Origin of the sequence: Corynebacterium gerontici (genome assembly GCF_003813985.1) — a bacterium.
Lineage (GTDB): Bacteria > Actinomycetota > Actinomycetes > Mycobacteriales > Mycobacteriaceae > Corynebacterium > Corynebacterium gerontici.
In genome coordinates this window covers 1,954,957-2,010,792 of sequence record NZ_CP033897.1, presented here as the reverse complement: position 1 = coordinate 2,010,792, position 55,836 = coordinate 1,954,957, and the positions used below count along the sequence as shown (strand labels likewise).

Genomic DNA, 55,836 nt, shown 5'->3' with positions numbered 1-55,836 from the left:
TCCTGAATTGCGAACAGCAATTGAGCAGGTAGGGACTGAGGACGCACAGGAGCTGTTCCACATACTCGTGGATGGAAATCGACTCCGCGATATTGCAGATCTTCCTCTCGATCTGGCTGTCTGAACGCGAGCAAACCAGCAGGCGGAGTACAAGTGTGGTGAGTAGACACGAACCTCACCACACTGCGCAAACCCCGCCAGCCCCTTACCCCTTCGTGTTCTCCACGGTGTCGAGGATGAACTTGGCGGAGTGGTGGAGTTGCTCGAGTTCCCAGTCGTTGAGCTTTGGTTGGAGGCGCTTTTCCCATCCTTCGGGTCCGATGAAGGTGGGCAGGGAGAGTGAGACTTCGGGCAGGTCGTAGATGCCGTCGGTGATCAGTGTGCAGATAGGGTGCACGGAGCGTTCGCCAATGAGCAGGCACTTGGCCAGCGCGTTTGCGGAGCGTGCCACGCCTGCGTTGGTCCAGCCTTTGTTCAGCAGGACGTCGTAGGCGGTGCGGATCACGCGCTCTTGCATTTCGGGTGCGCTCGGTAGCGCACTGCCGCGCCATTGGCTGAGTTCTTCCCAGCCGAGGCCGAAGACGTTGACTTGGGAGAGCGCGGGTAGGGCGGTGGAGCCATGCTCGCCGATCATGTAGCCGGTGACGGATTTGGGGTCGATGCCGAGTTCCTGGCCGATGGCAAAGCGTAGGCGTGCGGAGTCGAGCATGGTGCCGGTGCCGAAGATTTTGTGGGTGGGGTAGTCGAATTCGGTGACGGCTACGTGTACCACGGCGTCGAGGGGGTTGGTGATGAAGATGATCACCGCGTCTTTGGTGTGTTGGACGATGTTGCTCATCACGTCACGCACCACCACGCCGCTCAGTCCCGCCAGCTCAGAGCGATCGGGCAGGCGCTCGGGGTCATTCGGGTCGGGCACAATCGAGGCGCCGGCGGCCACGATGATGATGTCCGCGTCCTTGCAATCGCTGTATTCACCTGCGTGGCAATACGTGTGCGTAGTGCCCATCACGCCGGTGGATTGCGCCTGGTCAAGCGCCTCACCGAGCGCGATTTTGGGCTCAATATCGATGGTGGCAATTTCTGAATAGAGCCCGGAATCCATGGCGTAGCTCAACACATAAGAACCAACATGGCCCAGGCCAACGACGACGAGTTTTGATTGCTGCATGCCTTTAACTTTAGGCACGTAGCTTAAGCTTTTCGACGCCCCCGCGGCCCCCTACCCCCACAACACCCGGGAGCCACGCATCCGCATGCTGGCGCCTGACGCTGCGCGCCACACTCGCGCCACCAGGTCGCGATCCTCTTCCACCACGAGGTTGCCCATGAGGCGTGCTGCAGCCGGCATGACGATTTTGCCCATGGGCTTGCGCAGCGCTAGCGGCCCGGTGAGTGGCAAGAACTGCGGATAGGTCAGCGCGCGTGCGAGGGTTCGTGCCAGCAAGAAGGCCTCGCCGTATTCGTGGCGCAGCATTTCTGGCCACAGCAGGGTGAAGTCCTTGCCTTCATCTAATGCCCCCACAGCCATCGCTGCGGTTTCTAGCCCATAGTCGATGCCTTCGCCGTTGAGCGGATTCACGCAGGCGGCAGCATCACCGATGAGCATCCAATTCGGTCCGGCTACACCGGAGACGGCGCCACCCATGGGCAACAACGCGGACGCAACCCCCTCAGGTTGCCCAAAGTGCCAGGCCTCGCGCTGCTGCTGGGCGTAGAGGTGGAGGAGTTTCTTGGTGTTTACTTTTGCGGGACGATTGTCGGTGGAAAGGGCACCGCAGCCAACATTGGCGCGTCCATCACCCAGTGGAAAAATCCAGCCGTAACCTGGCTGAATCGTGTTCTCGGCGTCGCGAAGCTCGAGGTGCGAGTGGATCCATGGTTCATCGCTGAATGGCGTTTCGCAATAGGAGCGCGCAGCGATGCCAAACACTTCGCCCTTGTGCCAGGTGCGGCCGAGCTGCTTGCCGAATGTTGAGCGCACGCCATCGGCGACGATCACGAATTTCGGAAGGACACGGGTGCCGTCGCTAAGCTCCACGCTACGGATCGCGCCATCGAGCTCAACCGCCCTCGCGCCCACGCCGCCAAGAAAGCGCGCACCGTCCATGCCGAGTGCGTGTTCAAGCAGCAAATTGTCCAGTTTTGTGCGGGGCATGGCTGAGCCCACGTTGCCGAAGGATGAGTCCGGCCACGGTGCCTCAACCGAACCGCCGAAGCCGTGGAGCTTGAGCCCGCGCGATTGATAATGGGAGGTGACGTCCACCCCGATTGCTTCAAGCTGGTGGATGGCTCGCGGGGTGAGTCCATCGCCGCAGGTCTTGTCGCGGGGGAAGGTGGCTTGATCCACCAGAAGCGCTTCCATACCAAGCTTGGCGGCGTGCCACGCCGCGGCGCTTCCTGCTGGGCCTGCGCCTACGATCAGCAGGTCTGGGGAGATCACCTTGTCATTCACAAGCAACATTGTGGCAGTTGTGGCGTGGCCTTTGCACCCCGGGGTGTGTGAGCGCGAGCATTTCGACTACGGTAAAGGGGTTAGTTGGAACATGCTTCGCGTGGCGCCACGCCAAGCCCTTAGGCGTGAGCGGCACTCAACCTCTAGTTAAGGCAGTGTGGAAATGAGCAACGGTGCCGACGGGTCGCAGCCCAAGGTGGCGGCAAACGTGGATCTTGGCGATGTTTCTTTGAACCAAGCCGTGGCCGATGGCATGCAACGCGTAGAGACGCTGCTCATGCAGGAGCTCTCTAAGGGCGAGGCCTTTGTTTCCGAGAAAGTTCTGCACCTGACCAAGGCCGGTGGCAAACGCTTCCGCCCCATGTTCGCGCTGCTTGCCTCCCAGTACGGCACCGAGCCGATGAATGAACGCGTGATCAAGGCTGCCGCCATTGTGGAGATGATCCACCTGGCCACCCTCTATCACGATGACGTGATGGATGAGGCCGATAAGCGCCGCGGTGTGCCGAGTGCAAACGCCCGCTGGGACAACTCGGTGGCGATTCTCGCCGGCGATATCCTGCTTGCGCACACCTCACGGATCATGAGCGAGTTGGGTGTGGAGACAGTCGCTCACTTTGCCGAAACCTTCGGGGATCTGGTTACCGGCCAGATGCGTGAAACCATTGGTGCAGGCGAAGGCGATGCGGTGGAGCACTACATGAACGTCATCCGCGAGAAAACTGGCGTGCTCATCGCCTCGGCCGGTTACCTTGGCGGAGTCCACTCGGGTGCCAAGCCGGAGTACATCGAGGCGCTGCAGGGTTATGGCAATGCAATCGGCATGGTGTTTCAAATTGTGGACGACTTCATCGACATCTTCTCCGACACCGCCCAGTCAGGCAAGACCCCCGGCACTGACCTACGCGAAGGTGTGTTCACCCTCCCCGTGCTCTACGCGCTGCAGGAGGACACCCCGGTGGGTGAGGAGCTACGCGGCATCCTGACCGGCCCCATCCACGACGATGCCACGGTGGAACACGTCCTCGCTCTGCTGGCACGGTCGCAGGGTCGGCAGAAGGCGCTTGACGACGTCACCGCGTACCTCAACGAGGCTGAGCGTCACCTCGAAGCGCTGCCAGAATGTGCAACCACGGATGCGCTGCGCAACCTCGCCCGCTTTACTGTGGCACGCGTTGGATAATGGCTGTTGTAGTGCGAATTTGCAATGATTCGGGATGTGCAGTGTAGAGTGTTCAACGCACGCCAGGTTGCCCGAGCGGCCAAAGGGAGCGGACTGTAAATCCGTCGGCATTGCCTACAGAAGTTCGAATCTTCTACCTGGCACAGCAATGTTAGGAGCCCGTCACGAAAGTGACGGGCTCCTTCGCGTATCCCAAAAAACCTTGACAATAGTGTGATCAAGCCTATAATGAGGTGACCTGCGACACATTGGAGGGATCATGGAGCGGAAAATTCTATTGGCTTCTGGATTGATGAGCGCAATACTTGCTGCGACTGGCGCCTCTTCCGCAACGGCGATTCAGCTGGCACCTCAGAAAATCTGTGCTTATGAAAATAATGGTCGTTGTACCGACTGGTATCCGAATGTCTATACATGTCACAACATTGCCAATAAGCCGGGAGTGACTGACTATCAGCTGCGTGCATGTTTTGCGTGGTCTGCGTATGGGAGTCGTGGTTAAAGTGTCGACATTTTGGATAATCGCCATTGTGGCCGTGCTCCTCATCGCTATTCCTGCCGGCATGATGCAGCGCAAGGTTGCTAAGCGCTCGGAGGAGCACGATCCGGAGGCACGTCAGGCGGCGCTGGACTTCCAGCGCGACATCGATCGTGGGCGCGCTGGCTTCTAGCGCGCGAGCGCCCTTCTAGGGCGTGTGCATTGGGGTCGATGGGGCATCGAAAAGCTTGGCTGTAGTGCAGATTTGTGTTCTTGAGAGGCTTCGGGTTAATCTTTATCAGGCTTCAACAGGAGCGGGTCGGGAAACCGGCACAATTCAATGAGGCTAGCGCCCCCTTAGCTCAGTCGGCAGAGCGTTTCCATGGTAAGGAAAAGGTCGACAGTTCGATTCTGTCAGGGGGCTCTGTTCTTTTATCTAGGGTAGCCTAGCTGGAAGATCGTGGCGGTGTAGCTCAGTGGTAGAGCAAGCGACTCATAATCGCTGTGTCGCGAGTTCAATTCTCGCCATCGCTACCAAAGGGGCGTGGCTCAATTGGTAGAGCATCGGTCTCCAAAACCGAAGGTTGCAGGTTCGAGTCCTGTCGCCCCTGCAAAACGCCGCTTCGGCGGTATCGCACCCGGTATGAACGCCGGGTGCTTTTCTTATTCGTGCTATAGTTTCCACTTTGGTAGCCATGCCACACCCCTGGCAGGCAATGATGAACCTTGAATCGAGAAAGAATTGGGGAGCGCAGTGAGCGAACAAGAACGGCAACCCGTCACGGCAGCCCGTCCTACCGGCAAGCGACAGCTCTCCGGCACCAGCACCGCAGAAGCCTCCCAGGCTGCCAAAAAGAAGGTAGCCAAGCGCGATGAGGAAACCTATGGCGGCAGCGCGGTGACCTTCTTGCCTGAAGTGGGCAAGGAGATGCGGAAGGTGATCTGGCCCACCGGAAAGCAAATGGTCAATTACACCGTGATCGTCTTCGCCTTCCTCATTCTCATGACTGCCCTGGTTGCTGGCGTGGACTTCCTTGCCGGCCTCGGAGTTGAAAAGATTCTGACCAAGTAGCTATACTGACCCAACAAAGCTGAAAACCCGCTTCACCAAAACACCAGGTGAGGCGGGTTGCTTCATTCCCCGCTTCAAGCGGTGCCGCTAGGCTTGGGAATGCTGCAGGCACGAGTAACAACACCAGGAGATGAACACACCATGAGCGAAGAGCAAAACGGCTCCTTTGCTGAGGCGTTCGGTGAAGCCGTCGAGGCGTCACTGAGTGCGGAGCAAGACAACCTCGAGCAGGACAACGACCAAGCTGGCGTAGAGGTTGAAGAACAGCCGGTGCAAGAGGCTGACTACGAAGCCGCGATTACCGACGCCGAGGAAGAAGACGCCGACGCCGATTACAAGGCGCGCCTTCGCAAGTTCACCCGCGAGCTGAAAAAGCAGCCCGGCAAGTGGTACATCATCCAGTGCTACTCGGGTTATGAAAACAAGGTGAAGACCAACCTTGACATGCGTGCCCAGACTCTCGAGGTTGAAGACTCCATCTTTGAAGTCGTAGTCCCCGTTGAGCAAGCGGTAGAAATCCGCGACGGCAAGCGCAAGATTGTCAAGCGCAAGCTGTTGCCCGGCTATGTGCTCGTGCGCATGGACATCAACGACCGTGCATGGTCCGTGGTGCGTGACACCCCCGGTGTGACCAGCTTCGTGGGCAATGAAGGCAACGCCACCCCAGTCAAGCACCGCGACGTCGCCAAATTCCTCATGCCGCAGGAATCCGCGCCCGGTACCGACAAAGCAGCTACCACCGAGGAAGGCGAGCAGGTTGTTGCTATGCCTACCGACGCCAAGAAGGCGCCAGTCCAGGTGGACTTCCAGGTTGGTGAGGCAGTCACGATCCTCACCGGCGCCCTGGCATCCGTGTCTGCCACCATCTCCGAGATCGACGCAGAAAACGGCAAACTCCAGGCGCTCGTCTCCATCTTCGGCCGTGAAACCCCAGTTGAGTTGGGCTTCGACCAGGTAGAGAAGATCACCTAGCCAAGCCAAGCATCCTCAACGCGGCAACCCCTACAGCTTTTTGGAGCGTGTGGGGGTTGCAGTGTATTCTGATTGATCGCGTGTGCACTTCGCATGCGCATCGTACATATACATATCCCCGGTGGCTGGTTGGATGAGCGTAAGCAGGATTGATTTGCGTTTCATGCCGCTGGCATCCGGACGTCGAAAAGCTTGAAAAGCGCTCGGCGTTAACACGGAAAGTTGGTAAAAGTCTCCATGGCTCCTAAGAAGAAGAAAAAGGTCACTGGCCTGATCAAGCTGCAGATCGAGGCAGGCGCAGCTAACCCGGCTCCCCCGGTCGGTCCTGCCCTTGGTGCTCACGGCGTGAACATCATGGAATTCTGTAAGGCTTACAACGCCGCAACTGAATCCCAGCGCGGCAACGTTGTGCCTGTGGAGATTACCGTCTACGAAGACCGCTCCTTCGACTTCAAGCTCAAGACCCCGCCTGCTGCCAAGCTGCTGCTCAAGGCCGCCGGCATCCAGAAGGGCTCCGGCGTGCCCCACACCCAGAAGGTGGGCACCGTCACCCTCGACCAGGTCAAGGAAATCGCCCAGACCAAGCTTGAGGATCTCAACGCATACGACGTTGATTCCGCGGCCAAGATCATCATGGGTACCGCACGTTCCATGGGCATCGAGGTCAAGGAGTAAGCAGCCCCGCGCTGCAGCCGCCTCCTGAATCCAGGAGGCATTCCAGGTGGAAGGGCCAGCTTCGGCCCGCACCACACAATCCACAAGAATCTAAAAGGATTTCAAAATGAGCAAGCGTTCAAAGGCTTACAAGGCCGCCGCAGAAAAGGTTGACAAGACTCGCCTCTACAGCCCCCTTTCGGCTGCTGAACTGGTGAAGGAAACCTCCTCCACCAAGACCGACGCCACCGTTGAGGTTGCAATGCGTCTCGGCGTTGATCCCCGCAAGGCTGACCAGCTCGTTCGCGGCACCGTGAACCTGCCTAACGGCACCGGTAAGACCGTGCGCGTTGCAGTGTTCGCCGAAGGCGAGAAGGCAACCCAGGCTAAGGAAGCTGGCGCAGACATCGTTGGCACCGCCGAGCTGATCGAGCAGATCACCGCTGGCACCATTGACTTCGACGTTGCCATCGCTACCCCCGACCAGATGGCCAAGGTTGGCCGTGTGGCTCGCGTGCTCGGCCCCCGTGGTCTGATGCCAAACCCCAAGACCGGTACCGTCACCCCCGACGTTGCAAAGGCAATCGCCGACGTCAAGGGCGGCAAGATCGCCTTCCGCGTTGACAAGGCAGCCAACCTGCACGCCATCATTGGCAAGGCTTCCTTCGACGCCAAGGCGCTTGCTGAGAACTACGGCGCACTGATCGACGAGATCCTGCGTATCAAGCCCGCCTCTTCCAAGGGTGTGTACCTGAAGAAGGTCACCATGACCTCCACCTTTGGTCCTGGCGTTCCGGTTGATCCGGCAGTTCAGAAGAACTACGCCGAGGCTTAATTCTCGCCTCACGCGACAAGGCTGAGAAGCTGCGTAGCAGGAGTAATATCATAATCCCCATGGCACGTGCGTTGCCATGGGGATGTTCTTTTTGCCCACTAACGAAAGTGTAGTTATGGATTTATCGGATCGGAGCTACCGCCGTCAGGCCCGCGCACTGGGGATTTTTGTCACGATCGGTGCGATCTTCGGGCTGATTCTTGGCGTGGTGGTGCTGCTGTTCAATCCGATGGATAATGAGGCGCTCGGGTTGGTCGGGGTGGTATTCTTCGGCCCCGTGATCATGTGGGGCGTACGTGGTTTCAAGCGCGCGAAGGCGCGTCGTGCCTACGCGAGGATCGATGCCGCGCAGTTTCCGGAGCTTCATGCTTTGGTGCAGAAATTCTCAGATCGAGCGGGCCTACGAGAGCTTCCTCCTGCGTACCTGGTCAGCGATGAGGCGATCAATCCCTGCGCCGCTGATATGGGGGCGCGCCCTTCTGCGCGCATTGGCAGTGATTTCTTTGCGGGTTGTCGCGAGAATGATGCTCCCGAGGCTTTGGAGTTTATGGTGGCGCACCAGATCGCGCACCTGAAAGCCGGACATGGCAGCCATTGGTGGTCCATGGTGGTGGCCTCGGTGCGCCTCATGCCGGTGCTCAACGCCGTGGTGGCGCGCTATATGGAATTTCACGCTGATCACCTTGCCGCGCAAATGGTCCCCGAGGGTGCAGCTAAGGCGATTGGGCTGTGCCAAGTGGGCAAAGATAATTTTCCATACCTCAACCAGCAGGTGCAGTTCAGCAGCGCGGGCAAAACACGAGGATTGTGGGGGACTTTGGCCAAGTGGAGTGGTCTTGATGTAAGTCCGTCTGAGCGCTACGCCAGGCTTGTCGACGCCAATCTCGTACCCCAACCGGAAGATTCAACGGCAACATCATTCGTTTCACCTCGCTGGAATAACGGGGAATAGGCTCCCCAAACGAGAGCGTTGCATTGAGGGTACGTGGAGGCGTCTCTCCTTCATCAAAATTCTTTTGAGGACCAAGCGCATGAACAACCTACTTTCTTCCGCCGCCGTAGGCATGATGTCTGTGAACAATCGCGTCACCATGGCGGCATTGACCAGAATGCGGGCCGGTGAAGATGGCGTGCCCACCCCGATGCACGCTGAGTATTACGCTCAACGCGCCAGCGCCGGTTTTGTGGTCACAGAAGGCACTTTCTTGAGTTTCCGCAGCCGCGGTTTCGCGGGCCAGGCGGGCATTGCCAATTCGGCGCAGCAACTCGGCTGGGCTGGGGTGGCAAAGGCGGTGCACGAGCGGGGCGGTGTTCTGGTTATGCAACTAATGCATGCAGGGCGTATGAGCCATCAAGACCTGACCCGTGGCCAGCAACCAGAGGCGCCGAGCGCCATCGCTGCAGGGGTGCAATTGCGCACCTCTGGAGGCAAGCTCGACGCTCCCGTCCCGCACGCGATGAATGCCGAGGACCTTGAGCGTGTGAAAGCTGAATTTGTTGCTGGTGCACGCCGGGCTATCGACGCGGGCCTTGATGCTGTTGAGATCCATGGAGCCAACGGCTATCTCTTGCATGAGTTCTTAAGCCCCGCGGCGAATCACCGCGAGGATGCCTACGGTGGCAGCCCGAGTGCGCGGGCACGATTTGTAGCAGAAGTTATCCGTGCCGTCGCTGAGGAAATCGGTGCACAGCGCACAGCGTTGCGCATCTCCCCCGAGCACAATATCCAGGGATGTTTGGAACTTGATCCAGAAGAAACTCGGGCAACCTATCGGGCGCTCCTTGAGCAGATCGCCGACCTCGATTTGGCGTACCTGTCCATCCTCCACGCGAATCCGGAAAGCCGCTTGGTGCAGGAGCTGCGCCACCTTTTCGGCGGTTTCACCGTTGTGAATACCGGTTTTGCTGAGGTCACGCAGCAGGCAGAAGCAGAGGCCATCCTCGAGCGCGGGCTTGGCGACGCCGTAGCGGTGGGCCGTTTGTTCATCGCCAATCCGGACCTTCCACGCCGCTGGGCAGAAGGTGCAGATTTGAACGAGCCGGATATGGCAACGTTCTATGTCGGTGGGGCTCGCGGTTATATCGATTATCCGAGCCTTGGATAGAGGCGGGGGAGCGTCGAAAAGCTTCCCCCGGACAGGGGGAATCTGAATCGTTTTAGTTGGTTTTCTGAATCGTTTCAGCGCCTGAGCTGCTCGTTTGTGGCTGGCTCGCGGGGTTATGGTCGTGGGCATGGCAAAAATCAATGTGGCAATTGCAGGCCTTGGAAATTGTGCAACGTCGCTGATCCAAGGCATCCATTACTACCGCGATGCGGACCCCTCCCAGGAAGTTCCTGGACTCATGCACGTCCAATTCGGCGATTATCACGTTGGTGATCTCAACGTGGTGGCAGCCTTCGATGTGGATGCAGACAAGGTGGGCAAGGACGTTTCCGAGGCGATTCAGAGCGGTCAGAACTGCACCATCAAGATCTGCGATGTTCCTGAGACGGGTGTGAAGGTCCAGCGTGGCCACACCCTGGATGGCTTGGGTCGTTACTATCAGCAAACCATCGAGGAATCCGATGCTGAGCCGGTCGATGTAGTGCAGGCTCTTAAGGATGCCGAGGTAGATGTGCTGGTGAGCTACCTGCCGGTGGGCTCCGAGGAAGCAGACAAGTTCTACGCCCAGTGCGCGATCGATGCTGGTTGCGCCTTTGTAAACGCCCTGCCGGTGTTTATCGCCTCTGATCCTGAGTGGGCTGAGAAGTTCCGTGCAGCCGGTGTGCCGATCGTCGGTGACGATATTAAAAGCCAGGTGGGTGCCACCATTAGCCACCGCGTCCTAGCCAAACTCTTTGAAGACCGTGGAGTGCGTTTAGAGCGAACCATGCAGCTCAACGTGGGTGGCAACATGGACTTCAAGAACATGCTGGAGCGCGAGCGCCTGGAATCCAAGAAGATTTCCAAGACGCAATCGGTAACCAGCAACGTTCACTCAGGGCCACTCGCGGGGAAGGTAGAAGACCGCAACGTACACATCGGCCCCTCCGACTATGTGGAGTGGTTGGATGATCGCAAGTGGGCCTATGTACGCCTGGAGGGCACGGCATTCGGTGACGTCCCGCTCAACTTGGAGTACAAGCTTGAGGTGTGGGACTCACCCAACTCCGCCGGTATCATCATCGACGCTATCCGCGCCGCGAAAATTGCCCTCGATCGCGGTATCGGTGGGCCGGTGGAATCCGCCTCCTCCTACCTGATGAAATCACCGCCCACCCAGCTTGATGACGACACCGCGCGCGCCCAGCTCGAAGCATTTATCGCGGGGGAGTAGGTGCCGCCGAACCAATTCGGCTTTTAAAGTGCCCCACAATTTGCTTCGCGTCCTGCGCATGTTGTAGTCTCGCAAGTCGAAGTTTGAAACGGACCGCTTGGTCCCCGCTCAAGTTTCACCGAAGACCGTCGGTTAGCCACTTATGGCTCGAAGGTATCCAAGCAATTGGATCAGCCTACGCAGGAGACACTGAAGCGTTTTACTCCTTCCAAGGAGAACTACGTGCCCTGTGCTCTTGCACGGGGTTTTTGTTTTGTCTCACATCGTGGGGCGGGATTGAAGCCCCGGCGGATCAGAACACGATTGATACGTACATGAGGAAGGAGGCGAAGTAATGGCAAACCCGAAGAACGAACAGTCCCTGGCTGAGCTGAAGAACCGCTTTGCTGAGGCAGACTCTGTTGTGCTGACCGAGTACCGCGGACTCTCCGTGGCTCAGACCACCGAACTGCGTCGTGCACTGGGTGCAGATGTCCAGTACTCCGTCGCCAAGAACACCCTGGTTAAGCTTGCTGCTAAGGAAGCTGGCATCGAGGGTCTTGATGATCTCCTCGTTGGCCCCACCGCCGTTGCCTTTGTTAAGGGCGAGGCCGTGGACGCTGCGAAGGCGATGAAGAAGTTCGCTTCTGAAAACAAGGCTTTTGTTGTCAAGGGTGGCTACATGGACGGCAATGCCCTGAGCGCTGCTCAGGTTGATGCCATCGCCGAGCTGGACAACCGCGAGACGACCCTCGCAAAGCTGGCTGGCGCCATGAAGGGCAACTTGGCAAAGGCTGCAGGCCTGTTCAACGCCCCCGCTTCTCAGGTTGCGCGCCTCGCAGTTGCGCTGCAGGAGAAGAAGGAAGCGTAATGCTTGCCCCCAAGCGGGCAATACACGTTTGAAACACAATACTTTGGATGCGAACCCGCGGGCGAGCATCCGCCTTAAGAAAGGAATACCACCATGGCTAAGCTCACCAAGGACGAGCTCATTGAAGCTTTCAAGGAGATGACCCTCATCGAGCTCTCCGAGTTCGTTAAGGAATTCGAAGAGGTCTTCGAAGTTACCGCTGCTGCTCCGGTTGCTGTTGCTGCCGCTGGCGCTGCAGGTGGCGACGCTCCTGCTGCTGAAGAGAAGGACGAGTTCGACGTCGTGCTCGAGGACGCTGGCGCTAAGAAGATCGGCGTGATCAAGGCTGTGCGCGAGATCGTTTCCGGCCTGGGCCTGAAGGAAGCTAAGGAGCTCGTTGAGTCCGCTCCTAAGGCTATCCTCGAGGGTGCTAACAAGGACGACGCTGAGGCTGCTAAGACCAAGCTCGAAGAGGCTGGCGCAAAGGTGTCCCTCAAGTAATATCCCCTGGATATTCGCACAACTCTCCCCCCGGCATACTGCTGCTAGGGGGAGTTTTTGCTTTTCTGCACCCGCGCTTTCACAATCAAGCGCATGACTCCCCAGCCCACGCTCCCGGCTATCCTCGCCGACGTCGATACCGGCATCGACGACATGCTCGCGCTCATCTACCTCGGCGCTCGTCATTGCGCTGGCGAGATCGTGCTCGCCGGTGTGAGCGTCAATGCGGGCAATACCACCGCCGTGATCGCCGCCAATAACACGCGCTTCGTGCTTGATCTGGTGGGGTGCCAGGACGTGCCGGTGGCGGTAGGCGCAACCGCACCACTGTCTGTGCCATTGACCATTACTCCGGAAACGCATGGGCCGGCGGGTCTCGGCTATATCTTCGCTCCGGGTAATGAGCAAGTGAAAAGCCTGCAGGTGCGCCCCGGTGTGGTGCCCGATGCTGCTGTGATGGAAAAGCTAGCGAAAGCGGGAGCTCTCGTTCAAGGAATCCGCTCGGACGCCCCTGCGTTGTGGGCGAACGTGCTGCGCGCGCATCCCGATTGCCGATTGCTCGTTAGCGGACCGGGCACGCTGCTTGCCCAGCACGCGCAAATTGCGAGGCGCTTCGCTCAGATCACGGTGATGGGCGGTGCGGTGGACTATCCGGGTAACACCACCCCGAACGCGGAGTGGAATTTTTGGTCTGATCCCGAAGGTGCCCAAACGCTATTGAGCTTCAAGCCCACGCTCCTGAGTTTGCAGATCAGCGAAGGAATCATCGTCACGCCTTCAGAACTAGCAACGTGGCAACTCCACGGCCCGCTGCACACCGTGGTCGGCGAGGCTCTGCGTTTCTACTTTGAATTTCACCAGGCGATGGGGGAGGGGTACGTGGCACAAGTTCACGACCTCGCGGCCGCCACGGTTGCTCTCGACGCAGTGCCCTATTCCACGCGCACGCGGTTGCTACGTATTGATCCGCAGGATCGTGGGGCGGTGTTGGCTGGCCAAGGAGAACCCGTAGACGTCATCACTAGGCTTGATGCCTCCGCGGTGTTCAAGGAATTTCGCAGGGCTTTGGCGCTGCTGGACAATCGCTGAACGCGATTGGCGGTGTTCGCGGGGGCGTCGAAAAGCTAATAATTGGCACATGGGCGCTCGTCGTGCTTGAATTTTCCGTATCGAGCTCGAGGTGACATAGAGCTGCCCAGGCGCCGCCGTGCGCGAAGAACCGCCGAACAAGGTTAAACATGTCACGAACACTCCCCACAGATCCCGCAAATCGCAGGAGTTACCTGCTCAGCACCCTCGCCCTCGGCATTATGGCGATCACTTGGCTTGCTTTAGTGCTGATGCACCCTGAGGACCAATGGGATTCCCTAGCGCAAGGTTCCGGTGCGCTGGTGGCATTGCTCGGCTTCGGGTTGGGGGCCGTGGTGGCGCTGTTCGCTGTGATTCCCGTGCTGCCGCCGCGCGCACTTTCGCTAATTCCCGTGGCGCTGGTGATCAATATTGTGCTCGGCCAAATCATCGGCACCATGCCGCTGCCCATCCCGCTCTACCTCGACTGCATTGGTACTGTCCTGGTGGCGGCGTTGTGCGGCCCGCGCGCGGGTATGGCCACTGGTGTGCTTTCGGCCCTGGTGTGGGGCGTCTTTAACCCCACCGTCATTCCCTTTGCCGCCGACTACGCTATGATCGGTTTCCTGGCTGGCCTTGCTCCTTGGACTACCCGCCGCTGGCTGGTGCCCGTGTGGGGAATCGTTGTTGGTGCGCTTTCCGCGCTCATGGCGGCGCCGATTGCCTCCTTCATCTTCGGCGGTACCGCGGGCACGGGTACGGGCCTTTTGGTGAGCTTCTACCGCAGCCTAGGGCTTTCGCCCATGTCGGCTGTGTATGCGCAGTCGCTGAGCTCTGATCCCATTGACAAGCTCATCGTCTTTAGCCTGGTCTTGCTGATCATCTCCGCCCTCCCCGAACGCACCCGCCGTGTGTTTGCGCCAACCGCATGACCTTGCACCCCTACACCCCGATCACCATGGCTCTATGTTTCATGGTGATCATCACTGTGTGCAATAGTGCAGTCCTTTCCGCCGCGGGGCTCGCCTTGGTGCTGCTTTTGGGCACAGCTTTTCGACGCCCCAACGTCCTCATCGCCACCGCCCTCATGGGCATTCCCGCAGTCATTTCCTTCAGTCTCATGTACGGGCTGTTTGGCCAATGGCAGTCAGCCGCCGAGCTGAGCATTCGCTTCGCTGCGATTCTGAGTGGCGGCCTGCTGTTCTTTAGCTTTGTGGACGCCGATGAGCTGTTGCGGGCGATGAGTTTGCGAGTGCCCGCACCGGTGGTATTTATTTTGGGCTCGATCACCAGGATGCGCCAGCTTGCGCAATTTCGCCTGCACACGATCAGGCAAATTCAGCAGTCGAGGGGCATGCGAGTTCGGCGCTTTTCCTGGAAGTATGTGCTCCTGCCATTGATCGTGGGCATGATTAGTGATGCCGCTGAGCGCAGCCGTCCGCTTCAGCGCACCGGTATCGCACGACCTGGGCCGCGCACCGTGTTGTACCCGGTGAATGATCCTTTCGCCGAGCGCGTATTGCGCTGGGTAATGGTGGCTGTGACCGTGGTGTTGAGTGTATGGGTGGTGTTGTGATGGAAACGCAGCGGAGTTTCATTTGGGGTGCCTCAGGCAGTGGTTTGAGCGAATATGCCTGGCAGATCAGCGAGGATACGCAGGTGGCGTGGGTAGGCAATGATGCCGCAGCGCACATCACTTTGTTGCGGGCCACGGTAGAAGAGGAATTGGCATTCGGCATGGAGCAGCGCGGGGTGCCGCGCGAGGTCATGTTGGCCCGTATCCGAGAGGCCGCGGCGCAGTGGGGCCTGGAGCCATTGTTGCGGCGCGATCCTGCCAGCCTCTCTACCGGGCAAACCAGGCGGGTGGCCATTGCCAGCGCTTTGCTGGCGCGACCTGAAGGTTTGGTGCTGGACTGTCCTTTGGACGGCTGCGATGCGCAAGCCGCCGATACGTTGATCCAGGTGATTGAGGGGTTCCCAGGTCAGGTGACGATCTGCGATCGGCGATGGAATGCCTTGGCACAATCCGGTGCCAACTATCGCTTCGCAAACGGGGCACTGGAGCGCGCCGAAGCTCCCCGTGCGCAGTTGCCGAAGGGTGCCTACAAGCCCCTCCTGACGGCGACGCACGGTGGCAGCAATGACGTGGTGCTTCAAGAGGCCTCGATTGAGCGAAAGGATCCACGCGGCCAACAGCGCTTCGGCATCGGACCGCTTACGCTGCGCTTTCCCGCAGGTAGAATCACGCATCTTCGCGGCGTCAACGGCTGTGGCAAAACCACGCTCATGCTGGCGATTGGAGGGTTGATTCCTTCACGTGGGCACATCAACGCCCCTGCTATCGGGTGGATGCCGACGGCGATGGACCAGTCATTTTCCCAACGCAGCGCGCTCTTGGAGGCAGCTTTGGGCAGCGATGAAGAGCACGCCCAGGAGGCGCTGGAGTGGTGTGGACTAGCGGAGCTTGCCCATAAGCATCCCCTGGACCTCAACAGCACCCAACGTCGACTACTCGCCTTCGCCTGCGCGATCGTGCGCGGCCCAGGCGCACTGCTGCTCGATGAGCCCACCATCGGCCTGGACACCGAAGGCATCGAACGCTTCGCCCGGCTGATCCGTGAATTTGTGCAAGGCAACTGGCATGCGCGACTCGCATCGCGTGGCTTATCAGCCTTGGAACAAGGTGCGCCGACGGTGATCTGGAGTTGCCATGAAGTGGATTTTGCCGGCATCTCGGATTTTGTGCTGGATCTCTAGCAAAATGGGTGTGCAAATTGCATTGGAAGGAGTTGCACATGTCTATTGCCTACCGAGTACAAAACCCGCTAAACAATGAAGTGGTGGAAACGTTTGAAAGCGCCGCGGATGATCAGATTCAAGAGATCGTCTCCAAGGCCACTGAGGCCTTCCAATCTTGGCGCAACACCAGCTTCGCTGAGCGCAAGAAAATCCTTTCCCGTGCCGCTGACCTGCTGCGCGAGCGCCGTGTGGAACTGGCAAAAATCTCCGCACAGGAGATGGGGAAAGCGATTCCGCAGGGTGTAAAAGAGGTGAAATTCTCTGCGAACATCATCCAGTTCTATGCTGACCACGCTGAAGAGCACAACGCGGATACCCCAATTCCGCACATTCAAGGTGGAACGGCAGTGATGCGTCGCCTGCCGCTTGGTCCGATCCTGGGCATCATGCCGTGGAACTATCCCTTCTACCAGGTGGCGCGATTTGCAGGGCCGAACCTCATGAACGGCAACACGGTGATTTTGAAGCACGCGGAAATCTGCCCCAAGTCTTCCGCGGCGATTGCTGACATTTTCGCTGAAGCCGGTTTGCCGGAGGGCTGCTTCAACAACGTGTATGCAACTCACGAGCAAATTTCTACGATCATTGAGGATCCCCGAGTACAGGGCGTGTCCCTGACCGGCTCCGAGCGCGCAGGTGCGGCCGTGGCAGCGCAGGCCGGCAAGGCGCTGAAGAAGTGTGTGCTCGAACTCGGCGGTACCGACGCCTAGGTCATTCTCGACACCGACGATGTGAAGAAGGCCGCTGCCAAGGCGTGGGAAAAGCGCATCGAAAATGTTGGCCAGACATGTACCTCTAACAAACGCATTATCGTGATGTCCGACATTTACGAGGAATTCGTTGAGGAAATGGTCCGCATCGCCGAGTCCTTCACCAAGGGCAACCCAATGGAGCCCGGTGAGAACGAGTACTATCCGATGTCCTCACGCCAGGCTGCCGAAAACCTCGACGAACAGGTCCAGCGTGCCGTCGCGGCAGGCGCCAACCTTCGAACCGGTGGTGAGCTGCACGAAAATGGTGCGTACTTCACCCCTGCGGTGCTCACCGATGTGCCCGTGGGTTCTGATTCCTACTACGAGGAGTTCTTCGGTCCCGTTGCGGAGATCTACAGCGTTGACTCCGAGCAGGAGGCCATCGAGCTGGCCAACAACTCCAACTATGGTCTGGGTGGCGCAGTGTTCTCCCAAGACGAGGAACGCGCTAAGAAGGTTGCCGAAAAGATTGACACCGGCATGATCCACGTGAATCTGGGCCAGGCATCCAGCCCCGCCCTTCCCTTTGGTGGCATCAAGAACTCAGGCTTTGGCCGAGAGCTGTCCACACTGGCCATGGATGAGTTTGTGAACAAGCAGACTTTCTACGTGAACGACTAGTCAACTTGAGGCGGGGCTTGGCCCCGAATGGAGGAAAGGTACCGACCAACTTGGGTTGGTGCCTTTTCGTGTGGGGCTGCAGTATTCATTGCATCGACAGCCGTCGAGGTTCAAAGCCGCTGGTCACCGGTGCCGTTCTTTGAAGGTGTTAAGCCGAGGCTAGTTTTTGGTTTACCAGGGCATTCAATGAAACACCTTCTTACTGAGCCCGGACTGCGAGCCGTCTATGAAGTGATGGTGACGTTCGGACATAGAATTTTTAAGAGTGGTTGCGCCTACTCAGTGGGGTAGGGATTGGTTCTCCGGCGGAGTCCAAATCTTCGAGGATCTCCACGACGAGATTTTGAAGGCCTCGCATCTCCCGAAGCGGATCACTGTCAATCCAAGATGTGGAAGGAAACCCCGCCACGGTGGCGACAAATTCTTGATCTTCGTCGGATCACGTTTTTGGTGGGTGTACTTGGTGGCATCCATGATCAGGCGTCCTGTTTCTTTGACTCGTTCAATTTGTCGATTGCCTTCAGCACTTGACGAACTTGATAGGGCTTCGCTTTTCCTTTGGCGTTTTGAATATTGACCTTCGGATCGACTGTCCATGGGTTTCATCGAGGCCCTGTGCATTTGCTCAACAATTGCTAGCACCTTTGAAGGCACATCCTGACGGTGTTATATGCGGTACCAACTGAGCAAGGTTTTTCGGTGCATTTCTTCAAAAAATCTTTGATGGCCAGGGAAGTTCCGCACCGATGGTTTTTCCGGAAAAGCCTTCTCCTTTAGCCACAGCTTTACGTGGGGGTCATCCGCTACCCACCCTGCAAATCCAACACCTCCGGTGCTTCGGGGCCTGGGCGAGTTGATCCTGAGCGGTGATGAGCTTGGAGTCCTTAACCTCGTAGGTGTTGGTGAGCAGTTCTTGCGTACTAGTAGCCTTCGGCCCCTTGCCACCTAGTAGAAAGCAGCCAGATTCCTGGCCGGCTCCCAGAGGCAAGGTCGGGATCGGGTCGTTGCGGGCCACAATTGGGTCAGTGGCGCGCTCGAAGCAGGAAGGACTGGCACGGAGAGAAGAAGCTTCATAGTGGGTACCGGTGGTCACTGCGCTGGTGAGGGTAGGCCTTCTTGCCGACGAATCCGCGCCCTGTACCGAGTTCGAGCGCGTCGTCGGCGAGAGCGCGACCATGCCACAAGTCAAGGTTTTTTCAAGTTGCGTGCATAGGTGCCGGGGTAATCGGCTTAGAGGGGAGGCGTGGGCGCAGAAAAGCAAAAGGAAGCGTGCTTTGACTCGCCGCTGCCTTACTTTCCTCGCCAAGTTCGAGGATCCAATCGTCTTCGGCGAACTCCATACCACGACCGAATCGGGGGCGCTTTGGCATGATGGTGGCATGAAGATCGCATGGCTTGGAACTGGACGTATGGGCACCGAGCTTGCCCTGCATTTGCTGAAAGATCATGAGGTGACGGTGTGGAATCGCACTGCTGCGAAGGCGCAAAAGCTTCTCGACGCCGGCGCGACCCCCGCCAACTCTCCCGCAGAGGCAGTAGGTGGTGCTGACCTGGTGGTGACCTGCCTTTTCGGCCCACCACAAATCAAAGAAGTTGTGCTCGATGCCAACCTGATCCCCGAGGGGGTGCCCTGGGCGGACGCCACCACCGTCTCTCCAGAAGACGCTGCACAGTTTGCCGAGGCCGTTCCCACCTACGTGGCAACTCCCGTGGTTGGCTCACTTGGTCCTGCTCGTGAGGGCAAGCTGGGCGTCTATGTTGGCGGGTCCGACGCCCAAGCTCGTGACCTGGTGGCCAAAGTTGTGGCTCCATGGGCTGCCGCTAATCCAGAGCGCCTCAAGGTGGTGGACTCCGCGGCCAAGGCTGCAACCGGCAAGTTATTGGCCAATCTTGCGTTGGCAGTGAGTGCCCAGGGCGTGCTTGAGGCTTTGCACTTGGCGGCTTCCAATGGTGTGGACACGCCCGAAGCATTGGAGATGCTCGACTCCACAGGCCTTGCCTTCCTGAAGAACATGAAGGCGCCCTTCGTCCTGGGGGAACGTGACACCGAGCCGGGTGACTTCAGTGTGAATGCCATTGCTAAAGACGTGGGACTGATGCTGCGCAGTGCACAGACGGTGCTCCCAGCAACCGCGGCGGCCCTGGAAAGCCTGGAAATGCAGCAGGATGAGGGGCGCGGTGAGCACGATTTTTCCGCCATCCTGGTAAATCGTAACCAGATTGATCAGGGCTGATAGTAGGATCGGTGCACATGCTGCCCAAGTCACGAATCACCTCAGCCTTAGCCATCGGCTTTGGTCTCTTCCTCGTAGTTGTCGGTCTGCTCGCGCCGGCGCTGCTAGATAAGGGCACGCAACTGCCGATGGGGTTTGAGCACACCACCTACACCTTGCGTGATGATCAAGCGCGCAGCCGCGTGATCGGGCGCGATAGGGAAGTGCAAGCGCCGGTGACTCGCCAGCTTCACTATGAGCTTTTCCCCGCAGCGGATGATGAGCACGCCACCGTGCAGGTGGGGCTCACTCAGATGCGTGAGAGTATGCAGGATGAGGTGGATCGACTCATCACCGCGAGCGTGTGGTCCACCACCATTGATCGCACCTCGGGTGAACTTTCTCAGCCTTTGACTGTGACGGATCAATTGGGCAATCCGCCGCGCGAGGTGCAGGCAGATGGCATCTGGTTGAAGTTCCCCGCTCACGCTGAGCAAACCACCTACTCAGTGTTGGATCCTGAACTGCGTGAAGCAGTGCCGGCCGAGTTCACCGAAAGTGAAGAGAAGGACGGCCACACGCTTAACCACTATGTGCAGACCATCGAGCCAAAGAACGTGGCGCTCAATTACGCCGCGGTGAAAAACACTGTGACGGTGCCGCGCGGTGAAAAGCAGGTGACCGCATACCTCTACCACTCCGGCAAGCGTGAATTCGTGGTGGATCAGCGAACTGGGCTGGTGGTCAATGTGATCGAGAACATTGATGACTATTACGCCCTGAATAATGGCGAGCGCGTAGCTGACGGGCTCGTATTCAATGGAGCACTGAGCGACGAAGATCAGGCAGCGCTTCTTGATGCCACCTCCGAGTTCCCCGACTGGCGCGTCCCGCGCATCATCTGCTGGGTGCTCGCAGCGATCGGTGGAGTCATCACCCTTGTTGGGATCTTCGGCGCATTCGGAACCGGAAACAACTCCGGCAAGTCTGATCAAGATGGCGATCCAGAGGTATTAGACTCCCCACCGACTGTCGTTGCACCGACTGTTGGCTCCCAGGCGGCCGATGCTCATCCCGTAGTAGTTCGCGATGAATCGGAGCCGACAACGGGACCCATCCAGGCGCCGAGTAACCGCTTCCAGGCGGTGCCTCCGGTGCAGATGCCCCGTAAGTTACCCTGGGAAAAAACTGAAGATCAGTAGTTGACGCCACGCATATGTCGGTATAGGCTGATTCGTTGCGCTGGAATCCGTATCGGATGACAACTGTGACCTTGATTGAGTTCTAAAAACTTAGCAACTTGACAAGGTCATTCCGTGCTATCTGTGTACGGCGATTCCTCAGCAGACCGAAATGCTCAATTACCAGCGGTTTTGGTGGTCAATATTGCGGGGCCATCATCCGCGTGAGGTGCTGGAAGGACCCATCTTGGCAGTCTCCCGCCAGACCAAGGCCGACATCCCTGGGGCTCCCGAACGTTATTCGTTCGCGAAAATTACCGAACCAATTGAAGTCCCAGGACTTCTTGATATTCAGCTCGATTCTTTTGCCTGGCTCATTGGCACGCCTGAGTGGCGCGCTAAGAAACAGGAAGAATTGGGCCCCGACGCCCGCGTAACCAGCGGGTTGGAGGACATCCTCGAGGAACTTTCCCCGATCCAGGATTACTCCGGCAACATGTCTCTGTCGCTCTCGGAGCCACGCTTCGAGGACATGAAGAACACCATCGACGAGGCTAAAGACAAAGACATCAACTACTCTGCGCCGCTGTATGTGACCGCAGAGTTCATCAACAATGACACCCAAGAGATCAAGTCTCAGACGGTGTTCATTGGCGATTTCCCGATGATGACCGACAAGGGCACCTTCATCGTCAACGGCACCGAGCGTGTCGTGGTGTCCCAGCTTGTTCGCTCGCCTGGCGTCTACTTCGACCAGACCATCGACAAGTCCACCGAGCGTCCCCTGCACTCCGTAAAGGTGATTCCTTCTCGTGGCGCATGGCTCGAATTTGACGTGGATAAGCGCGACACCGTCGGTGTCCGCATTGACCGCAAGCGCCGCCAGCCAGTCACCGTGCTGCTGAAGGCACTGGGTTGGACCACCGAACAGATCAAGGAACGCTTCGGCTTCTCCGAGATCATGATGTCCACCCTGGAAGCAGACAACGTCGCCAGCACCGACGAAGCTCTGCTCGAGATCTACCGCAAGCAGCGCCCGGGCGAGCAGCCTACGCGCGATCTGGCTCAGTCCTTGCTGGACAACTCCTTCTTCCGCGCAAAGCGCTACGACCTGGCAAAGGTTGGCCGCTACAAGGTCAATCGCAAGCTGGGCCTCGGCGGCGACAACGACGGTCTGATGACTCTGACCGAAGAAGATATCGCCACCACCATCGAGTACCTGGTGCGCCTGCACGCAGGTGAGACCAGCATGACCTCTCCTGAGGGCGTGGTCATCCCTGTTGAGACTGACGACATTGACCACTTTGGTAACCGCCGTCTGCGTACGGTGGGCGAGCTGATCCAGAACCAGGTTCGCGTTGGTCTTTCCCGCATGGAACGTGTTGTGCGCGAGCGCATGACCACCCAGGATGCAGAGTCGATCACGCCTACCTCGCTGATCAACGTGCGTCCTGTTTCGGCTGCCATTCGCGAGTTCTTCGGTACCTCGCAGCTTTCGCAGTTCATGGATCAGAACAACTCACTGTCTGGTCTTACCCACAAGCGTCGTCTCTCCGCGCTGGGCCCCGGCGGCCTTTCGCGTGAGCGCGCTGGCATTGAGGTGCGCGACGTGCACCCGTCTCACTACGGCCGTATGTGCCCGATTGAGACTCCCGAAGGCCCGAACATCGGTCTGATCGGCTCGCTGGCATCCTATGCCCGCGTGAATGCTTTCGGCTTCATCGAGACCCCGTACCGCAAGGTCGAAAACGGCATCGTCACCGACGAGGTGCATTACCTCACCGCTGATGAGGAAGACCGCTACGTGGTGGCTCAGGCCAACACTCCTTTTGACAAGGACGGCAAGATCCTCGAAGAACGCGTGACTGTGCGCGTGAAGAACGGCGACATCCAGGTTGTGTCCGGCGACGCCATCGACTATATGGACGTCTCCCCACGCCAGATGGTTTCCGTGGCTACTGCCATGATTCCCTTCCTGGAGCACGACGACGCTAACCGTGCCCTCATGGGCGCGAATATGCAGCGCCAGGCTGTGCCGCTGGTTCGCTCCGAGGCTCCGCTGGTTGGTACCGGCATGGAGCAGCGCGCCGCATATGATGCGGGCGACTTGCTGATCAGCAAGAAGGCCGGCGCGGTGGAAAATGTTTCCGCTGACTTCATTACCATCATGGACGATGAGGGCATCCGCGACACCTACCGCCTGCGCAAGTTCGAGCGCACCAACCAGGGCACCAGCTACAACCAGAAGCCTTTGGTGAGCATCGGTGACCGCGTTGAGGCTGGCCAGGTTATCGCTGACGGCCCCGGCACCCACAATGGTGAGATGGCCCTTGGCCGCAACCTCCTGGTTGCCTTCATGCCTTGGGAAGGCCACAACTACGAGGACGCCATCATCTTGAACCAGCGCCTGGTTGAAGAAGATGTGCTCACCTCGATCCACATTGAAGAGCACGAGATTGACGCCCGCGACACCAAGCTCGGTGCCGAGGAAATCACCCGTGAGTTGCCGAATGTTTCCGAGGACGTACTCAAGGACCTCGACGAGCGCGGCATCGTGCGCATCGGCGCCGACGTCCGCGACGGCGACATTCTGGTGGGTAAGGTCACCCCGAAGGGTGAAACCGAGCTGACCCCGGAAGAGCGCCTGTTGCGCGCCATCTTCGGTGAGAAGGCTCGCGAGGTTCGTGACACCTCCATGAAGGTGCCTCACGGCGAAACCGGCAAGGTCATCGGCGTGCGTCGCTTCTCCCGCGAGGACGACGACGATCTGGCTCCGGGCGTGAACGAGATGATTCGCGTGTACGTTGCCCAGAAGCGCAAGATCCAGGATGGCGATAAGCTCGCTGGCCGCCACGGCAACAAGGGCGTTGTGGGCAAGATCCTGCCTGCCGAGGACATGCCCTTCATGCCGGACGGCACCCCTGTGGACATCATCCTGAACACCCACGGTGTGCCGCGTCGTATGAACATCGGCCAGGTGCTCGAAGTGCACCTCGGTTGGTTGGCTGCAGCCGGTTGGGAAATCGACACCGATGACCCGGCCAACGCCGAGCTGATGAAGATGCTGCCCGAGGAGCTCTACAGCGTGCCTGCCGGTTCGCTGACCTCCACCCCAGTGTTCGACGGAGCTTCCAACGACGAACTCGCTGGTCTGCTCGCCAACTCTCGCCCCAACCGTGACGGCGACGTCATGGTGGACGCCGATGGTAAGGCTCAGCTTTTCGACGGCCGCTCCGGCGAGCCTTTCCCGTACCCGGTCTCCGTGGGCTACATGTACATTCTCAAGCTCCACCACCTGGTGGACGAGAAGATCCACGCCCGCTCCACTGGTCCTTACTCCATGATTACCCAGCAGCCGCTGGGCGGTAAGGCACAGTTCGGTGGCCAGCGCTTCGGCGAAATGGAGGTGTGGGCAATGCAAGCATACGGCGCTGCTTACACACTCCAGGAGCTGCTCACCATCAAGTCGGACGACGTTGTCGGTCGCGTGAAGGTATACGAGGCGATCGTTAAGGGCGAGAACATCCCGGATCCGGGCATCCCCGAATCCTTCAAGGTGTTGCTCAAGGAGCTGCAGTCGCTGTGTCTGAACGTGGAAGTGCTTTCCGCAGATGGCACCCCGATGGAACTGTCCGGTTCCGACGAGGATGACTACGACCAGGCTGGTGCCTCCCTTGGCATCAACCTCTCCCGCGACGAGCGTTCGGACGCCGACTCCGCATAACGCCAGGTCTGCAGGTTTGGCTTTCCGACGGCCACGTGGGACGTCGACAAGCACCTGCAGGCGGACATTCAAAGAAAGCAATAAGTTTTTAACGAGCCCCTATGAATTAGGGGGAAAGGGAGTTACGTGCTCGACGTCAACTTCTTCGACGAACTCCGCATCGGCCTGGCCACCGCCGACGACATCCGCCGTTGGTCCAAAGGTGAGGTTAAGAAGCCGGAGACCATCAACTACCGCACGCTCAAGCCTGAGAAGGACGGCTTGTTCTGTGAGCGCATCTTCGGTCCTACCCGCGACTGGGAATGTGCCTGTGGCAAGTACAAGCGTGTTCGCTACAAGGGCATCATCTGTGAACGCTGCGGCGTTGAGGTGACCAAGTCCAAGGTGCGCCGTGAGCGCATGGGCCACATTGAGCTCGCAGCTCCCGTGACCCACATTTGGTACTTCAAGGGTGTGCCCTCGCGCCTGGGCTACCTGCTTGACCTTGCTCCTAAGGATCTTGAGCGCATCATTTACTTCGCTGCGAACATCATCACCAGCGTTGATGAGGAAGCTCGCCACAACGACCTGTCCACCCTGGAAGCCGAGATGCTTCTGGAAAAGAAGGACGTTGAGGCCGACGCTGAATCCGACATCGCTGAGCGGGCCCAGAAGCTCGAGGAAGACCTCGCAGAGCTCGAAGCCGCAGGTGCCAAGGCTGACGCGCGCCGCAAGGTGCAAAACGCAGCCGAGAAGGAAATGCAGCACATCCGCGAGCGTGCCGAGCGCGAGATCGACCGCCTTGAGGAGATCTGGCAGACCTTCGTCAAGCTGGCTCCGAAGCAGATGATCATCGATGAGACCATCTACGAAGAGCTCATCGACCGCTACGAGGACTACTTCACCGGCGGTATGGGTGCCGAAGCCATCCAGACCCTGATCCGCAACTTCGACCTTGACGCCGAGGCCGAGGAACTGCGCGAGATCATCAACAACGGCAAAGGCCAGAAGAAGATGCGCGCCCTCAAGCGCCTCAAGGTTGTTGCAGCATTCCAGCGTTCGGGCAACGACCCGGCTGGCATGGTGCTCGACTGCATCCCGGTGATCCCGCCGGAGCTTCGCCCCATGGTGCAGCTCGACGGTGGTCGCTTCGCCACCTCGGACCTCAACGACCTCTACCGTCGTGTGATCAACCGCAACAACCGCCTCAAGCGCATGATCGATCTCGGCGCCCCCGAGATCATCGTGAACAACGAGAAGCGCATGCTGCAGGAATCCGTGGACGCGCTGTTCGACAACGGCCGTCGCGGACGCCCCGTGTCCGGCCCTGGCAACCGTCCGCTGAAATCCCTGAGTGACCTGCTCAAGGGCAAGGCTGGCCGTTTCCGTCAGAACCTGCTGGGTAAGCGCGTGGATTACTCCGGCCGTTCGGTGATTATCGTCGGCCCGCAGCTTAAGCTGCACGAGTGTGGTCTGCCCAAGCTCATGGCGTTGGAGCTGTTCAAGCCCTTCGTGATGAAGCGCCTGGTAGAAAACGACTTCGCCCAGAACATCCGCTCCGCGAAGCGCATGGTGGAACGCCAGCGCCCCGAGGTGTGGGACGTGTTGGAAGAGGCTATTGCTGAGCACCCCGTGATGCTCAACCGTGCGCCTACCCTGCACCGCCTGGGTATTCAGGCCTTCGAGCCGAAGCTCGTTGAGGGTAAAGCTATTCAGCTCCACCCCTTGGCATGTGAAGCGTTCAACGCCGACTTCGACGGTGACCAGATGGCTGTGCACCTGCCACTTTCGGCAGAAGCACAGGCTGAGGCGCGCGTGCTGATGCTTGCCTCCAACAACATCCTTTCGCCCGCATCCGGTAAGCCCTTGGCGATGCCGCGTCTGGACATGGTGACTGGTCTGTACTTCCTCACCATGGATAAGGGCGAGGACGAGCTCGGCGGCGAGGGCGCCTACAAGCCCGCCACCGACGATGCTCCGGCACAGGGTGTGTACTCCTCCTATGCGGAGGCCATCATGGCTCGTGACCGCGGTGTGCTTGGCCTGCAGGCCAAGATCAAGGTGCGCATTTCGCACCTGCGCCCGCCGGCAGACATTGAGGCTGAGCAGTTCCCCGATGGTTGGGAACAGGGACAGACTTGGTTGGCGGATACGACCTTGGGTCGAGTCATGTTCAACGAGTTGCTGCCGTGGAACTACCCATACCTCGAGGGCGTCATGGTCCGAAAGGGCGGCGGATCCGACAAGATCATGCTTGGCGACGTCATTAACGATCTCGCAGCCAAGTATCCCATGATCACCGTCGCGCAGACGATGGACAAGATGAAGGACGCCGGTTTCTACTGGGCGACCCGCTCCGGTGTCACCATCGCTATGTCCGACGTGCTCGTGCTCCCGAACAAGACCGAGATGCTCGAAAACTACGAGGCCGAGGCCCGCAAGATCGAGCGCAAGTACTGGGAACAGGGTGCACTCACCGAGCGCGAGCGTTATGACCGCCTGGTGGAACTGTGGAAGGACGCCACCGACGAAGTTGGTCAGGCCGTCGAGGATTTGTACCCCGACGACAACCCGATTCCGATGATCGTGAAGTCCGGTGCTGCCGGTAACATGCGTCAGATCTGGACCCTGGCCGGCATGAAGGGCATGGTTGTGAACTCCAAGGGTGACTACATCACCCGCCCGATCAAGACCTCCTTCCGTGAAGGTCTGTCGGTGCTGGAGTACTTCAACAACTCCCACGGTTCGCGTAAGGGTCTGGCCGACACCGCTCTGCGTACCGCAGACTCCGGTTACCTCACCCGTCGTCTGGTGGACGTGGCGCAGGACGTCATCGTGCGCGAGGAAGACTGCGGCACCCGCCTTGGTATCCGTGTGCCCGTTGCCGAGGCTGTCAAGAATGCCGAAGGCGAAGTCACCTCCTACACCGGCAATGCTCTGATCGAGACCTCCGTTGCTGGTCGCGTGGCTGCTACCGACATCAAGGATGCGGACGACAACGTGCTCGTAGCCGCCGGCGAAAACCTCACCGAGGCCGCCATCGAGAAGATCGTGGCAGCAGGCGTTGAGCAGGTGAAGGTCCGCTCCGTGCTGACCTGCCAGACCGCCACCGGCGTATGCGCCAAGTGCTATGGCAAGTCCATGGCAACTGGCCAACTCGTTGACATCGGCGAGGCAGTGGGCATCGTGGCTGCACAGTCCATTGGTGAGCCCGGTACTCAGCTCACCATGCGTACCTTCCACCAAGGTGGTGTGGGTGGCGACATCACCGGCGGTCTGCCCCGTGTGCAGGAACTCTTTGAGGCTCGCGTGCCCAAGAACCGCGCGCCGATCGCCTCTGTTGCCGGCACCGTGCACCTGGAGGACGAAGGCAACTTCTACACGCTCACCATCACCCCGGACGATGGTTCGGACAACGTGGTGTACGAGAAGCTGTCCAAGCGCCAAGGCTTGGCGACGGTCCGCGTCCCCATGGAATCCAACCCGGGTGCCATGATCGAGCGCACCCTCGCTGAAGGCGACCACGTCAATGTTGGCGATCGCCTCCTGCGTGGCCCCGCCGATCCTCACGACGTGCTCGAGGTTCTCGGCCGCCGTGGCGTGGAGCAGCACCTGGTGGACGAAGTGCAAGACGTGTACCGCGCGCAGGGTGTGGCGATCCACGACAAGCACATCGAAATCATCATCCGCCAGATGCTTCGTCGCGGTACCGTGATCGAGTCTGGTTCCACCGAGTTCCTCCCCGGCACCCTGGTGGACCTCTCGGAGGCAAAGGCCGCCAACGCGGAGGCTCTCGCCTCCGGTGGTCAGCCCGCCGAGTTGCGCAGCGAGATCATGGGTATTACCAAGGCATCGCTGGCTACCGAGTCCTGGCTGTCCGCGGCCTCCTTCCAGGAGACCACCCGCGTGCTGACCGACGCCGCGATCAACAAGCGTTCCGACAAGCTCATCGGCCTGAAGGAAAACGTGATCATCGGTAAGCTCATCCCGGCCGGTACCGGTATCTCGCGTTACCGCAACATCTCGGTGAAGCCCACCGAGGCTGCACGCAACGCCGCTTACTCCATCCCCACCTACGGGGAATCGGTGTACGGCGATGACACCTATGGTGAATTCACCGGCGCATCCGTGCCGCTGGATGAGGCGTTTGACCTCTAAGCCCTAGGCAAAAGCACAAAGCTCCCGGCTCGTTCCTTTTGGAACGCCGGGAGCTTTTCTTTCGCATTAAACCTTACGCACGACAGAAGACTTCAGCTTCATTGCGCCGAAGCCGTCGATCTTGCAATCAATATCGTGGCCATCGGTGGCCTCTGGCAGAAGGCGGATATTACGAACCTTGGTACCGGTTTTGATGGGCTGGGAGGAGCCTTTGACCTTGAGCGTTTTGACCACGGTGACCGAGTCGCCGTCGAAAAGCTCATTGCCGACGGAATCCTTGATCACGATGCGTTCCTCGGCGGCTTCGTCCTGCGGTTGCCACTCGTGCGCGCACTCGGGGCAGACCAGAAGCGGTGGCATCTCGTAAGTGAATTCGCTGGCGCATTCTGGGCACGGGGGTAGGGTTACTTCGTCCATGTCGCGAACTTTACCGTCACAAGCAGCGCAAGCCCGTATGAAAACTCACCCCCGGGCCGACCCCATTGCATAGAATGTGCAGGGTGAGCAAGAACGAGTGGAATGATAAGCCCGAGTATCGCGACCAGGACTTTGCCGGCGGCTGGGGTGAACAGCAGACGCCTGAAACCAGCATGTTCCCGCCCCAAGGTGAGGCAAGCGCTTCACAGCCCACCAATGCGTCATCTCAACAGCAGATGCCGCAGCAGCAATTTCCCACCAATAACCAGGCCCAATACGCCTCAGCCTCCACTCAAGCAGCGCCTGCCCAATATGCGCCCGCGTATCAGGAACCACGCAAAAGCAATGCGCCCTGGATCGCGCTCGTCATCGTGCTGGTGCTGGCGCTCATCGCCGGCGGGGTTGTGCTCTATATGCGGTCGCAAAACGCCACCGACTCGACGGCTGCAGAGCAGGATCCCGTGACCGTCGTGACCACCGTGGGCCCCGATGGTGCTGAGCAAGAGTCAAACAAGGAACAGTCAACGAAGCAGTCCACCAAGCAACGCCCGGCAAGGCCAATGCTGCCAAGCAACGCCGTTGCCGTGAGTAGTGGCGCGAAGGCCGGGCGCCAATCGGGCAACCTGGACAATGTGTGGAAATCCGGGCCGACCTCCGATTCTTTCGCATTGGCGGTGGCCAAGGATTTTAGCGATCAATACCGCACCAACGGCAATACCAGCCCCACGTTGAATGTCTATTCGCCGGTGACAGGCCAGACCTATCAGATGAGCTGCTCGGATAATGGACAATACGTGCACTGCACCGGAGGAAATAACGCGAATGTCTACATCGCCTAAACGTATTCTGGGTGGGTTAGGCATCGCAGCGCTGAGCTTGAGCGCTTTGGCCTCGTGTGTGCTTCCCGAGCCCCAAAGCAGCGATCCGAGCACCGTCACATCCACAGTCACCAGTTCGAGCATTCCAAGCGAAGGTGTTTCTGCGGATCTGCCAAATGAAATCCGCGAGGCAATCGCACAGGTGGAGGAGGCGACGGGCTCGCGTATCTCCCTCGCCATAGCCAGCGGCGCTGAAACTGAACCGAAGTTCGCTGGTTCGCTTGCCCCAACCCAACCGGCATGGTCGACGATCAAGGTGCCGCTCTCGATCGCTGCGTTGCGCCAAGACTCCTCGCTGCAAGCGGTGATGGCACAGGCGATCACGCAATCCGACAACAGTGCCGCAGAACAGCTTTGGGAATCCCTCGGCGGGGGAGAAGCCGCGGCGAAAGCGGTGGAAGCTGTGCTCGCAGAGGCTGGCACACCTGCCGACGTTCCTGCCACCAAGTTCCGGCCGCAATTCAGTCCCTACGGCCAAACTGAATGGTCAACTGGGCAGGAAGCCACCTTTGGTGCTCAATTAGCAGCTCTTCCCGGCGCCGAGCCGGTACTCGAGCAGATGGGCAACGTGGTGGAGGGCCAGGCCTATGGGCTTGGAACGCTCCGCGGTGCTCGTTTCAAAGGGGGTTGGGGGCCGGACACGAATGGCGCGTATCTGGTCCGTCAATTTGGTGTCCTGCCATCTGTGGGCAACATGGGCATCGCGATTGCCGTGATTCCGGCTGATGGCACCTATGAAACAGGACAAACGGTGTTGAATAAGGCCGTCGCGGCAATCGAGCCATTCTTGCCACTGCTCAGCGACGCCAAAGCCTCAGAACACGCCACGAGCTCATCACAGCAGGCGCCGGAACTGCCGGAACAGCCACAGCAAACCACACCAGAGCCCACTTCTGTGCCGCAAAAGCCTAACGGCGGCGCGCCTGAAGGTTTTAGCAGCATTCCTGCAGTGTAGGCAGTAGAGGAGAAGCAGATGGAACAGTGGGGACAATCGCAGCAACCGCAACAGCCCCAATCGCAGCAGCAATGGGCTCCACCCACCGCTGGTCAGCAGAGTAACCGCAGGGCTTGGTGGATCGTCACAGCTGTGGTGCTAGCACTGGCATTGCTGGTTATGATCGCTTACTTCGTGCTTGGTGCAAAAAACGACAACGCTGCTGCACCTGTGGCGAGCAGCGCTGCACCCGAGCAGCAGACGGTGACGGTGAAAGAGCAGCCCCCAGTGACGGTGACAGAAACGGTTGAGCCGCCCGTGACTGTGACAGATCGCACCACGGTCCGTCAGACCGTGCCGCAGCGATCCAACTCCAATAACTGGGCAGGACTGATGAATTCGCAGACGTCCTGTGCTGCGCCCGAATACGCTGGCACCAACGGCGTTGATTACATTTCCGTGTGCCGCGGCAACACAGGCCGCGATTACCACGCGTGGGTGAATGGCAAGAGCCTCGATCTTTCAGGAAGAACCGTGCGCAATGGTTATGCCGACTATTCCATCGATGCCAATCCCAACAGCATTGAAATTGATGGCTCTCATGTGACCGTGTATGACGGGGCGGGAGCAATCGCGTACGAGCTGGATTTGGACCACTGGACTGCCGCTTAACGCCCAACGGCCAGGGACCACACTCAACTCCCATGTTTTTCATACCCCAGTAGCATGTGCCCGCCCACGAGGCGGGCATAGTCTTTAGTGACACATGGATACACGACAGACACCTAGCAAGACCACGGCGCATCGAACAGCGCTCCATATGCCCGCGCTTCGAAGCCGCAGCGTGTGGCGGCTGTTGATCCTGTTTGTGATCGCCTTGAGTACTTTGCTCGCTGTGACGTCTTCGCGGCAACCGGGGCAACCCCTTTGGCATCAGATCGTTGCAATCTGCGGCATCGCCGCCATGCTCGTTGGCGTCTGGCTTCAGCATCGCCATTTGGCCGCGACCTTTCTTGTGGCGCTGGGTCTCTCGATATTCACCTTTAGTGGTTCGATCCAGTATTTGGGGCTGGCCTATGGGGTCGTGTGTTGGCAGACATGGGTCCTGGCCGCGCGGTTGGAACACCGACGAGCAGCGGTGCTTGCTGGAATCATTGGGGCGAGCCTGCTGGGGCAGTTCCTCATCTTGCTTCACCCAACTGCTGCCTACAGTGGCCTCATTGATTATTGGAAGGACGCTCCGGCTGAGACGTTCAGTACCTTGGGTGCGATGGGCGCGTTTACTTCGGTATCCATTGGTTTTTTCTGGCTCCTCGGCAACGCTTCCCGCAGACGAACTCAACGCCTAGAGGATTTGCGGGCACGCGCAGAGCTCGCGGCTTTGACGGAACGGGGCAGAATCGCCAGGGAAATGCACGATATCGTGGCGCATTCACTCACGGCGGTGATCGCCCAGGCTGATGGTGGGCGTTTCGCCGCAGCCCAGCACCCCGAGAAGGCTACAGAGGTACTCGCTACCATTTCCCGGGAGTCTCGGAAAGCATTGGCCGAGATGCGTTCCCTGCTATCGATTCTGCATGAGGAGGATCGATCGAATGACATCGCGCCGGGCAGCGAGCAGATCGCCGCGCTGGTCAAAGAGGCTGAGCGCAATGGGCTGCGCGTTAGCTTTAACCAGGAAGGAACGTCACAGCAGCTCAGTGAGTCGAAATCTTTGACGCTCTACCGGATCGTGCAGGAATGCCTGACCAACGCAATCAAGCATGCAGGTGCCGTGGAGGCCACCTTGCTCATTCAGTGGGAGGATAGAATCACGGTGACCATGGACAACGCGCCAGGCCAGGGGCTTGGCGGGTTGCCCGATGATTTTGGGCGCGGATTGATTGGTATTCGCGAACGTGCCAGGATCCACGGTGGAGATGCGCGCTGGGGTGCGTCGAAAAGCTATCCAGGAGGTTGGAAGGTGCAGGCGTGGCTGATGGGGTAGTGCTCGTTGGGCTTGTCGACGACCAACGTCTCGTTCGCGCAGGTTTTGCCATGGTACTGGCGTCACAGCCTGATATCGAGGTGTTGTGGGAGGCTGCGGACGGCGCGGAGGCCGTGGAGAAAGCGCAGACGAAAGCGGTGGATGTGATCCTGATGGACATTCAGATGCCGGTGATGAATGGTATCGAGGCAATGAAATCGCTGCGGGAAAACCCTGCCAGAATTGTTGCGCTGACCACCTTTGATTCCCATAACTACGTGATTGGGGCGCTGGAACAAGGGGCCAGCGGGTTTCTGCTCAAAGACACCGAACCAGAGGCACTGATTGATGCCGTGCGCACCGTCGCGGAAGGGGAGAGTGTGATTAGCCCCAAGGCCACCTCCACCCTGCTCAAACACATGCGTCTGGTGGAGCCCGCTGGCGAAAGTCACCGAATACCCACCAACCTCATCGATCCCCTCACACCACGAGAGGAAGAAATCCTCGTGCTGATGGCCAAGGGGTTGAGTAATACGGAAATCGCCGAAGTGCTGTTCATCTCTATGCCGACGGTGAAAACGCACGTGGGTAAGGTGCTGGCCAAAACGGCGTCCCGGGATCGAGTGCAGGCTGTCCTCTTTGCTTTTCGGCATGGCCTCGTGACCCAAGCAGAACTGCTTGCTGAATCATCCTGAGGCATGAGAACCAAAACATCAGCCTGTGGTCCGATGTACTAATACACCGTGCTTGGCACACTGGGCAGTATGTTCACAGTTCAAGGATTAACCAAGCGTTACGGCAGCAACCTGGCCGTTGAAAACCTCAGCTTTGGGGTGCCCGATGGCAAAGTCACGGGCTTTCTCGGCCCCAACGGATCAGGCAAATCCACCACGATGCGCTGCATGCTGGGTCTCGACACCCCAACGAGCGGAAAGGCGATTGTCACACACGGGCAGTTCCAAGGCGCGGTGCAGGACAGTAAGCAGAAGGCTCAGCTCGTCGGCGCGCTTCTCGATGCCTCCTGGGTAGACCCGAAGCGCAGCGCCCGCAACCATCTGCGCATGCTCGCCCGCGGTGCAGGGATCAGCGATACGCGCGTGGATGAGTGCCTGGACCTTGTAGGCCTAAGTTCTAAAGCGAAGGCCAAAGTCGGCGGCTTTTCGCTGGGCATGCGACAGCGGTTGGGGGTTGCCAGCGCGCTGCTCGGTGATCCTCAACATTTGCTTTTCGACGAGCCCGTGAACGGCCTTGACCCCGAAGGCGTGAGCTGGATGCGTCAAACCATCCGCTACTTCGCTTCCGAAGGTCGGTCGGTGCTGGTGTCCTCCCACCTGCTAGCAGAGATGCAGCAAACGGCAGACCGCCTGGTGATTATCGGGCGCGGCAAACTCATCGGCGAGTATGACATGGCCGATTTTCTCGGCGGGGGACTGGTTGAAATAGAAACTCCGCACAGCGAATTCGCAGATGTGCTCAAACAACACGGCTTCAAGCCAACACCCATCGAGCGCGGTTTCCACGTTCCAGTGGAGGGCGAAGAACAAGCCGCCCGTGAACAGATCGCGCGCCTTGCGCTGGAGCACAAGGTGTTGCTCACAGGCCTCAAGGCTCGCAGCGCAGGACTCGAAGAACGCTTCCTGCAAGCAACGATGGACGATCAAGAATATAGGAGCAAATAAGCCATGAATGCACTGAAATCAGAACTCACCAAGCTGCTCACGCTCCGCTCCACTTGGATCACCTTTGTGGTGGCCATCTTGATCCTGCAGATTCCCGTTGTAGTGCTGTCCTTCACCGTCACGGAACCGATGGCTTTGGATTTTGAGGGACTGCTGCTGGCAGAAATGCTCTACGTATTTATCATGGCGTACTTTGGCGCCAGCATCGGACGTGACCTGCAATTTAAACTCAATGCTCAAGCGATGCTCACCCAGAAGAGCCGTTCATCTTGGATATTTGCGCGCGTCTTCTGGCAAAACTTTTTCGCACTCGCCGGATTGATTCTCGCCGTGCTGCTTGGAGCAGCACTGGCAACGATTCTGCCGAACCTCAGCGTAGAGTTCACAAACTTCCAAGACCTCGGTGCTACCGCTCTCAAGTCCGTGGTGTTGCTCAACCTGGGCATCGGCTTCGCCATGCTCACCCGCAGCACTGCTGCTGGTATGGCCATTCCCCTGGCGCAAGCACTTGTACTGGATAACCTGTTGGTACTGGCCAGCACCAAGGTCAGCGCTCTGAAGTACCTGCTGTTTATGAGCCCCACCCTCAGGGCAGGGCAGCTTGGATACGACAATGGTGCGCCACGCGGCTTTGGCGTGGACCAATTCCAGCCAGATTGGTTCAACGCACTTGTCCTGTGTGCCTGGCTAGTACTCATGGTGCTGCTGGCGGTGTGGTCGAACAAGCGCGATGTGCGCTAGCACTTAACGCTGGGCGTGCGTGAAAAGGGCGATGCCGGTAGCTACCGAGACGTTCAGGCTTTCCACGCCCTCGCGCATAGGAATTGAGAAACGATACTTGGCGTGTTCATGCAACTGCGTGGACACGCCATGTTTCTCGCTGCCCATCACCAAGGCGATCCGGCCTTCAACGTCGGCGATGGTTGAGAGCTTCTGTGGAGCGTCAGCCGCCAGGCTTGCCAACGGGATGTCATGCTCCTGGAGTGCGGCGAGGACGTCCTCGCGTGAAGCAATAATGACGGGAATGGCAAACACTAAACCTCGACTCGCTCGAACTAGGCGGCGATCCAATGCGTCTTCCAAACCTGAATCCACCAACACCACGGCAGCGGCACCCAAACCCGCGGCGGTGCGGACGATCGCACCAATGTTACCGGGCAAGCGGACACCGTCGAGCACCACGATGTCACCTTCTGGAGAGAGTGCCGAATCAAGATCGTGCGATTGGGGAGTCTCGGCGACGGCAAACAATCGCGGGCGCTTATCATGGCCAAACAACCTCTTTGCCACATGTACGGCCATTCCCACCACTTCGATGTGATGTTCGCGGAGAGCCTGAGCAAGCACATCAGCGGGAGTTCGTTCGCCGATGCTCACTACCTCATGGATGGTGACACCATGGGCAATAGCCTGGGCAATATTTTCTTCATCGTCGATGATGAAGCGGCCGGGAAATTCTGCGTCGATTACTGCGGAAATTTCGCGTGCTTTTGAGTCGAGCAGCGATTCAATCATAGGCAGAAGCCTACCGGATACCGTATACCACACTGCGGGGGTAGTGCAGGGGGAACAATCTGAAGTGAAGAAACGTTTTGATTGCCCGTAGCGATGTGCAAAACCTTTTCATTCCTAGTAATTGTGTATGTGGAACAGATCGCGGTAGGACGGTAATCATACGAAGGAGTGCGGAGCGTTGCAGGAGGGCGGACAGGGGGCTCGCCGAGCCCTCAGATCGATGTTCGCGGTACTGCTGCCATTGATCTGCACGGTACTCGCATTAGTGCTGGTTGGAGGATATTTTTTCAGTGGAAAGCTGAAACACTCCACTGAGATGGAACTAAAGGCCGGCACTATCGCAACACTCAAGGAACCGGTGCCTTCCAGTGCTCAGAGCCAAGCTTCTACGCCCGCCGCAGTGCCGGCCCAAGAGTGGAATCACCTCATCAACTCAGTAACCCATTGCCATGGGGAATATGCCTATGCGGGCACAGATGGAACAGATTATGTGTCCATCTGTGTTACACCCGAGGGGTTGCTTTACCAGGGGTATGTAGGCAACGGAATTCTCAGGCGTCCGGCGATTGAAGTGTCACCAGGTGTATTCGAGGTCAATGCTGGAGCGCACACCATCCGGGTGAACGATGCGATGGTCGAGGTGTTGGATGAACTAGGTGATTTGAAACTCGAGCTGCAAATGTCGGAGTGGCTCAGCCGTTAAGTGTACGATTTGCCCCTAATGCACATTGACTCTCCTATTGGGCTGGGGTAAGTTGAATCTTTGGCTCTGTGGCATTTGACCACAGAATCTCTACAAGTCATCACGGTCGGCTGACGTCAAAGGCATTGGCGTCTACGCTCGTACGTTCTTCGTAGCTCCAGCACTATCGCCCCACCGGGTACCCAAGTAGCTGTCTGCGGGGGGCCGGCCATGTTTTAGAAGGATGGTTTATGCCTACTATTCAACAGCTGGTCCGCAAGGGTCGCCACGATAAGACCGCTAAGGTCAAGACCGCGGCTCTGAAGGGCTCGCCTCAGCGTCGTGGCGTGTGCACCCGTGTGTACACCACCACGCCGAAGAAGCCGAACTCCGCTCTGCGTAAGGTCGCGCGTGTTCGCCTGACCTCCGGCATCGAAGTTTCCGCTTACATCCCCGGTGAGGGTCACAACCTCCAGGAGCACTCCATGGTGCTCGTTCGTGGTGGTCGTGTGAAGGACCTCCCCGGTGTTCGCTACAAGATCATCCGTGGCGCACTCGATACCCAGGGTGTGAAGGACCGCAAGCAGGCCCGTTCCCGTTACGGCGCAAAGAAGGAGAAGTAATCAATGCGTAAGAATGCAGCTCCCAAGCGTCCAGTAATCAAGGATCCTGTCTACGGCTCTGAGGTTGTAACCCAGCTCGTGAACAAGGTGCTTCTCGACGGCAAGAAGTCCACCGCTCAGCGCATTGTCTACGGCGCGTTGGACATCTGCAAGGAGAAGACCGGCACTGATCCGGTGCTCACCCTGGAGAAGGCTCTCGGCAACATCAAGCCCGACCTCGAGGTTCGCTCCCGCCGCGTCGGTGGCGCTACCTACCAGGTGCCCGTGGATGTTCGTCCCGCTCGTGCCAACACCTTGGCACTGCGTTGGTTGGTGAACTTCACCCGCCAGCGTCGCGAGAACACCATGGTTGAGCGTCTCGCCAACGAGATCCTCGATGCTGCGAACGGCCTCGGCGCTTCCGTGAAGCGTCGCGAGGACACCCACAAGATGGCAGAGGCCAACCGCGCCTTCGCCCACTACCGCTGGTAATTCGCACCAAATGCGTTGTCGAGCCCACTCGATCGCGGCGAGCGCCCACGCGGTGCCTATTCGCCTTGCATCGGCTGGGCTACAACGCTATTCAAGGCTGTACATTCAGGTTCGTCGGGCGGAAGTCCAACAAACCTGGCAGCATTGAGACGAAACACTATCCGTGTAAGCCGAAAATTCTTCGGCTAACCGCTACACAAGTTAGGGAATAACGTGGCACAAGAAGTGCTTAAGGACCTCAACAAGGTTCGCAATATCGGCATCATGGCCCACATCGATGCTGGTAAGACCACGACCACCGAACGCATCCTCTTCTACACCGGTATCAACCGCAAGGTTGGCGAGACTCACGACGGTCAGTCCACCACTGACTGGATGGAGCAGGAGAAGGAACGCGGCATCACCATTACCTCGGCTGCCGTGACCTGCTTCTGGGAGGGCAACCAGATCAACATCATCGACACCCCCGGCCACGTAGACTTCACCGTTGAGGTGGAGCGCTCGCTGCGCGTGCTCGATGGTGCCGTTGCCGTGTTCGACGGCAAGGAAGGCGTGGAGCCTCAGTCCGAGCAGGTGTGGCGTCAGGCTGCAAAGTATGACGTTCCCCGTATCTGCTTCGTGAACAAGATGGACAAGCTCGGTGCAGACTTCTACTACACCGTGCAGACCATCATCGATCGCCTCGGCGCTAAGCCCTTGGTGATGCAGCTTCCTATCGGCGCTGAAGATGACTTCGACGGCGTTGTGGACCTGCTCGAAATGAAGGCCATCACCTGGCGCGGCAAGGTTGAGACCGGCGCCGAGCCCACCATCGAGGAGATCCCGGCTGATCTGGCCGACAAGGCAGCCGAGTACCGCGAGAAGCTCGTGGAAACCGTAGCTGAGTCCGACGAAGAGCTCATGGAGAAGTACTTCGGTGGCGAGGAACTCACCATCGAGGAGCTCAAGGCCGGCATTCGCAAGATGACCGTGAACTCTGAGGTCTACCCTGTGCTCTGCGGTACCGCCTACCGCAACAAGGGCGTGCAGCCCCTGCTGGACGCCGTCATTGACTACCTGCCTACCCCGCTGGACATCGGCGAGGTTCACGGCCACGCTGTCAACGACGAGGCCAAGGAACTGGTGCGCAAGCCTTCCGTGGACGAGCCTTTCTCGGCTCTCGCCTTCAAGATTGCTGCTCACCCATTCTTCGGCAAGCTCACCTTCGTGCGTGTGTACTCCGGCATCGTTGAGCCGGGAGCTCAGGTGGCGAACTCCACCAAGGGCAAGAACGAGCGCATCGGCAAGCTCTTCCAAATGCACGCCAACAAGGAGAACCCTGTCTCCGAGGCTCGCGCAGGTAACATCTACGCGTTCATTGGCCTGAAGGACACCACCACTGGTGACACCCTTTGCGATAAGAACGACCAGATCATCCTTGAGTCTATGGACTTCCCGGATCCCGTGATCAAGGTGTCCATCGAGCCGAAGACCAAGTCTGACCAGGAGAAGCTCGGCGTTGCCATCCAGAAACTCGCCGAAGAGGACCCGACCTTCACAGTTGAGCTGGATGAAGAGTCCGGCCAGACCGTGATCGGCGGCATGGGCGAGCTCCACCTCGACGTGCTCGTGGACCGCATGAAGCGCGAGTTCAAGGTGGAAGCAAACGTGGGTAACCCCCAGGTTGCGTACCGCGAGACCATCCGCAAGCCCGTGGAGAAGCTCGAGTACACCCACAAGAAGCAGACCGGTGGTTCCGGCCAGTTCGCGAAGGTCATCATTGCTCTGGAGCCCTACGCTCCCGATGCAGAGACCCTCGAAGAGGGCGAGTCCGCCATCTACAAGTTCGAGAACGCCGTTACCGGTGGTCGCATCCCCAAGGAATACATTCCTTCCGTGGACGCTGGTATCCAGGACGCCATGCAGTACGGCTACCTCGCTGGCTACCCGCTGGTGAACATCAAGGCCACCGTGCTCGATGGTGCTTACCACGAAGTGGACTCCTCCGAAATGGCCTTCAAGCTTGCGGGTTCGCAGGCTCTGAAGGAAGCTGTGGCAAAGGCAAAGCCTGTGCTGCTGGAGCCCGTTATGGCCGTTGAGGTCACCACCCCTGAGGACTACATGGGTGACGTGATCGGCGACATCAACTCTCGCCGTGGTGAAATGTCCGCCATGGAGGATCGCGCCGGTGCCAAGGTTGTGAAGGCCAAGGTGCCGCTGTCCGAGATGTTCGGTTACGTTGGTGACCTGCGTTCCAAGACCCAGGGTCGCGCAAACTACACCATGATCTTCGACTCCTACGCTGAAGTTCCGAAGAACGTGGCAGACGAGATCGTTGCCGAGCGCAACGGCAACGCCTAAGAGGCACCCCGTGGGCGTCGAAAAGCTTTTCGACGCCCCCCCCCAACCTCATTTTTCGCCAGATAGTGGGGTAGGGGCCTGTTGAAGTTTCGAAGGAGATACGAGACTTGAACTGGCCGTTACCTCACCGCAGATCCTTGGGAAAAGGATTGGGTTTGAAAAAACTCATCATGCACCCTAGGATCATGTAACTGGCACATTTGTAATCACTGTACTGCCAGGCTGCCGAATTAGCGGCCAGAACGTACAGGAACTGTCAACATCGTGGCTGCGGAATCGTAGCCACCACGAAGTCCAGGAGGACATATAGTGGCAAAGGCTAAGTTCGAGCGTACTAAGCCGCACGTTAACATCGGTACCATCGGTCACGTCGACCACGGCAAGACCACCACTACCGCTGCTATCACCAAGGTTCTGGCTGACACCTACCCAGACCTGAACCAGGCTTTCGCTTTCGATGCCATCGACAAGGCACCGGAAGAGAAAGAGCGTGGCATCACCATCAACATCTCCCACGTGGAGTACCAGACCGAGAAGCGCCACTACGCACACGTGGACGCCCCCGGCCACGCTGACTACATCAAGAACATGATTACCGGTGCCGCTCAGATGGACGGCGCAATCCTCGTGGTTGCCGCTACCGACGGCCCCATGCCCCAGACCCGTGAGCACGTGCTGCTCGCTCGCCAGGTGGGCGTTCCTTACATCCTCGTTGCACTGAACAAGTGCGACATGGTTGACGATGAGGAAATCATCGAGCTCGTTGAGATGGAAATCCGTGAGCTGCTCGCTGAGCAGGACTACGATGAGGAAGCCCCCATCGTTCACATCTCCGCTCTGAAGGCTCTTGAGGGCGACGAGAAGTGGACCCAGTCCATCGTCGAGCTCATGCAGGCTTGCGATGACTCCATCCCGGATCCTGAGCGCGAGACCGACAAGCCCTTCCTGATGCCCATCGAGGACATCTTCACCATCACCGGCCGCGGTACTGTTGTGACCGGTCGTGTTGAGCGCGGTCAGCTCAATGTGAACGAAGACGTCGAGATCATCGGTATCCGCGAGAAGTCCACCAAGACCACCGTTACCGGTATCGAGATGTTCCGCAAGCTGCTGGACTACACCGAGGCTGGCGACAACTGTGGTCTGCTGCTCCGTGGTCTGAAGCGCGAAGACGTTGAGCGCGGTCAGGTTGTTGTTAAGCCCGGCGCTTACACTCCTCACACCGAGTTCGAAGGCTCCGTGTACGTCCTGTCCAAGGACGAGGGCGGCCGCCACACCCCGTTCTTCGACAACTACCGTCCTCAGTTCTACTTCCGCACCACCGACGTTACCGGTGTTGTGAAGCTCCCTGAGGGCACCGAGATGGTTATGCCTGGCGACAACGTCGACATGTCCGTCACCCTGATCCAGCCTGTCGCTATGGACGAGGGCCTGCGCTTCGCTATCCGCGAAGGCTCCCGCACCGTCGGCGCTGGCCGCGTTACCAAGATCATCAAGTAATCTGATGAATCTTCGCTAGACGCTAGCGATCATCAAAACACCCAAGCCACACGGTTTGGGTGTTTTTGCATTTCCCGTAATCTAAACTGGTGCCCTCTCAAGACAGTGTGATTCGAGCTTTAGCAGATGCGTGGGCAGGCCAACCGGACCTGAGCATCACCCAGCTCCTCATGCAGGTTGAAAATCACCACGGCGGGCCAGGCGCCAGCGACGAAGAATTCCTCCATGTCTGCCAAGCACTGGCCAGCCGCTACATGGCCCGCCTTCCAAATGGCGCAGATTTCCCCGTAGACGCAGCCTATTATCTGCGCACGTGCTCCGCGGAGGTGATCGTGAACGCCCAATCGGTAGCGATCTTGCGTGAGGGATCAGCCCCGAGCATGTGGCGATACAACAGTGTTGGATCGGCGGAAGTTGGTAATGAACTGGTGTTAGTTGATTCGAACTTGCATCGTTACGCCTACGGGCGTGTGAAGAGTATCCGTCCAGCGGGTACGAATAACCAGCTCGTGAAAACTTCGGAATGCATCGCGCTAATTAGTGCCACCGGGAGCACGCTCTGGTTCCAAGGCCGCAGAGCCACCGAAATACTTCGGCTTCGGGATACTCCGGGAGCTCTAGCGCTGGGCGAGGTTATGATGCTTGGTGGTCGCAACTGTGGGATTGTCCAAGGACTTATGTCTTTTTGATTGTGCCACAGCGGTACAGTTAAACAGCATGGAGGAGTTTAAGCGGCTCATCGTCGAGCAAATGACCATTGAGCTTTGGCGGATCCCGGTCGTCATCCTCGCCGGTGTTGCCATTTACATCACTTTTCTAGGCTTGGTACATCTTTTCGGCCCTCGCGTTCTAGCGCGAATGACGGCCTTCGATGCGGTAGTGATCGTGATGTTTGGCGCTGTTGCTGGGCGTGTGATTGTAGGCCATCCGCCGACGCTCGCTGCCGGCATCATCGGTTTGATCACCCTGATGGGTCTGGAGGCGATGTTCGGCACGATCCGCTCCGTCAACGGAATTCGCCAAGCGCTGGATGGGCGCGCGAGGGTTGTGGTGGCTCATGGCAAGGTCGTGGAGAAGCAACTGCACAAGAGTCACATGAATCGCAGCGACATACGGTTTGCGGTTCGTAAGGCTGGCATCCCCACCATGGCGCAGGTGCAGTGCATGATTTTGGAACCTACCGGTGAGCTCACAGTGATCCGAACGGGTACAGCTATTGATCCCGAATTGCTCAAGGGTGTGGCAGGGGTCGAGTCGCTTTACCCTTAAACGCGAAAATCCGCCAAGGTGCATGGAGCTTACCTGACGGATTTTTGGCGTGAGTGAGCCTACATTTGAGGCTGTTGCACGTGTAAACGGTATTCTGTGCGCACGTCCAGGTTGGGCAGCGCGGTGCGAATATCCCGTTCAGCTTGTTGATGAGCAGCCTCCACAAGGTCGGTGCTCGCGTGAGGTTCGATGGTTGTGGTGATGCGGATGATTCGCTCTCGTTTGTTATCGATCGCGCTGCCCTTGGATTGCACCACGCCGGGAGTTTGTTCCAAAACCTCGGCGGTCATGTCGGCGACCTGATCGAGTGCTACTGCTGAGCGGGTTGCTCCCTGCTTTTCCACATTGACCCGGCTAATGCGGTTGAGGCGAAGGTTAGCAATGAGGATCCACAATCCGAGCAGGCCCAGACCCACAGTCAGGCCGAAGAGTAGATAGCTGTACCAAGACTGTTCATAAAGCTGATTCCAGGATTCGAAGTTTGCTGCGTCGGTGACCTGTTCAGCTTCTTTGACGTTGTAGTGGTAGGCAATCGACCACACGCTCAATGCGATGAGGGCCAGCGCGAGGAGGAAGGTCACAATACGGCCGACGAAGGCTGTTGATCGTTTCATTCTGCATCTTCCTTTCGCACGTTTACTCGGACCCGTGGGTTGGTAGCTAGCTTGCCGACGTGCGCCTGCACCTCTTGCTGCACCCGCTGAGCCAAATCCGGCGCATTGCTACCAGTGACGTTCACCGTCACTTTGGTTGCTTTCCGGTTGACTACCGTTTCAGCATCGTAAACCCCTGCGACTCGCTGAGCCACGGCTGTGCTGCGGCGCGCGATGTCGATAGGGCGCATGTACACGTGAGTGTGCACCCCAGCAGCAGAGGCAACATACTTGGGTGGTGCTGGTTTCAGCGAGAGAATCAGCAAGACTACGCCGAGTACCCCGATGGCGATGCCTGCGGGGAAGAACCAACCTTGGTGGCCGAGGTTGGCTACCCAGTCAAGGGCGGGGCGGATCCAAGCCTGAGCTTCATTGTCCTGGCGCCTTACCCACCACAGCTCACGCCCGCACACGAAGGCGAGGGCGAGGAGTATGAGGGAAAACAGAATCATTAACCACCGAACCGCAGGGTTGCCCTTGAGGAACTTCTTTTCCACGCGGGCATCGCCTCCGCGTTGCTGCTGCGCTACTTCCGGTTGCGCAGCGGGAGCCTTTGCGGGATCTTCCTGAGTGATGACCGGCAACGCCTCAGTATTGGCTTCAGCCACGGGAGCCTCCTTCAACCTTGTGTTGGACGAACCCACGCTGAGGATCCACTGGGTTTACTCGAATTGGCATCAGTTCCACTGGCCGAGGAGCTTTCGCTTCGAGCAGTGGCTGTTGTTCGGGCACACGAACCTCAACTTCCGGCACTCCGGGAGCAACGGCGGGTTTGAGAACGTGCTGTTTCACGCGGTAGTCAGCGATCGTGGGTTCGGCGACTGTATCCAAAACAGTGTTAATTTTTGGTTCAATCACACGAGCCGTGTGTGCTTGGTGAACGCGCGGTTCGCTAACGCGAGCGGTGTTCTTCTGTTGCACTCGTGGTTCCGCGACTGCTTCCAAGACCTTGTGAACGCGCGGCTTAAATGGCTTCTTCACCCCACGGCGCACTTTGGGCTCGGCAACGTTTTTGAGCTTTTGGGACACAACTGGCTCAAAAGGCTCCGCTACTTTCTGCTGCACAGTCGGTTCGATCACGGGCAGTTCGCGCGCTGCCGGATGAAAGAGCTGCGGAGGAGTAGAGAGTGCGAATTCGCTGATGCGTGGACCGTGAACAAGCTCGCTGACGATTACATTGACACGCAATGCTTCAACACCCGCGTATTCGTCCAGCCAGCGGGTGATGGCTTCGCGGACTACACCGGTGAGATCAGTGACGGGGCTAGGCCAGGTGGCAGCGATGAACGCTTCCACGTTGGCCGCTTTGCGTTCGGAATCCAAGCGCACATCTACGCGCGGAAGATTCCTTCCTGCCACCTTAGATACTGCGGTGGTTCCGGGAACCGAGAGCACAGCGGCCTTGGCGATGGAAGTCAGCGCGCGTTCGTCGATGATGAGGCTTGACGACGGCATTAGCCGCGGCCTCCCTTACGGAATCCTTCGAGCCCCTTGTTGAGGTCGATGCGACCTTCAAGTTGTGCGCCGGCGACGGCGCCAATCGCAGCGAACAGCAGGATCAGCAGGAGGCCGCTGAGACCCCACTGCAGCAGCACAACTGCAAGCACGAGGCCGATGATGGCGCCGAGCAAAGTTTTATTGGACATCATGATGGTCCTTCAATCTAAATGGTGAGTTATCGAATAACAGTGAGTAACAATTGAGCAAAGCGCGGGTGTAGCTCCCACACGCCCCTGGCGTTGAGCACCCGCGCTGATGAAAAGATCAAGCGTCTAGCGTTCGTCTTCTGCTGCAATATCGGCGATCACAACGCGCACCGGAAGATCGATGTCCTCCTTAGAAAGCGCGGAGGTGGCCAATTCGCGCACCTGATTCGCGAGTTCATAGAGATTTCCTGCGTCGAAGCTCGCGACTATGTCCACCTCGAAGGCGGATTCACGCGAGCTCAAGAATCGAACTCCCTGGACGCGCTGCTTTGGATAGAGCAGTGCTACTTCGCCGAAGCGTCCGGCATGCATCGAGTGCACACCGGGCACAGCCTGCACTGACTCGACAAGCTCTTGAGCTGTATCGAGGGAAAGTGTGGCCATAATGATTACTGAACGCGGCTCGGGAGCTGCTTCTGCTCGGCCTCTTGATCGTCCTCGTTGTCATCCTCGAACTCGAAGTGCACATCGTGAACGGTGACGTTAACCTCAGTGACCTCGAGGCCGGTCATGCGCTCGATAGCGGAGGAAATGTTCTCGCGGATGGCGTCGGCAAGCTGGTGGATAGCTACGCCATACTCAGCAACGATGGAGATATCAACAGCAGCCTGCTTCTCGCCGACCTCGACGTCGACGCCCTGCTGCAGGTTGGTGTTAGTGCCGGGGATGGACTCCCGCAGAGCACCGAGAGCGCGAGCAGCGCCGCCACCGAGGGCGTGAACGCCGGAAACCTCGCGGGCTGCAACGCCGGCGATCTTGCCCACTACCTGGTCATCGATCACGGTGCGACCGTTGCCGTTGTCCTGCGCGACGTTCTCGTTGTTCTCGTGGTTCTCAGCCATGTGTTCTCCTATAGATCAGAATTGTTTTGGTTGCTCCACTCGCGGGGAGCAGCAAGCATGATGCTTAGCGCTCATCATAGGGGGCTCCATAAAAAAATTCGCATTTGGGGAGAAATTGTTGCGAATTTGAGATAAAGGGCGTGAGGGACGTCGAAAAGCAAAGAACGGCAAGGTTGCATACCTCGCAGGGACGTGTTTTAATACTTGGGTTGCTTTGACAAAGGTTACTTCTCGGTAGTCGATGGCAAGGTAAACATGACACCTTCGCTGTGCAGCTCACGAAAGTGAGTGAAGCAGGTAAGGATCCTTGAGGAATGAAGTGCAAAGCACGTTTTTCTTGAGGGCCGGAACCTAGTCGAAGGGGCATGGCAAATAAACAGCGGCAGTATGTAAGGGTTCTTTTCATTCACGTTGAGACCCTTCCTCACTTGGAGTGCTTCTTCGAAGTGTGTGGCAGTTGATTTGCAACGCCCCGAGGCGAAGTTGCCGGCAAGTCTTAAACGACAGTCAAGTAAGAACTGGCGTTGCGCCCAGGCCCCAAAGGTCCGGACAACGTTATAGAGATAAATGATGCGATTCCCACCAATCCATTCAGTGATGTGGGACAAGCGAGGAAGAGGTAACCGTGGCGGGACAAAAGATCCGCATTCGGCTCAAGGCCTACGACCATGAGGCGATCGACGCGTCTGCACGCAAGATCGTCGAAACCGTGACCCGTACGGGTGCACGTGTTGTTGGCCCGGTGCCGTTGCCCACCGAAAAGAACGTGTACGCCGTTATTCGTTCTCCCCACAAGTACAAAGATTCTCGCGAGCACTTCGAGATGCGCACTCACAAGCGCCTGATCGATATCCTCGACCCGACGCCGAAGACGGTTGACGCTCTTATGCGTATCGACCTTCCGGCCAGCGTCGACGTGAACATTCAGTGATCGACGAAATTTTTGGCAGCGGAGAATAAGTAATGAGTGAAACAGAGATCAAGGGCATCTTGGGCACCAAGCTCGGCATGACCCAGATCTTCGACGAGGAAAACCGAGTAATCCCGGTCACCGTCGTTGAAGCTGGTCCGTGCGTGGTCACCCAGATTCGCACCACCGAAACCGATGGCTACAACGCTATCCAAATCGCCTACGGCGACATCGACCCCCGCAAGGTAAAGAAGCCTCAGGCGGGCCACTTTAAGAAAGCCGGCGTTACCCCCCGCCGCCACGTAGCAGAAATCCGTATGGATGATGTTTCTGCCTACGAGGTTGGTCAGGACGTCACCGTGGACATCTTCGAAGGCGTGACCTTCGTTGACGTCACCGGTACCTCCAAGGGTAAGGGCTACGCTGGCGGCATGAAGCGCCACGGCTTTGCCGGACAGGGCGCAGCCCACGGTAACCAGGCCGCTCACCGTCGTGTGGGCTCCATTGGCCAGGCTGCCACCCCGGGTCGCGTGTTCAAGGGCAAGCGCATGGCAGGCCGCATGGGTAATGACCGCGTCACCACCCAGAACCTCAAGGTTCAAAAGATTGACGCCGATGCCAACCTCATCCTGATCAAGGGTGCGATCCCGGGTAACCGTGGCGGCATCGTAACCGTTAAGACCGCAGTGAAGGGCGGTGCACACGCATGACCAATCTGAAGTTGGACGTCCACACCGCTGAGGGTGCTACCGACGGCTCCGTTGAGCTGCCTGCAGCAATCTTCGACCGCGAAGTGTCCGTTGCACTCCTGCACCAGGTAGTCAACGCACAGCTCGCGGCTCGTCGTCAGGGCACCCACTCCACCAAGACCCGCGCAGAAGTTCGTGGCGGTGGCCGCAAGCCATTCCGCCAGAAGGGTACCGGTCGCGCTCGTCAGGGCTCGATCCGCGCACCTCACTTCACCGGTGGTGGCATTTCGCACGGCCCCAAGCCGCGCGATTACGCTCAGCGCACCCCCAAGAAGATGATCAAGGCCGCTCTCTTCGGCGCACTTTCGGATCGTGCCCGCAACGGACGCATCCACGTGCTCACCGAGCTGGTTCCTGGTCAGACTCCTTCCACCAAGTCCGCACGCGCATTCTTCGAGCGCCTCACCGACCGCCGCAACATCCTGTTCGTGGTCGGACGCGCAGACGAGAACGCTAAGCGCAGCGCCCGCAACCTCCCTGGTGTGAACGTTCTGTTTGAAGACCAGTTGAACACCTACGACGTCCTCAAGTCGGACGACGTTGTGTTCTCCGTTGAGGCGCTCAACACCTTCATCAACCGCGTCAACGGCGCGGAGAAGGAGGAGAACTAATGGCTAAGATCGCAGACCCCCGCGACATCATCCTCGCACCGGTCGTCTCTGAGAAGTCTTATGGCCTGATGGAGCAGGGAACCTACACGTTCTTTGTTGCTCCCACCGCCCACAAGACGCAGATCAAGGATGCCGTGGAGCGCATTTTCGGCGTGAAGGTCGCCTCCGTCAACACCGTCAACCGCGAAGGTAAGCGCAAGCGCACCCGCACCGGTTACGGCCGACGTAAGGCAACCAAGCGCGCTTATGTGACGCTTCGTGAAGGCAGCGACGCAATCGACATCTTCGGCGGCTCCGCCGCTTAAGGGTCGAGGTAAGGACAAACTATGGCTATTCGTAAGTACAAGCCGACAACCCCGGGTCGCCGCCAGAGCTCCGTTTCCATGTTCGAGGAGATCACTCGCTCGAACCCGGAAAAGTCTCTGCTTCGCCCCCTGCCCAAGAAGGGCGGCCGTAACGTACACGGCCACATCACCGTTCGCCACAAGGGTGGTGGCCACAAGCGCCGCTACCGTGTGATCGACTTCCGCCGCACCGACAAAGATGGCATTCCGGCCAAGGTTGCTCACATCGAGTACGACCCGAACCGCACCGCCAACATTGCGCTGCTGCACTACGCCGATGGCGAAAAGCGCTACATCATCGCACCGAAGAACCTCAAGCAGGGTCAGATCCTCGAATCCGGCGCAAACGCAGACATCAAGGTTGGCAACAACCTTCCACTGCGTAACATCCCCGCCGGTACCGTGATCCACTGCGTGGAGCTCAAGCCTGGCGCTGGCGCCAAGCTCGCCCGCTCCGCTGGTGCTTCCATCCAGTTGCTCGGTAAGGCAGGCAAGTACGCAGTGCTGCGTATGCCTTCCTCCGAAATCCGCCGCGTGGACATCCGCTGCCGCGCCACCGTGGGTGAGGTCGGAAACGCTGACCAGATCAACATCCGCTGGGGCAAGGCCGGTCGTATGCGCTGGAAGGGTGTCCGCCCGACCGTTCGTGGTGTCGTGATGAACCCCGTTGACCACCCGCACGGCGGTGGTGAGGGTAAGACCTCCGGTGGTCGCCACCCTGTGTCCCCTTGGGGCAAGAAGGAAGGCCGCACCCGCAACCCCAACCGTTACAGCAACAAGATGATCGTGCAGCGTCGCCGCACGAACAAGTCCAAGAAGCGCTAAGAGGAGGAAACTTAGATGCCACGCAGCCTTAAGAAGGGCCCGTTCGTCGATGAGCACCTCCTCGCAAAGGTAGATGCTCAGAACGAGAAGGGCACCAAGCAGGTCATCAAGACCTGGTCCCGCCGTTCAACCATTCTCCCCGACTTCATCGGCCACACCTTCGCCGTCCACGATGGACGCAAGCACGTGCCGGTGTTCGTGGACGACTCCATGGTCGGCCACAAGCTCGGTGAGTTCGCACCCACCAAGACCTTCAAGGGTCACGTCAAGGACGACAAGAAGGGACGTCGATAAGCGATGAGTGAAGCTATCACCTCCGCACGCGCAACTGCGCGCTTCGTCCGTGTCTCCCCGATGAAAGCGCGCCGCGTTATCGACCTGGTACGCGGTAAGTCCGTCGAGGAAGCACTGGCAATCCTGAAGTACGCCCCCCAGGCTGCTTCTGAGCCGGTTGCCAAGGTCGTTGCATCCGCTGCGGCAAACGCCGAGAACAACTTCGGCCTGAATCGCAACAGCTTGGTCGTCTCCGAGGCATTCGCCGACGAGGGACCGACCATGCGTCGTTTCCAGCCGCGCGCACAGGGTCGTGCATTCCAGATCCGTAAGCGCACCAGCCACATCACCGTGGTTGTTAGCCAGAAGGAAGGGGCCAAGTAGTGGGCCAGAAAATCCATCCTCACGGCCTACGTTTGGGCATCACTTCCGATTGGAAGTCCCACTGGTACGCCGACAAGAACTACGCAGAGTACGTCGCTGAAGACATCAAGATTCGCGAGTTCCTGCAGAAGACCTTGGATCGCGCTGGTATCGCCGACATCGTGATCGAGCGCACCCGCGACCGCGTCCGCGTCGACATTCACACCGCCCGCCCGGGCATCGTGATTGGCCGCCGTGGCTCCGAGGCAGACCGTCTGCGCCGCGAGCTGGAAAAGCTCACTGGCAAGCAGGTTGCTCTGAACATCCTCGAGGTCAAGAACATTGACGCCAACGCTCAGCTCGTGGCACAGTCCATCGCCGAGCAGCTCACGAACCGTGTGGCATTCCGCCGCGCAATGCGTAAGGCTATCCAGTCCGCAATGCGCCAGCCGCAGGTTAAGGGCATCAAGGTTGTGTGCTCCGGTCGTCTCGGCGGTGCCGAGATGTCCCGCACCGAGCGCTACCACGAAGGTCGCGTTCCGCTGCACACCCTGCGCGCCGAAATCGACTACGGCACCTACGAAGCTCACACCACCTTCGGACGCATCGGCGTCAAGGTGTGGATCTACAAGGGTGACGTCGTGGGCGGTAAGCGCGAGTCCGAACTGAACGCACCCGCAGAACGCCGTGGTCGCGGCGACCGCAACGCACGCCCGCGTCGCGGTGGCCAGCGTCGCCAGCGTGCTGAGAAGAAGCAGGAGGGCTAAGAATGCTTATCCCCAAGCGCGTGAAGTACCGCCGTCAGCACCGCCCGACCCGTCGTGGCGTGTCCAAGGGTGGTAACCGCCTTAACTTCGGTGACTACGGCATCCAGGCTCTGGAGCCCGCCTACATCACCAACCGTCAGATCGAGTCCGCTCGTATTGCCATCAACCGCCACGTCAAGCGTGGTGGCAAGGTGTGGATCAACATCTTCCCGGATCGTCCCCTGACCCAGAAGCCGCTCGGCGTGCGTATGGGTTCCGGTAAGGGCCCCGTGGAGAAGTGGGTTGCGAACGTTAAGCCCGGCCGCATCCTCTTCGAGATGAGCTACCCCAACGAGGCTATGGCACTCGAGGCTCTGCGTCGTGCAGGCCAGAAGCTCCCTTGCAAAGTTCGTATCGTTAAGAAGGAGGACCAGTTCTAATGGCTAACGGTACCCCCGCACACGAGCTTCGCGAGCTGAACGCTGAGGAGCTCACCACCAAGCTGACCGAGGCCAAGGAAGAGCTGTTCAACCTGCGCTTCCAGGCTGCCACCGGCCAGTTGACCAACAACCGTCGCCTGCGCACCGTCAAGCGCGACATCGCCCGCATCTACACGGTGCTCCGTGAGCGCGAGCTCGGCCTGTCCGAGGTTCCGGGAGCTGAGGCTTAAACATGAGTGAGGCAAACGTGACTGAGAACAACGAGAACGCCAAGGAAAAGGGTGCCCGCAAGGTTCGCATCGGCTACGTGGTTTCCACGAAGATGCAAAAGACCATTGTGGTTGAGCTTGAAGACCGCAAGCAGCACCGCCTTTACGGCAAGACCATCCGCACCAACTCCAAGGTGAAGGCTCACGATGAAAACGAGATCGCCGGTGTTGGCGACCGCGTGCGCATCGAAGAGACTCGCCCGCTGAGCAAGGACAAGCACTTCCGCCTCGTCGAGATCGTCGAGAAGGCACGCTAGTCCAAACGCGGACAATCGCTTGAAGCACATCCCACTACGGGGTGTGCTTTTCGCATTGCTTAGCTTTTCGACGAACCCATGCCGTTCGTTGCTGGGTGTGGGGGAGCGGGTCGGGGAGGGGATGCAAGAGGATCCATGAATATAATTCAGAGTTTGGTTGAAAAACAAAGTAAAACTACGTTACTTTCTGAACTGTCCGGGTTGCAGAGATTGCCAAGCTCGAACTGCAGAGATCGGCGATAGCTCGGGCATTGTCCACGTTTAATTACTAAATTTTCTCGGGCAATAGCCGCTTAACATATGCTCTTTAGGAGGATTCGTGAAACGACTAGTGAAATGCGCAACCGCAGGCCTGAGCGTGGCCCTAATCGGGGCGGGCTCGACTGTCGCCGTGTCGGCGTAGGAGATCCCTAGCGAGACTCCGCTGGAGATGCAAGCTCAAGATGGATTGACGAGCCAAGAGGAACAGCAGCTTGTAGATAATGTTGAGCAAGGATTTGAAACCTTGTTCACGGAGGTTGTGCGAGAAACTTCCCCCGGCGTGTGGGAAGTTGACCCAGAGGCCGCTGCGCGTTACGGAATTAGTCTTGAAAAAGCGAACGCACTGGCGCGCATGATGGAAGGTAAACCCATCGACTCGTCGGGTGGTCACACTCGTCAGAAGCGAGACCTTCAATCTTTCGCACGTTGTGTAGCCTATGACGCACTCGGACTGCCCCTGAATCCGGAAGATGCGTATGCAGTCGGGCAACTGTTGAAGCAGAAGCGTTGGCGTGACGCAGCGAGGAAGATTGTGTCGACTGCAGCTATCGATGGATCGGCAAACTTGTTGAAATATGGAGTGATGGCTGTAGGAGGTTGGCCAGCGATTGCTGCAAAAATTGCAATTAGTGCGGGTGCGTGTGGTCTGAGCGAACGCACCTGAAGTACCTGAAGAAGGAATACAGGGACCTTGCCGGATCTAGCTAGCTGACCAGTAGGGTTAAAGTGACCGGGATTGGAGAATGAATGCATTGGTCTGACTATTTGTGGTCGCCTCTCGTGCCTCTAGTTAAGAACGGTAAAGACGGTAAGCCTTGGGCTCCTGACAAGAAATGGAACCTTGTATACGCACCAGTGGCGGCGCTGTTTGTGGGAATCATCTTGCGGATCACAGATTTGGATTGGACAGATGATGGGGTTCGACCTGATAAGTTCAGTAATGCTCAGGTCGTGATGTACGCACTAGGATGCTTGGCATGGTGGTATTTGGTGATGAATCCAATCTATTATCTAAACCGCCGATGGCGTCTGAAGAACCGCACTGAAGAGGGGAATGCGTACCAGGACGATGAAAATCGCTGGCCCTAAGTCTGTCGGAGGGCTGCTCCTGCATCAGACTCGCGTGCTTGGACTAGGCTTTGTTCATATGAAAGCCCTTCACGTCATCCTTAACATCATTTGGCTGCTCACCGCAGGTATCTGGCTGTGGCTTGCCTACATCATCGCTGGTGCCATCGCCTGCATTTTCATCATCACCATCCCCTTCGGTGTGGCCAGCTTCCGCATCGCCAATTACATCCTGTGGCCATTTGGCCGCGAGGTTGTTGATACCGGCAAGGGCGGTGGCATGTCGATGCTCGGCAACGTGATCTGGTTCCTAGTAGCAGGCCTGTGGCTCGCCCTGGGGCATGTCACCACTGCTATTGCGCAGGCACTTACCATTATTGGTCTGCCCTTGGCCTGGGCAAACCTCAAGCTCATTCCTGTGACCTGCTTCCCCTTTGGCAAGAAGATTGTGGATTCTTCCGATGCCAAGGCAAATATGATTCCGCTTGCTCGCCCTTAAAGAAGCACCGCAATCCGCGCACCACGTGCTGTGGTGCGCGTTTGTTTTTGGGTTAGTTGCCACGCCTTGCTTTGATCGCCAGGATGGCTGCGATGCTAAAGCCTGCAAAACCTGCCAACCAAAGCGCGAGTGTGACCCACGATGCTTCAATGTTGACGGCGTTCAGGAGCGCAGCGCTGCTGAACAAAGCGAGCGCGCAGATGATTGGGGTGAGTGGGGATCTCGATGAGCTGTTTCGTGATGTCATGGCATTGCCTTCCTTCCATCGCTTAGACAATCGCTACGGGTGGTCTGTGCCTTTTCGCTTGGAAAGCATCGGGCATCGCAAGACCCGTAATGTGATGCGTGTAACTATCAGTGTAGGTGGCGTGTTAAAAAAACAAGGCCGCAGTAATTAACAACGCCAGCTTTGACCAAGCATGCTCGCTGCTGGCCTGGCTGAATAGATCAGCAGCTCAGAAGGCAAGAACGTAAGATTTCAAGGAGGTGCTAACGTGCTCGCTGCACTGCTCACCTGCGTTGCAATGCTCGCGATCGCCATCGTGGCTGATGCGCCTGGTTGGCTATACGTGCTCACCATAACCTGTGGCACGTTCGGTATCGTCCCTTTTGTGGGCAACTCGCTTGTTCGTATCATCCCTGAGTCGTTTTGGCAGCGTCTGCGCCTCTCGCGGGCTTCATCGCGCCGGCTGGGGGTGAAATGTTTTAACTCCACGCTCACGCGCATTGGGTGGAACAAGCTTGTGTTCGAGATGCGCGGTGATGATCCCTGGAATCCACGCCACATGCAGGCAGCCGCGGCAGGCCACGGTTGGGGCTTTCTTATTCACCTTGTCGCTAGTGTTTGGGCCTGTTGTGCCCAATCCTGCTTGGTGGCAGCCATCTTGGTGGTATTGGGCGTGCTCTTGCATCTTTATCCGGTGCTCCTGCAAATCTATGTGCTCACCCAACTGCGCGAGCACAAGATTGGCAGGTAGCACAACACCCCAGCAGGCCTCGCTGCTGGGGTGTTATGGCAGGTAACGTAGCCTAGTTGCCTTCGCCGATCTTGCCCTTGGGGTTCCACACCACCGCTACGCCTGGGCGTGGAGGGGTCTTGCCTCCATCTGGCCAGTGAGAGGCGGGGTTTTCCACAGTGGCCTCATCGGTTTCGCCGGGGTGCTGCACATTGACCAGCACTCGGTCTTTGGTCACGATGGGCCCACAGGTTTCTGCTCCTGTTGGCACGGTGAGGAAGCAACGGGTATTGCCGCGGTTTTCACCTTCGAGGCCGACGGCATAGAGGCCATCATTGGAGCCGAGTGCGTTGCCATCGGAGGAGATCCACAAGTTGCCGTGATCATCAAAGGCGAGGTTATCCGGGCAGGAGATCGGGGATACCTTGGATTTATCAAAGCCGCCGAAGTAGCTATAGGCAGCCTCGGGATCACCGCAGACGAGCAAGATATTCCACTTGAACTTCTCGCCGGCGTGATCGTCGTCAAGCTCCATCACGAGGCCGTTTTTGTTCTCGGTGATCGGCGCCCATTCTTTGGCGTCTTCTTTATTCTTCTTCGCATCCTTGCCCGTGGCGCCGCGGTAGGAGTTGTTGGTCAGTGCAACGTAGACCTTGCCGCTGTGCTTATTTGCCTCAAAGTCCTCGGGGCGGTCCATCTTGGTTGCCCCTGCCTCATCGGCTGCGAAGCGGGTGTACACGGCAACTTCTTCTGGGCTCATGCCATCGATATGGGATTTCGCCCCATCCTCATCCACCGTCAGCAGCGGTACCCAGGTACCTTGGCCGTCGAAAAGCCCATCCTTGGGCAGCTCACCGGAGCCGTCGATTTCTTTTTCGGGGGAGTTGCCCTCGAGCTTGCCCACGTACAGGGTGCCGTAGTCGAGAATGTCCATGTTGTGGGCGGTGTCGGCCTCTTTGATCTTGCGGGAAGAAACGAACTTATAGATGTACTCGAAG

At 58.4% G+C, this 55,836-nt stretch carries 61 protein-coding genes, 4 tRNA genes and 1 pseudogene (2 of these 66 cut by a window edge); 54 read left to right on the top strand and 12 right to left on the bottom strand.

Annotated elements, in window-relative coordinates:
• Positions 1-124 carry the 3' portion of an NgoMIV family type II restriction endonuclease gene (locus CGERO_RS09440; protein ID WP_123935370.1) on the top strand. 767 nt of this gene lie to the left of the window's left edge, so only the last 124 of its 891 coding nucleotides appear in the window; its start codon lies beyond the left edge, outside the window; its stop codon occupies positions 122-124.
• An 81-nt stretch (positions 125-205) separates the two neighbouring features.
• Here CGERO_RS09440 and CGERO_RS09435 read toward each other — a convergent pair whose 3' ends face one another.
• Together CGERO_RS09435 and CGERO_RS09430 are read right to left on the bottom strand one after the other, a co-directional pair.
• Entirely contained in the window at positions 206-1,171 is a 966-nt protein-coding gene (locus CGERO_RS09435) for a lactate/malate family dehydrogenase (RefSeq protein WP_123935368.1), read from the bottom strand.
• A gap of 51 nt (positions 1,172-1,222) precedes the next feature.
• Positions 1,223-2,464, bottom strand: a complete 1,242-nt coding sequence (locus tag CGERO_RS09430) for a geranylgeranyl reductase family protein (RefSeq protein WP_123935366.1) — start codon at positions 2,462-2,464, stop codon at positions 1,223-1,225.
• 154 nt (positions 2,465-2,618) lie between these two features.
• Here CGERO_RS09430 and CGERO_RS09425 point away from each other — a divergent pair, with 154 nt between their 5' ends.
• The 20 genes and pseudogenes from CGERO_RS09425 (at position 2,619) to CGERO_RS09330 (ending at position 17,537) form a co-directional block, all read left to right on the top strand.
• On the top strand, positions 2,619-3,638 hold the full coding sequence (locus CGERO_RS09425; protein WP_123935364.1) for a polyprenyl synthetase family protein: 1,020 nt from the start codon (positions 2,619-2,621) through the stop codon (positions 3,636-3,638).
• A 61-nt stretch (positions 3,639-3,699) separates the two neighbouring features.
• Positions 3,700-3,781 (top strand) — tRNA-Tyr (locus CGERO_RS09420).
• Positions 3,782-4,099: 318 nt separating this feature from the next.
• On the top strand, positions 4,100-4,309 hold the full coding sequence (locus CGERO_RS09415; protein WP_206423897.1) for a hypothetical protein: 210 nt from the start codon (positions 4,100-4,102) through the stop codon (positions 4,307-4,309).
• Between the two features lie 158 nt (positions 4,310-4,467).
• A tRNA-Thr gene (locus CGERO_RS09410) sits at positions 4,468-4,540 on the top strand.
• A gap of 38 nt (positions 4,541-4,578) precedes the next feature.
• Positions 4,579-4,653: transfer RNA gene (locus CGERO_RS09405), tRNA-Met, on the top strand.
• A 1-nt stretch (position 4,654) separates the two neighbouring features.
• Positions 4,655-4,727 (top strand) — tRNA-Trp (locus tag CGERO_RS09400).
• Positions 4,728-4,870: 143 nt separating this feature from the next.
• Positions 4,871-5,188, top strand: a complete 318-nt coding sequence (secE, locus tag CGERO_RS09395; RefSeq protein ID WP_123935362.1) for a preprotein translocase subunit SecE — start codon at positions 4,871-4,873, stop codon at positions 5,186-5,188.
• A 141-nt stretch (positions 5,189-5,329) separates the two neighbouring features.
• Entirely contained in the window at positions 5,330-6,160 is an 831-nt protein-coding gene (gene nusG / locus CGERO_RS09390; protein ID WP_123935360.1) for a transcription termination/antitermination protein NusG, read from the top strand.
• Between the two features lie 237 nt (positions 6,161-6,397).
• Complete coding sequence (gene rplK / locus CGERO_RS09385; RefSeq protein ID WP_123935358.1) at positions 6,398-6,835, top strand: 50S ribosomal protein L11; 438 nt, start codon at positions 6,398-6,400, stop codon at positions 6,833-6,835.
• A gap of 106 nt (positions 6,836-6,941) precedes the next feature.
• Positions 6,942-7,649 carry a 50S ribosomal protein L1 gene (gene rplA / locus CGERO_RS09380; RefSeq protein WP_123935356.1) on the top strand — a complete coding sequence of 236 codons (708 nt, stop codon included), beginning with the start codon at positions 6,942-6,944 and terminating at the stop codon, positions 7,647-7,649.
• A gap of 115 nt (positions 7,650-7,764) precedes the next feature.
• Entirely contained in the window at positions 7,765-8,601 is an 837-nt protein-coding gene (locus CGERO_RS09375; RefSeq protein WP_123935354.1) for a M48 family metalloprotease, read from the top strand.
• A gap of 79 nt (positions 8,602-8,680) precedes the next feature.
• Positions 8,681-9,754, top strand: a complete 1,074-nt coding sequence (locus CGERO_RS09370) for an alkene reductase (protein ID WP_123935352.1) — start codon at positions 8,681-8,683, stop codon at positions 9,752-9,754.
• Positions 9,755-9,881: 127 nt separating this feature from the next.
• Positions 9,882-10,967 carry an inositol-3-phosphate synthase gene (locus CGERO_RS09365; protein ID WP_123935350.1) on the top strand — a complete coding sequence of 362 codons (1,086 nt, stop codon included), beginning with the start codon at positions 9,882-9,884 and terminating at the stop codon, positions 10,965-10,967.
• Between the two features lie 334 nt (positions 10,968-11,301).
• Entirely contained in the window at positions 11,302-11,817 is a 516-nt protein-coding gene (rplJ, locus tag CGERO_RS09360; protein ID WP_123935348.1) for a 50S ribosomal protein L10, read from the top strand.
• A gap of 93 nt (positions 11,818-11,910) precedes the next feature.
• Entirely contained in the window at positions 11,911-12,297 is a 387-nt protein-coding gene (gene rplL, locus CGERO_RS09355; RefSeq protein ID WP_123935346.1) for a 50S ribosomal protein L7/L12, read from the top strand.
• Between the two features lie 93 nt (positions 12,298-12,390).
• The gene (locus tag CGERO_RS09350) at positions 12,391-13,386 is read left to right on the top strand and encodes a nucleoside hydrolase (RefSeq protein WP_123935344.1); all 996 of its coding nucleotides are present in this window, start codon (positions 12,391-12,393) and stop codon (positions 13,384-13,386) included.
• A gap of 149 nt (positions 13,387-13,535) precedes the next feature.
• Positions 13,536-14,297, top strand: coding sequence for an ECF transporter S component (locus CGERO_RS09345; protein ID WP_123935342.1), 762 nt, complete (start codon positions 13,536-13,538; stop codon positions 14,295-14,297).
• 41 nt (positions 14,298-14,338) lie between these two features.
• Positions 14,339-14,941, top strand: a complete 603-nt coding sequence (locus CGERO_RS09340; protein ID WP_123935340.1) for an energy-coupling factor transporter transmembrane component T — start codon at positions 14,339-14,341, stop codon at positions 14,939-14,941.
• Entirely contained in the window at positions 14,941-16,122 is a 1,182-nt protein-coding gene (locus CGERO_RS09335; protein WP_123936106.1) for an ATP-binding cassette domain-containing protein, read from the top strand. Before CGERO_RS09340 ends, CGERO_RS09335 begins: the two co-directional genes overlap by 1 nt.
• A gap of 38 nt (positions 16,123-16,160) precedes the next feature.
• Positions 16,161-17,537 (top strand): annotated as a pseudogene (locus CGERO_RS09330) (NAD-dependent succinate-semialdehyde dehydrogenase).
• Positions 17,538-18,333: 796 nt separating this feature from the next.
• On the opposite strand, the gene CGERO_RS09315 reads toward CGERO_RS09330, so the two are convergent.
• Positions 18,334-18,714 (bottom strand): hypothetical protein, encoded by a 381-nt coding sequence (locus CGERO_RS09315; protein WP_123935338.1) that lies wholly within the window; start codon positions 18,712-18,714, stop codon positions 18,334-18,336.
• Positions 18,715-18,916: 202 nt separating this feature from the next.
• On the opposite strand from CGERO_RS09315, the gene CGERO_RS09310 reads away from it, so the two are divergent.
• From CGERO_RS09310 to CGERO_RS09295, 4 genes are all read left to right on the top strand, one after another.
• Positions 18,917-19,771, top strand: a complete 855-nt coding sequence (locus CGERO_RS09310) for an NAD(P)-dependent oxidoreductase (RefSeq protein ID WP_123936105.1) — start codon at positions 18,917-18,919, stop codon at positions 19,769-19,771.
• Between the two features lie 17 nt (positions 19,772-19,788).
• Entirely contained in the window at positions 19,789-20,952 is a 1,164-nt protein-coding gene (gene pgfA / locus CGERO_RS09305) for a cell envelope lipid trafficking protein PgfA (protein WP_123935336.1), read from the top strand.
• Between the two features lie 208 nt (positions 20,953-21,160).
• Complete coding sequence (gene rpoB, locus CGERO_RS09300) at positions 21,161-24,655, top strand: DNA-directed RNA polymerase subunit beta (protein WP_164470299.1); 3,495 nt, start codon at positions 21,161-21,163, stop codon at positions 24,653-24,655.
• A gap of 126 nt (positions 24,656-24,781) precedes the next feature.
• Positions 24,782-28,792 carry a DNA-directed RNA polymerase subunit beta' gene (locus CGERO_RS09295; RefSeq protein WP_123935332.1) on the top strand — a complete coding sequence of 1,337 codons (4,011 nt, stop codon included), beginning with the start codon at positions 24,782-24,784 and terminating at the stop codon, positions 28,790-28,792.
• Between the two features lie 66 nt (positions 28,793-28,858).
• Here the strand turns inward: CGERO_RS09295 and CGERO_RS09290 are convergent, their stop codons facing one another.
• On the bottom strand, positions 28,859-29,209 hold the full coding sequence (locus tag CGERO_RS09290) for a zinc ribbon domain-containing protein YjdM (RefSeq protein ID WP_123935330.1): 351 nt from the start codon (positions 29,207-29,209) through the stop codon (positions 28,859-28,861).
• Between the two features lie 83 nt (positions 29,210-29,292).
• Between CGERO_RS09290 and CGERO_RS09285 the strand changes: the two genes are divergently transcribed.
• From CGERO_RS09285 to CGERO_RS09255, 7 genes are all read left to right on the top strand, one after another.
• Positions 29,293-30,048 (top strand): flagellar basal body-associated FliL family protein, encoded by a 756-nt coding sequence (locus tag CGERO_RS09285; RefSeq protein ID WP_123935328.1) that lies wholly within the window; start codon positions 29,293-29,295, stop codon positions 30,046-30,048.
• Entirely contained in the window at positions 30,032-31,042 is a 1,011-nt protein-coding gene (locus tag CGERO_RS09280) for a serine hydrolase (RefSeq protein WP_123935326.1), read from the top strand. The genes CGERO_RS09285 and CGERO_RS09280 overlap by 17 nt, the downstream gene beginning before the upstream one ends.
• Positions 31,043-31,060: 18 nt before the next feature.
• Positions 31,061-31,693 (top strand): hypothetical protein, encoded by a 633-nt coding sequence (locus tag CGERO_RS09275; RefSeq protein ID WP_123935324.1) that lies wholly within the window; start codon positions 31,061-31,063, stop codon positions 31,691-31,693.
• 94 nt (positions 31,694-31,787) lie between these two features.
• A complete protein-coding gene (locus CGERO_RS09270) occupies positions 31,788-33,008 on the top strand; it encodes a sensor histidine kinase (protein ID WP_123935322.1) in 1,221 nt (406 codons plus the stop codon).
• The gene (locus CGERO_RS09265) at positions 32,993-33,682 is read left to right on the top strand and encodes a response regulator (protein ID WP_281271022.1); all 690 of its coding nucleotides are present in this window, start codon (positions 32,993-32,995) and stop codon (positions 33,680-33,682) included. Before CGERO_RS09270 ends, CGERO_RS09265 begins: the two co-directional genes overlap by 16 nt.
• Before the next feature lie 69 nt (positions 33,683-33,751).
• Positions 33,752-34,666, top strand: a complete 915-nt coding sequence (locus CGERO_RS09260) for an ABC transporter ATP-binding protein (RefSeq protein ID WP_164470298.1) — start codon at positions 33,752-33,754, stop codon at positions 34,664-34,666.
• Positions 34,667-34,669: 3 nt separating this feature from the next.
• Positions 34,670-35,407: a hypothetical protein gene (locus CGERO_RS09255; protein WP_123935320.1), complete on the top strand. Its 738-nt coding sequence runs from the start codon at positions 34,670-34,672 to the stop codon at positions 35,405-35,407.
• Positions 35,408-35,410: 3 nt separating this feature from the next.
• Here CGERO_RS09255 and CGERO_RS09250 read toward each other — a convergent pair whose 3' ends face one another.
• Positions 35,411-36,181, bottom strand: a complete 771-nt coding sequence (locus CGERO_RS09250) for a TrmH family RNA methyltransferase (protein ID WP_123935318.1) — start codon at positions 36,179-36,181, stop codon at positions 35,411-35,413.
• Positions 36,182-36,401: 220 nt separating this feature from the next.
• On the opposite strand from CGERO_RS09250, the gene CGERO_RS09245 reads away from it, so the two are divergent.
• From CGERO_RS09245 to CGERO_RS09215, 7 genes are all read left to right on the top strand, one after another.
• On the top strand, positions 36,402-36,884 hold the full coding sequence (locus CGERO_RS09245) for a hypothetical protein (RefSeq protein ID WP_123935316.1): 483 nt from the start codon (positions 36,402-36,404) through the stop codon (positions 36,882-36,884).
• Between the two features lie 230 nt (positions 36,885-37,114).
• Positions 37,115-37,486 carry a 30S ribosomal protein S12 gene (rpsL, locus tag CGERO_RS09240; RefSeq protein WP_025251882.1) on the top strand — a complete coding sequence of 124 codons (372 nt, stop codon included), beginning with the start codon at positions 37,115-37,117 and terminating at the stop codon, positions 37,484-37,486.
• A 3-nt stretch (positions 37,487-37,489) separates the two neighbouring features.
• Positions 37,490-37,957 carry a 30S ribosomal protein S7 gene (gene rpsG / locus CGERO_RS09235; protein ID WP_123935314.1) on the top strand — a complete coding sequence of 156 codons (468 nt, stop codon included), beginning with the start codon at positions 37,490-37,492 and terminating at the stop codon, positions 37,955-37,957.
• 213 nt (positions 37,958-38,170) lie between these two features.
• Positions 38,171-40,297, top strand: coding sequence for an elongation factor G (fusA, locus tag CGERO_RS09230; protein ID WP_123935312.1), 2,127 nt, complete (start codon positions 38,171-38,173; stop codon positions 40,295-40,297).
• Positions 40,298-40,606: 309 nt separating this feature from the next.
• Positions 40,607-41,797 carry an elongation factor Tu gene (tuf, locus tag CGERO_RS09225; RefSeq protein WP_123935309.1) on the top strand — a complete coding sequence of 397 codons (1,191 nt, stop codon included), beginning with the start codon at positions 40,607-40,609 and terminating at the stop codon, positions 41,795-41,797.
• Positions 41,798-41,886: 89 nt separating this feature from the next.
• Positions 41,887-42,486 carry a hypothetical protein gene (locus CGERO_RS09220; RefSeq protein ID WP_123935307.1) on the top strand — a complete coding sequence of 200 codons (600 nt, stop codon included), beginning with the start codon at positions 41,887-41,889 and terminating at the stop codon, positions 42,484-42,486.
• Between the two features lie 28 nt (positions 42,487-42,514).
• Positions 42,515-43,066, top strand: a complete 552-nt coding sequence (locus CGERO_RS09215) for a DUF421 domain-containing protein (RefSeq protein ID WP_123935305.1) — start codon at positions 42,515-42,517, stop codon at positions 43,064-43,066.
• Between the two features lie 59 nt (positions 43,067-43,125).
• Here the strand turns inward: CGERO_RS09215 and CGERO_RS09210 are convergent, their stop codons facing one another.
• The 6 genes from CGERO_RS09210 to CGERO_RS09185 all read right to left on the bottom strand — a co-directional run bounded on the left by CGERO_RS09210 (position 43,126) and on the right by CGERO_RS09185 (position 46,267).
• Positions 43,126-43,680 carry a hypothetical protein gene (locus CGERO_RS09210; protein ID WP_123935302.1) on the bottom strand — a complete coding sequence of 185 codons (555 nt, stop codon included), beginning with the start codon at positions 43,678-43,680 and terminating at the stop codon, positions 43,126-43,128.
• Entirely contained in the window at positions 43,677-44,327 is a 651-nt protein-coding gene (locus CGERO_RS09205) for a DUF6286 domain-containing protein (protein ID WP_123935300.1), read from the bottom strand. The genes CGERO_RS09210 and CGERO_RS09205 overlap by 4 nt, the downstream gene beginning before the upstream one ends.
• Positions 44,320-45,174, bottom strand: coding sequence for an Asp23/Gls24 family envelope stress response protein (locus tag CGERO_RS09200; protein ID WP_123935298.1), 855 nt, complete (start codon positions 45,172-45,174; stop codon positions 44,320-44,322). Before CGERO_RS09200 ends, CGERO_RS09205 begins: the two co-directional genes overlap by 8 nt.
• A complete protein-coding gene (locus CGERO_RS09195) occupies positions 45,174-45,368 on the bottom strand; it encodes a DUF2273 domain-containing protein (RefSeq protein WP_342768101.1) in 195 nt (64 codons plus the stop codon). Before CGERO_RS09195 ends, CGERO_RS09200 begins: the two co-directional genes overlap by 1 nt.
• Positions 45,369-45,491: 123 nt before the next feature.
• Entirely contained in the window at positions 45,492-45,809 is a 318-nt protein-coding gene (locus CGERO_RS09190) for a hypothetical protein (RefSeq protein ID WP_123935296.1), read from the bottom strand.
• A gap of 5 nt (positions 45,810-45,814) precedes the next feature.
• Positions 45,815-46,267 carry an Asp23/Gls24 family envelope stress response protein gene (locus CGERO_RS09185; protein ID WP_123935294.1) on the bottom strand — a complete coding sequence of 151 codons (453 nt, stop codon included), beginning with the start codon at positions 46,265-46,267 and terminating at the stop codon, positions 45,815-45,817.
• 625 nt (positions 46,268-46,892) lie between these two features.
• On the opposite strand from CGERO_RS09185, the gene rpsJ reads away from it, so the two are divergent.
• The 15 genes from rpsJ (at position 46,893) to CGERO_RS09110 (ending at position 54,859) form a co-directional block, all read left to right on the top strand.
• Entirely contained in the window at positions 46,893-47,198 is a 306-nt protein-coding gene (gene rpsJ, locus CGERO_RS09180) for a 30S ribosomal protein S10 (protein WP_003854291.1), read from the top strand.
• A 32-nt stretch (positions 47,199-47,230) separates the two neighbouring features.
• A complete protein-coding gene (gene rplC / locus CGERO_RS09175) occupies positions 47,231-47,887 on the top strand; it encodes a 50S ribosomal protein L3 (RefSeq protein WP_123935292.1) in 657 nt (218 codons plus the stop codon).
• On the top strand, positions 47,884-48,537 hold the full coding sequence (gene rplD / locus CGERO_RS09170) for a 50S ribosomal protein L4 (RefSeq protein ID WP_123935290.1): 654 nt from the start codon (positions 47,884-47,886) through the stop codon (positions 48,535-48,537). The genes rplC and rplD overlap by 4 nt, the downstream gene beginning before the upstream one ends.
• Positions 48,537-48,842 (top strand): 50S ribosomal protein L23, encoded by a 306-nt coding sequence (gene rplW / locus CGERO_RS09165; RefSeq protein ID WP_123935288.1) that lies wholly within the window; start codon positions 48,537-48,539, stop codon positions 48,840-48,842. Before rplD ends, rplW begins: the two co-directional genes overlap by 1 nt.
• A gap of 21 nt (positions 48,843-48,863) precedes the next feature.
• The gene (rplB, locus tag CGERO_RS09160) at positions 48,864-49,706 is read left to right on the top strand and encodes a 50S ribosomal protein L2 (protein WP_123935286.1); all 843 of its coding nucleotides are present in this window, start codon (positions 48,864-48,866) and stop codon (positions 49,704-49,706) included.
• A 15-nt stretch (positions 49,707-49,721) separates the two neighbouring features.
• Positions 49,722-50,000: a 30S ribosomal protein S19 gene (gene rpsS, locus CGERO_RS09155; RefSeq protein ID WP_005509882.1), complete on the top strand. Its 279-nt coding sequence runs from the start codon at positions 49,722-49,724 to the stop codon at positions 49,998-50,000.
• Between the two features lie 3 nt (positions 50,001-50,003).
• Complete coding sequence (gene rplV, locus CGERO_RS09150; protein WP_123935284.1) at positions 50,004-50,363, top strand: 50S ribosomal protein L22; 360 nt, start codon at positions 50,004-50,006, stop codon at positions 50,361-50,363.
• On the top strand, positions 50,363-51,109 hold the full coding sequence (gene rpsC, locus CGERO_RS09145; protein ID WP_123935282.1) for a 30S ribosomal protein S3: 747 nt from the start codon (positions 50,363-50,365) through the stop codon (positions 51,107-51,109). Before rplV ends, rpsC begins: the two co-directional genes overlap by 1 nt.
• 2 nt (positions 51,110-51,111) lie before the next feature.
• Positions 51,112-51,528 (top strand): 50S ribosomal protein L16, encoded by a 417-nt coding sequence (gene rplP, locus CGERO_RS09140; protein WP_123935280.1) that lies wholly within the window; start codon positions 51,112-51,114, stop codon positions 51,526-51,528.
• A complete protein-coding gene (rpmC, locus tag CGERO_RS09135; RefSeq protein WP_123935278.1) occupies positions 51,528-51,758 on the top strand; it encodes a 50S ribosomal protein L29 in 231 nt (76 codons plus the stop codon). The genes rplP and rpmC overlap by 1 nt, the downstream gene beginning before the upstream one ends.
• Before the next feature lie 2 nt (positions 51,759-51,760).
• A complete protein-coding gene (gene rpsQ / locus CGERO_RS09130) occupies positions 51,761-52,054 on the top strand; it encodes a 30S ribosomal protein S17 (RefSeq protein WP_123935276.1) in 294 nt (97 codons plus the stop codon).
• 430 nt (positions 52,055-52,484) lie between these two features.
• A complete protein-coding gene (locus CGERO_RS09125) occupies positions 52,485-52,979 on the top strand; it encodes a hypothetical protein (RefSeq protein ID WP_123935274.1) in 495 nt (164 codons plus the stop codon).
• 483 nt (positions 52,980-53,462) lie between these two features.
• Complete coding sequence (locus CGERO_RS09120; protein WP_123935272.1) at positions 53,463-53,882, top strand: YccF domain-containing protein; 420 nt, start codon at positions 53,463-53,465, stop codon at positions 53,880-53,882.
• 92 nt (positions 53,883-53,974) lie between these two features.
• On the top strand, positions 53,975-54,280 hold the full coding sequence (locus tag CGERO_RS09115) for a hypothetical protein (protein WP_206423896.1): 306 nt from the start codon (positions 53,975-53,977) through the stop codon (positions 54,278-54,280).
• A gap of 96 nt (positions 54,281-54,376) precedes the next feature.
• On the top strand, positions 54,377-54,859 hold the full coding sequence (locus tag CGERO_RS09110) for a hypothetical protein (RefSeq protein ID WP_123935269.1): 483 nt from the start codon (positions 54,377-54,379) through the stop codon (positions 54,857-54,859).
• Positions 54,860-54,911: 52 nt separating this feature from the next.
• Here the strand turns inward: CGERO_RS09110 and CGERO_RS09105 are convergent, their stop codons facing one another.
• Positions 54,912-55,836: the final stretch of a PhoX family protein gene (locus CGERO_RS09105; protein ID WP_123935267.1), read on the bottom strand. 1,151 nt of this gene lie beyond the right edge of the window; only the last 925 of its 2,076 coding nucleotides appear in the window; its start codon lies beyond the right edge, outside the window; its stop codon occupies positions 54,912-54,914.

Bases quoted from the DNA above. Each gene is read 5' to 3' on its own strand.
- CGERO_RS09435 (WP_123935368.1), bottom strand. From the start codon at position 1,171: ATGCAGCAATCAAAACTCGTCGTCGTTGGCCTGGGCCATGTTGGTTCT.
- CGERO_RS09430 (WP_123935366.1), bottom strand. From the start codon at position 2,464: ATGTTGCTTGTGAATGACAAGGTGATCTCCCCAGACCTGCTGATCGTA.
- CGERO_RS09425 (WP_123935364.1), top strand. From the start codon at position 2,619: ATGAGCAACGGTGCCGACGGGTCGCAGCCCAAGGTGGCGGCAAACGTG.
- nusG (WP_123935360.1), top strand. From the start codon at position 5,330: ATGAGCGAAGAGCAAAACGGCTCCTTTGCTGAGGCGTTCGGTGAAGCC.
- rplK (WP_123935358.1), top strand. From the start codon at position 6,398: ATGGCTCCTAAGAAGAAGAAAAAGGTCACTGGCCTGATCAAGCTGCAG.
- rplA (WP_123935356.1), top strand. From the start codon at position 6,942: ATGAGCAAGCGTTCAAAGGCTTACAAGGCCGCCGCAGAAAAGGTTGAC.
- CGERO_RS09375 (WP_123935354.1), top strand. From the start codon at position 7,765: ATGGATTTATCGGATCGGAGCTACCGCCGTCAGGCCCGCGCACTGGGG.
- CGERO_RS09370 (WP_123935352.1), top strand. From the start codon at position 8,681: ATGAACAACCTACTTTCTTCCGCCGCCGTAGGCATGATGTCTGTGAAC.
- CGERO_RS09365 (WP_123935350.1), top strand. From the start codon at position 9,882: ATGGCAAAAATCAATGTGGCAATTGCAGGCCTTGGAAATTGTGCAACG.
- rplJ (WP_123935348.1), top strand. From the start codon at position 11,302: ATGGCAAACCCGAAGAACGAACAGTCCCTGGCTGAGCTGAAGAACCGC.
- rplL (WP_123935346.1), top strand. From the start codon at position 11,911: ATGGCTAAGCTCACCAAGGACGAGCTCATTGAAGCTTTCAAGGAGATG.
- CGERO_RS09350 (WP_123935344.1), top strand. From the start codon at position 12,391: ATGACTCCCCAGCCCACGCTCCCGGCTATCCTCGCCGACGTCGATACC.
- CGERO_RS09345 (WP_123935342.1), top strand. From the start codon at position 13,536: ATGTCACGAACACTCCCCACAGATCCCGCAAATCGCAGGAGTTACCTG.
- CGERO_RS09340 (WP_123935340.1), top strand. From the start codon at position 14,339: ATGGTGATCATCACTGTGTGCAATAGTGCAGTCCTTTCCGCCGCGGGG.
- CGERO_RS09335 (WP_123936106.1), top strand. From the start codon at position 14,941: ATGGAAACGCAGCGGAGTTTCATTTGGGGTGCCTCAGGCAGTGGTTTG.
- CGERO_RS09315 (WP_123935338.1), bottom strand. From the start codon at position 18,714: ATGGTCGCGCTCTCGCCGACGACGCGCTCGAACTCGGTACAGGGCGCG.
- CGERO_RS09310 (WP_123936105.1), top strand. From the start codon at position 18,917: ATGAAGATCGCATGGCTTGGAACTGGACGTATGGGCACCGAGCTTGCC.
- pgfA (WP_123935336.1), top strand. From the start codon at position 19,789: ATGCTGCCCAAGTCACGAATCACCTCAGCCTTAGCCATCGGCTTTGGT.
- CGERO_RS09290 (WP_123935330.1), bottom strand. From the start codon at position 29,209: ATGGACGAAGTAACCCTACCCCCGTGCCCAGAATGCGCCAGCGAATTC.
- CGERO_RS09280 (WP_123935326.1), top strand. From the start codon at position 30,032: ATGTCTACATCGCCTAAACGTATTCTGGGTGGGTTAGGCATCGCAGCG.
- CGERO_RS09275 (WP_123935324.1), top strand. From the start codon at position 31,061: ATGGAACAGTGGGGACAATCGCAGCAACCGCAACAGCCCCAATCGCAG.
- CGERO_RS09270 (WP_123935322.1), top strand. From the start codon at position 31,788: ATGGATACACGACAGACACCTAGCAAGACCACGGCGCATCGAACAGCG.
- CGERO_RS09260 (WP_164470298.1), top strand. From the start codon at position 33,752: ATGTTCACAGTTCAAGGATTAACCAAGCGTTACGGCAGCAACCTGGCC.
- CGERO_RS09255 (WP_123935320.1), top strand. From the start codon at position 34,670: ATGAATGCACTGAAATCAGAACTCACCAAGCTGCTCACGCTCCGCTCC.
- CGERO_RS09250 (WP_123935318.1), bottom strand. From the start codon at position 36,181: ATGATTGAATCGCTGCTCGACTCAAAAGCACGCGAAATTTCCGCAGTA.
- CGERO_RS09245 (WP_123935316.1), top strand. From the start codon at position 36,402: ATGTTCGCGGTACTGCTGCCATTGATCTGCACGGTACTCGCATTAGTG.
- rpsL (WP_025251882.1), top strand. From the start codon at position 37,115: ATGCCTACTATTCAACAGCTGGTCCGCAAGGGTCGCCACGATAAGACC.
- rpsG (WP_123935314.1), top strand. From the start codon at position 37,490: ATGCGTAAGAATGCAGCTCCCAAGCGTCCAGTAATCAAGGATCCTGTC.
- CGERO_RS09215 (WP_123935305.1), top strand. From the start codon at position 42,515: ATGGAGGAGTTTAAGCGGCTCATCGTCGAGCAAATGACCATTGAGCTT.
- CGERO_RS09210 (WP_123935302.1), bottom strand. From the start codon at position 43,680: ATGAAACGATCAACAGCCTTCGTCGGCCGTATTGTGACCTTCCTCCTC.
- CGERO_RS09200 (WP_123935298.1), bottom strand. From the start codon at position 45,174: ATGCCGTCGTCAAGCCTCATCATCGACGAACGCGCGCTGACTTCCATC.
- CGERO_RS09195 (WP_342768101.1), bottom strand. From the start codon at position 45,368: ATGATGTCCAATAAAACTTTGCTCGGCGCCATCATCGGCCTCGTGCTT.
- CGERO_RS09190 (WP_123935296.1), bottom strand. From the start codon at position 45,809: ATGGCCACACTTTCCCTCGATACAGCTCAAGAGCTTGTCGAGTCAGTG.
- CGERO_RS09185 (WP_123935294.1), bottom strand. From the start codon at position 46,267: ATGGCTGAGAACCACGAGAACAACGAGAACGTCGCGCAGGACAACGGC.
- rplC (WP_123935292.1), top strand. From the start codon at position 47,231: ATGAGTGAAACAGAGATCAAGGGCATCTTGGGCACCAAGCTCGGCATG.
- rplD (WP_123935290.1), top strand. From the start codon at position 47,884: ATGACCAATCTGAAGTTGGACGTCCACACCGCTGAGGGTGCTACCGAC.
- rplW (WP_123935288.1), top strand. From the start codon at position 48,537: ATGGCTAAGATCGCAGACCCCCGCGACATCATCCTCGCACCGGTCGTC.
- rplB (WP_123935286.1), top strand. From the start codon at position 48,864: ATGGCTATTCGTAAGTACAAGCCGACAACCCCGGGTCGCCGCCAGAGC.
- rpsS (WP_005509882.1), top strand. From the start codon at position 49,722: ATGCCACGCAGCCTTAAGAAGGGCCCGTTCGTCGATGAGCACCTCCTC.
- rplV (WP_123935284.1), top strand. From the start codon at position 50,004: ATGAGTGAAGCTATCACCTCCGCACGCGCAACTGCGCGCTTCGTCCGT.
- rplP (WP_123935280.1), top strand. From the start codon at position 51,112: ATGCTTATCCCCAAGCGCGTGAAGTACCGCCGTCAGCACCGCCCGACC.
- rpmC (WP_123935278.1), top strand. From the start codon at position 51,528: ATGGCTAACGGTACCCCCGCACACGAGCTTCGCGAGCTGAACGCTGAG.
- rpsQ (WP_123935276.1), top strand. From the start codon at position 51,761: ATGAGTGAGGCAAACGTGACTGAGAACAACGAGAACGCCAAGGAAAAG.
- CGERO_RS09125 (WP_123935274.1), top strand. From the start codon at position 52,485: ATGCAAGCTCAAGATGGATTGACGAGCCAAGAGGAACAGCAGCTTGTA.
- CGERO_RS09120 (WP_123935272.1), top strand. From the start codon at position 53,463: ATGAAAGCCCTTCACGTCATCCTTAACATCATTTGGCTGCTCACCGCA.
- CGERO_RS09115 (WP_206423896.1), top strand. From the start codon at position 53,975: ATGCTAAAGCCTGCAAAACCTGCCAACCAAAGCGCGAGTGTGACCCAC.